Below are 57,671 nucleotides of genomic sequence, written 5' to 3' on the forward strand. Positions count from 1 at the left end.
ATAGTAGTTAGAATGATGGAAGAAGGGGAATATTCCTTTCTTCACTTCCCGCAATCCCCACAAATTCTAAGCGTACTCGAAGCCGACATTAGTGTGTCGGCTATTCGCTTTTGGAGACAGTTTGGACAGAAAGACCCGCGAACGAAAAATCCAAGATGTACTTCGCCAGTTGACGAGGGCATATCTCAGGGAACGTAATCCTCGCATCTATGCCCGTCTGCGGAAACGCGCAACGGAAATCGTAGACGCTGACATAGCGGCAAAGCTCATCGGAGAAATGAATGCCATTGAAGAAACCAACTCAGAAAGAAATTAGCGGCAGCATCAGGAAGCCGCGTAAAGAACAACCTACAGCTAAGACTCCTAAACGCGGCCCTGTGACCTGTAGCTGGCGTGAGGTAGTCTCCAACGGGAAATTGAATTACCGATAAAGGACTAATGGATGGAACCAACAATACAGGATTTACAGGTTCAGATTGAGGAGCTACGGAACAAGCTGAACGAGTCCGAACAGGGCCGTCAGTTCCTTGTGGAGCATTTCACGGAACGATTAAGCGAGGACAGCGAGAAACGTGCTCAAGAGCTATTGGCCGAACGTCTGCAATCGAAGCAGGAGAGCGTACAGGCACAACTCAAGTCGATTGGACTCAAACGGCCAGATTCCTATGCTGAATACAAAAGCCTCAGTCTTACCGACCAAGCACGTTGTTTGAGCGAATTCGGAGGCGAAGCGTTCATGGCCGACCTACTGCGAAAGAAAGCTGCTGAGGACGCGGAACTTCGTCGTAAGGCAATCATTGAACAGCAGGCAAAGAAGAATCCCACGCTCTAACAGGAATTGGGGCAGCAAAGTATTCTCCCTTCCGCTGTCCGAACGCTCCCGACGTGTGACGGTGAGCGTAAACACGATGGGCTGGTGCCATCCTTCGCTGGCCCATCACATTTCGCTGCACACTGTGCAGCAACAAGATTCCGCAGCCGTTGAGCCGTCTTTGGGATTCCATAAGGACGATAGGCGAGATGTGCGGAAGTTGGTCAAAATGGGCGTACCGGAACGTACAGCTATTGACCCTTGCACACGTCTAGCAGACGACCGTATTTCTCCAGCGGTGAATGTCGCCGGATAGAGGTGCAAAAATGCGGTCTGCGCTTCAATTGGAGAAAAAAGGCCACTAGAAGCGCAGACCGTTAAACAACCTAGGTTGTCAATGAACGCCCTGCACATTGAGTGCATACGACCTGAGCCGTTGAACTTGTATCGCCAACTACGCGAGTGTCCGGCGAATGGTCAACTCGCATACGCCGAACTTCTCAGCGATTTGTTTGAACGTGGCACCGGACTCCCGCAGGGCTGCAATCTCTGCCCTGTGATGGTCACGCAGGGACTTTGGACGGCCACCTACGCGGCCCTGGGCCTTGGCACGGGCAAGCCCTGCAAGCGTTCGCTCGCGCAGCCTGTCTTTCTCCATTTTGGCGAAGCAACTGAGCAGGGCGATGATTCCGTCACCGAGCGGCCCAATGGTGGAGATATATGGTTCGCTGTAGCTGGTGAACTTCACACCGACGCTAGACAGTCGTTGCAGGTACGTGAGGGCTGCTAATGGCCCTTCTCTGGTGAGACGGTCTAACGCCCAAACCAGAACGGCCTCAAAGCGACGTTTACCAGCGTCTCTGAGCATCGCCTGTAGTTGTTCGCGGTCTGCACGGCCTCCACTGGCAACGTCAACGTATTCTTGGACTATCTGCCAGCCCTGAGCTTCGCAGTGCTGTCTCAATTGACGAAGTTGGTTTGTTGCATCCTGTCCGTCAGTGCTAACGCGGCTATAAATGGCGATTCTCATAGGGTTGAACCTCGTATCTAAAACGGTCGTTTTGTTACTGCGAATGATGGCGTCTGTAAATCGTTGAAAGTTCGTGATGGATTGAACGTGAAATCGCTACCCGTTTTTGTTAGGCCACTGGGAACGTCCGGATTAGTGAACGTCCCCAGAGGATTCAGTTCACCGCCATTGACTCAGCCGTGAGCATCACTGCCAAGTCACAAGCACAAATTGCTTTGCAGTTGTTCACTACCAGACCGCAGAACTTGGAGTGACACGTCACACATTCGCTCAGTAAGGCCACTGGCACCGTCTCTGAGCAGCTTGCACACTGTGCGACGGCTTCTGAGCCGTCCATCACTAACGAATCGCTCATATCGCTCCTTTGCCTCTTCTCGTATTCGTTGCTTAACGACTGCAACGTCCTTCAAAGATGCCCGAGCGGTGATGTGCGTCAAGTGGAAAACGAACTGGCAGATGGATGGATGAACACTCACAACTGCTAAGTGACTGGAGTGTATAGCGTTAACGTTAGTGGAAATGTATCTGTCGAGATGTGAAGTTAGGCAGTGAACATGCGCGTGTGCGTCAATTCGCGGCTGGAAACGGTTCACAGAGGGTGATGATGCATGGTCGGAGTAAGAAAACGACATACCGCGTCGGTAGCCCTGACAATTTTTCACTGTGTGGAGGTTGTCTAACAATTACGGAACTCATAATCGAATCGGTGACCTGCACAACTTCCACTGGCTAAGGTAGCGCAGAGGAAAAGATTCTCTCTGAGCCGTTCCAGAGGACAACTAAGGGCGTCTTTTTCTATTTTTTCGAGTGTTCGGGACGACTGTATAGCAATTCTTCCCAAGTGGTTCTCGTCGGCAACGGAACCAAAAAACGAGGAGATGTTTAAGCACCTGATGAATATCGAATGGCTGACGGCTGAAGAAGCCGCGCAGCATTTGCGTGTAAAAGTGCGAACGTTACTGCTATGGACTCGCTTAGGAAAAATTAGAGGCTATGCGCTGTCTGGCACCCAAAGGAAGGTCTGGCGGTATCTCAGAGCTGACCTAGACGCATCACTGCTAGGAACTCCTGTGTTACATTCTGCTCTGCCGTCCGTGCTCGGGAGGATGGATTGAAACGAGCACGGCATCAGAATGGAAGTGTAGTGTTTAACAAACGCAGCAAAACTTGGCATTTTCTCTGGCGTGAGAACGGTCAACGTCGCTCAAAGCTACTGGGGCCGGAGTCGGAACTTCCGACAAAGGCCGCAGCGTGGAGAGTGGCAGAACCATTCCGGCGGTCACTGGATGTGCCAACAACCACAACGCCGACAGTTAAGGCACTTGCCGAACGGTATGAGTCAGAGCGAATACCATCCCGGTTTTCGACAGCCAGAATGTACCGTTCATGGTTGCGGAACTACATCATTCCTGAGTGGGGCAGCAAAGGAGTAACGGAGCTACAGCCGCGTGCAGTTGAGCTTTGGCTGCGGCATCTGACCTTGTCTTCGAAGAGCAAAGCGCATATCCGTGCAATGCTTCGGATACTTGTTGACTTCGCTATGTGGTCTGGGTTGATGGAGATTTCGCGCAATCCGATAGAGCTAGTAGTAGTGCGAGGCGCGACGAATCGGACGAGGCAACCAAGAAGCCTAACCGTTGAAGAATTCCAGAGGCTAATTCAACACTCGGGAGAGCCGCTTCGAACGATGGCTCAGGTGGCAGTATGTTTCGGCTTACGAGTCTCTGAGTTGCTGGCTCTCAAGTGGGGCGATATTGACTGGCTACGAGGAAAGCTGCACATACAGAGAGCCATCGTGATGCAGAACGTTGATGATGTAAAAACCATCGCGTCTCGGAAGCCAATGAGTATTGATGCTTCACTTCTAGAGGTATTCCAAGTATGGCGACAACGTACCCAGTTTTCAGGGGACACTGATTGGGTGTTTGCGAGTCCAGTGGAACTGGGCCGACTGCCTTATTCCTATCCTTGGTTCTGGCTGGAACTCCAAAAGGCAGCCAAGGCAGCGGAACTGGGAAAGCTGGGAACTCACACTTTCCGACATACCTACCGGAGTTGGCTTGATGCCGTCGGTACTCCTATAGCAGTGCAGCAACGCATGATGCGTCACACGGACATTAGAACGACTCTTAATGTTTACGGTGACGTTGTAACCGGAGAGATGGAGCAAGCTGGTTCGAGAGTCGCGGAACTCGCTCTAAGTGGACTGCTCTAAGTGGATTGCAGGTGGATTGCAGGCCGAGTTAAGTAGTTGAAAGTACTGGCGGAGAGAGAGGGATTCGAACCCTCGATAGAGTTTCCCCTATACACGCTTTCCAAGCGTGCGCCTTCAGCCACTCGGCCATCTCTCCGCTGAGAAGGGATGTGGCTTCGTTCCATTGTACCAGCAGTTCTAATCAGGGCCGTCCCATGCGGCGCAAACGCAAAACAAAAGCCCGACCTCGTGGGCCGGGCTTTGCAAGCTTGGAATGCTTTAGTCTTCGCCTTCGCCCATCTGCTGCGCCAGGTAGTTCTGGATCCCCATCTGCTTGATCAACTCCAGTTGCGCTTCGAGCCAGTCGATATGGTGTTCTTCATCCACCAGGATGTGTTCCAGCAGTTCGCGCGACCCGGCATCGTTCGCCGCGGAGCAGACGTGAACGCCATCGTTCAGCCGCTTCACGGCGTCGTACTCCACCTGCAAGTCGTTCTTGAATTGTTGTTCCACCGAGCCGCCGATATTGATTTTGAAGTAATCGCTCATGTTCGGCGTCCCGTCGAGATACAGAATCCGCTCCATCAACTTCTCCGCGTGCTTCATCTCGTCGATGGATTCTTTTCGGACGTAGTTCGCGAGCCGCTCATAACCCCAGTTCTCGCACATCTCGGCATGAAGGAAGTATTGGTTGATGGCCGTCAATTCAGCTTTCAGCACTTCTTGCAGGACTGCCAGAACTTTCGCATCACCTTTCACGTGTCGCTCTCCAGATGGATATCGTTATCAGTACGCGAAATTCTACCAGCAATCCCCGTTTGTGACAGCGGTGTCCTCCGAACCTCTAAGCTGCCGTGGTTTTTCCTCCGAGCAGCGTCAAAACTTCGCCCGTGATATAGCTCGAATCCGCCTCCGACGCGAAGAATACATACGCCGGTGCCACTTCCTCAGGTTGGCCGGCCCTTCCCATCGGCGTGTTCTTGCCGTGTTTGGCCGTCTCCTCCGGATCAAAGTCGCTCGCCACCAGAGGCGTCCAGATCGGGCCCGGTGCAACGCAATTGACCCTTATCCCTCTTTCCACCATCTGCTGAGCCAGAGTCTTCGTGAACGCGTGGATCGCGCCCTTCGTAGACGAGTAATCCAGTAGGTCCTTGTTGCCCTGCAACCCGGTGATCGACCCTGTATTAATGATGGCGCTACCCGGCTTCAGGTGGGGAATTGCGGCTTTTGCCATGTGGAAGTAGCCGTAGATGTTCGTCCGAAACGTGTGGTCCCACTGCTGCTCGGTGATCTTCTCAATGCTCTCCTGGCTGTTCTGAAACGCAGCATTATTGACCAGGATGTCCAACTTCCCGAACTCCTCGACCGTGTTCTCCACGGCCTCTCGGCAGAAATTCGGATCGCCGACGTCACCTTCAATCAGTAGGCATCTGCGGCCAGCCCCTTCCACTGCCGCTTGTGTCTCTTCAGCGTCGCTTTGTTCTTCGGGCAAGTAAACAATAGCCACATCAGCACCCTCTCTGGCGTACAGAGTGGCCACCGCCCGGCCAATCCCCGAATCGCCGCCCGTGATAAGCGCCACCTTCCCTTTCAGTTTTCCTGCTGGCTTGTATTCTTCGCCCCGGAACCGCGGGCGCGGCTCCATCTCCGCAGCCCGGGCTTCTCCAGCTTCTTCTTCATGTACGGAGGTTCTGGTTCCTGGACGGGTCCTTCCGTCGTTCTCCGATGCGGGAACTCATGCACCCGCGCCTTCTTCTTCTCCTGTGTCTCTCCTGATCCGGACTTCTTCGGACTGCTCTTCTTCGCCATCTCCCACTCCTGATGCTGTGATGCGAGAGCGAACAAATGCGCAACGGCTACGCTCGATTACGCCGCGCGGCGCTCCTCGAGCCGTCGTACCAGCGCCTTCAACTCCAATGCGTTCTGGACGGCGTAAGCAGCCTGGTCGTTATCGAAGTACGCAAACACCGCCTTCAGCCTGCCCCGTTGTTCATGGATCCACGACGCCCACTCTTCCAAACGTTCCCCCGAGTAACTCCCTTGGTAAGGACCACCCGGCCCATGCAGCCGCACATACGTCCAGTCCGCCGTAACCTCAAGCGGCGAGTGCCTGCCATTTAGCTCGAAAATGCAGAATGCCGCATTATGGCGACGCAGGATCTCGTACACGCGGTCTGTGTGCCACGAGTGTTCCCGAAACTCGATGGCATACCGATGCCGCTTCGGCAGTGCTGCAAGAAACTCCTCCAGCCGCTCCGGATTCATGCCCCACTTTGGAGGAAGCTGAAACAGAATGGGTCCCAGCTTCTCCTTCAGTTCCTCGGCCCTCGGAATCAGGTTCTCCAGCGCGTTTTCCGGGTCCTTCAATTTCTTCATGTGAGTGATGAACCGCGAACCTTTCACGGCGAAGCAGAAGTTCGTCGGAGTCGCTTCCCGCCAGCTCCGAAACGCAGCCTCTGTCGGCAGCCGGTAAAAGCTGTTGTTGATCTCGACGGTATCGAAATGCTGGTAGTACACCTCCAGCATCTTGGCGCCCGGCAGCTTCGGGTCATAAAAGGGGCCACACCAATGCTTGTAGTGCCATCCCGAAGTTCCAATCCGAACGCCGCCGTGCATCAGAGTTGTCTCCTGATCGCCGAACGCACCAGCTCTGTTGTCATACCGAAAACCACGTGTTCTCCCGCTGAATCCGCGTGCATGGCTTTGCTGTACTCTTCGCGGTGGCGCGTCAGGCCAAACTTAGGCATCAGGTACTCGAATGCGACCAGCCACAGCCCAATTCCGAACCCGAGCCCCGCTCCTGCTTTTGTGATCGGTGCCACTTCATTCGCGGCGCCATACGCAGCTCCTAACCCAGCTCCCATCGCGTAATGGACAGCAGTGGCTCCGAGCGCCCGTTGCTGTCGCGTTAATTCGCGTCCAAGAACCCGCCGGCTGAACTCACTTGCCACCACCACCGTTGAATCCCATTCCTGTGGGCTGGCATTCATCGCCAACTTGCTGCCTTTCACCAGGAATGGTCGCGGCCTTTCTTTCAGCACGAGTCGATCGAACGCTCCCGCGAACAGCGACATGCACCACGACCCGAGCAACCCGCCAATCGCTCCTGCCGTCGCTCCTTTCAGCAGCTTGGAAAGCACAACTTCCGTTCGCTTCACATATCCCTCTGCATGCTTTGACGCCAATCCTTCCACTCGTGTTCTCTTGGCAACCCTGCTCTTGCGACACTGTTCCAAGCCAAGGGACGATACTCACTCACGGAGACGATTTCGATGTCGCGTAATCAGAATTTCTGGACGGGATTTGGAGTTGGTGCTGCTGCTGGTGCTGTTGCCATTCTGCTGCCACAAATACTAGGCCGTGCCGGAGCCAGCCGCATCATTCGTCTGGAGAAAAGCGTTCAGATCGGACGCCCCGTCGAGGAAGTCTTCGAGGCCTGGACTGATTGGGATCGCCTGCCTCGCGTTTCTGACCACATCGCCAACATTCGCAACTTCGGCAACCGCTCGCATTGGCGCGTGAACCTCGGCGGCCGAATCGTCGAGTGGCACGCTCTCACCGAGCAGTTCATTCAAAATCAGGCAATCGGATGGAAATCCATCAATGGACCCAAGCACACGGGGCGAATCACCTTCTCGCCGCTCGGGGACAACACCATCGTTCACGTCACCATGAACTACGCGCCGCCTTCACGAGTGATGCGTCCATTTATGTCGTCGATGACTGGTCACATGGAAGGGCTGATTGAGAAAGTCCTGCGACAGTTCAAGGCTTCCGTTGAATCCAGGCCCGCAGGAGTACAGAACGCGGTGAGAACCGGAATCTCGCAACCCGGACCCGGCACCAGCATGACCGACTTGCCTCGAACGGGAACCTTCGGCGACGAACCACAGAAGATCGAGTCACGTTTCGGTGGCTCGGTACATCCTGCCGGCTATCCGAATTCGCCCGATGTGAAGCGCTAGCAGCAGTTCGAATCCAGCTAGCGCCGGATCACCATGTCTTCCATCGGCATGGATTTCAGTTCCACCTCGCGCGACTTCGTGGTGGATTTCTTCGTTTCGCTTGTCACGGTCAACTTGCCCTTGAGCGTACGGTATCCTTCTTCGCCTTTCACCTTCTTGGAATCGGTGACAACCGTGCCGTTAAACTCGTACCAGACGCCGTGTACGGTCTTTGTGACGAAGTGCAGTTGGTCCCCCTTTAGTTCGCCTTCCTTTATGAGATGGTCGAGGAAGGCGCCTTTATCACTGTCTTCTTCTCCATAGCGGGAGATGAACCCCGTCACTCTCGTCCCATCCTCCACGTCGATTTGCAGGAACTCCCCATCGGAAAGAAAGGTGTACATCCCCGAGATATCCTCTTCCGTTCCGGGTTTAGCCTCGGCGGGCGGCTTGTCTTGGGGTTGAGTTTGCGCAAAGCAGAGGGCTGTCGCTGCCATCATTAGCAGTATCAGTGCTGTCTTCATCAATGGGACCTTCTTCTCACATTAGAGCACGGAATTTGCTGGTTACCATTGGCATCTGCACCTTACTCTCTCGTTATAGGTCGGGTATTGTCCTGAGAATTACCCGGCCAAAGCTGCTCTATAATTCCTAATACACTTCACTGGTGACAAATGGCGTCCACCCCGCGTGAAATCCAAGGCTTTCTCCCTCTTGAGGCAGAACTGCCGGACCTCCATTTGCTCATCGAACTCCCTCCCTGGCACCGCGTTTTCTTCGGAAACATGGTGGACTTTCTTCACCTTCGCCGGCAGCCTCGTTACTGGTACCGCTACGCCCCGGCGCAGTTTTGGGACGACGTCTTCGTGGCTCGCGGCATTCCCTGGAGCCGCGTTCGCCAATCTGCTTTTGCGCACATCTTTGTGATTCTGGCCATTTATGGCCTTACCGATGCGTGGACGAAATGGTACCTGCGGCAGCCCAGAGTCCAACTTCGCACCATCGTGAAGTACGATCTTTCGGAATACCTTCCGCCGCTTGAGACCGGAAGCGAACCTGCGCCAGCGCCGCGCAAAGGGCAGCCCAAACTCGCCAGGCAACACATCATTTCTTTGCCGCGTAACCCCGATAACCGCGAGCAGACCATCATTTCCGCGCCTGATGTGAAGCTGCCATCGAACATCCCTCTGCCCAATATCGTCGCGTGGACACCTGTCCCTGGCGTGCCGACCGCTCTTGCCCATCGTGACGTCTCGCAGATTCGCATGCCCAATCTGCCGAATTCCATCATTGCGCCGCCACCCGAGACCTATTCCCCCGACCTTTCAAAATCCGCACTGTCCAGTGTGGGGCCGAAGATCATTCCACCTCCGCCGGACGCTGCCAGCTTCGACTCAACTCACAAGCTGAATGCGCCAACCGGAATCATCGGTCCGCCTCCATCTGCTGACCTGGCCCGTCTGAACCAGCGTTCCATGAATGCCCCAACGCCGTCCGTTATCGGGCCGCCACCCGACGCGAACCTATCTCGTAATCTGGGGACCATGAATATCGGCCACATGACGCCTACCGTCTCCGCACCGAAATTCGAAGTCGCGGAGCAGCGTGCAATTCAACTCGCTCCCAGTAAAGGGCCCGTTGGCAGGAGCCAACCCACTCGCGGAGGATCTGCTGCCGCAGGCGGCGCTCCACCGATCAATCCCGTCGGCGGAATCAAAAGCGGGCCCGATGCGGGGCAGTTCATTGCTCTGAACGTCAATCCCGTTGTGCCGAACGGGCCCCTTCGCATTCCGCCCGGACGCCGTTCCGGTGAGTTCGAAGTCGGCCCCGAAGGCAAACCCGACGCTCCCGGCACGCCCGAGATTAAAGCTGGCGGCACGGGGCCCGGAGGATCTGGAACCGGAAGCTCCGGAGGAGCAGGGAAGTCCAACAGCCAATTGCCGAGCGGCATTTCCATCGCAAATACTCCCGGTGCTCCGGCCCCGGGATCCGTCGTGGTATCGGCTCCCAATCCCGAAAAGCGCCCAACCCCCTCTTTCGCGGACGCGGCTCGAGAAGTCTTGAGTGCTTCCGCACGGCCGCCTCGGATCGGGGAAATTCCCCGCGATACCCGCTCAGGCTCCAGCGCACCGGAGATGCCAAAGATTGAGGGCCGCGTATTCGGGACGAAAAAGGTCTACACCCTCGCTCTCAATATGCCGAACCTCACTTCTTCTGGTGGAAGCTGGATCATCCGCTTCGCCGAACTGGGCCAGGAACGGAGTGGCGCGGCAATCAGTGCTCCGGTTGCGATGACCAAGGTTGATCCCGCTTATCCGGCTGAACTTATGCGTGACGGAGTGGAAGGCACTGTCATCCTCTACGCCGTCATTCACAAAGACGGCACAGTAGGCGACGTCCGAGTCATCAAAGGTGTCCAGGAGAAGCTCAACGAGAGTGCCCGGCTTGCTCTGACCCGTTGGAAATTCCGCCCCGGCACGAAAAACGGCGAAGCCGTCGAGCTCGAAGCTGTTGTCCAGATCCCATTCAAAGCTCCCCGCTTTCATTTCTAAGGTTTCATTCTTTGTCCGACTGAGCTGAATTCAGCATCCAATCACTCTGTTGCCCGGAGGTGCGTCATCACAGACAAGGTGCGAATCCTGTTTGTCGACGACGAGCCCAACATTCGCGCGTCACTGCCGGCAATTCTCCGTCTGCATGGATTCCAGGTCACATCCGCTGGAACGGTTGGCGAAGCGCTACAGGCCATCGCCTCCGAGAAATTTGACGTGCTTATCTCCGACCTCAACATCGGTAGTCCCGGTGATGGCTTCACCGTCGTGAGCGCCATGCGTCGCACCCAGCCCAACTGTGTAACGCTCATCCTCACCGGGTATCCTGCGTTTGAAACGGCGCTTCAGGCAATTCGAAGCCAGGTCGACGACTACCTCATCAAGCCCGCTGGCGCCGAGAAACTCGTCAAAGCGATCGAAGCTCGTTTAAACCATCGCGCGCCTCATCGGCCGATTGTGCCCAAGCGTGTCTCTGCCATCCTTCTCGAAAATGCCCAGGCGCTGGTGGATACCATCGTCGACAGGGAACTCCGCATTCTGCATTTGCCCCGTGTTCATTTGAGTGAAGAAGAATGCCGCCAGAACGCATTGAGTTTCGTCGAGGCGCTGGCACTCCAGCTCGAGAATGGCAGGACCGAACTGCTCCCCGATCTCGTGGAATTGAGCGCTGCTCACGGGCAGGCGCGCTTCAGGCAGGGATACTCGGCGCCTCTTCTGGTGGAAGAGCATCGCCTCTTCTGCAATGCGGTACTCGAGTGTGTTCAGAACAACCTGCTGGCCGTGGATGTCAGCAGCCTGGTGCCCGATCTCAAGCACCTGTCAGATATTCTCGCTTCCATGCTGCGAGAAGCAGTAGCGTCGTTTACCCTCGTCTCCGACGCTGCGTAAGAACGCGAAGGGAAGCCGCCCGCTAGACCTCTTGCTCCACCAACACCGGTGCTCTGAGGTTAGTAAAGTCGCGCTCCTTCGGCGCCCCTTCCATAGCCATCAGCACGAAGCGCTTTGCCGCCCGAGACAAGCTCCGTCCTTCTCGATAGACCAGTCCCAGTTCGCGGTAAATCGGTGCCGCATCTGTCCGCAGGATCTTGATCTTCCCCTCTTTTACTTCTTCCTGCACGAAGCTCTCGCAGATCATTGATATGCCCAGTCCGGCGCTCACGAACTTCTTCACCATTTCCGCGCTGGTCAACTCCATCGTCACCTTCAACTGTGGACGGAACGGGCGCAACTGCTTCTCCATGATTCTCCGCAGCGAGCCCATCTTATGCAGGATCAGGTCCTGTTGTGCGACTTCCGATGTCGTCCATGCCTTCCGCTTGGCGATCTCACTGCTCGAAGCTGCGATCCAGACCAGCGGATCCCGGTAAATTGGAGTCACGATCAGCGTGCTCGAACGAACTGGCATCGTTACCACACCCAACTCGAGTTCGTTGTCCTCCACCTTTTGCAGCACTTTGTGGCTGAAATTGCGATATACGCTGATTCGCACCTCGGGAAACTGCGTGTGATACCGCGAAAGCAGGCCCGGCAATACATGCAGGAAAGTCGTCTCGTTTGCCCCGATCGAAAGCACTCCACGTACATCTGACCCCGAATCCGCCACCACTTGCAGCGATTCCTGCCGCAAGGCAATCATCTGCTTGGCGTAATCCAGAAAAAGTTCCCCCGCCGGCGTCAACGTGACCAGTTTCTTTGTGCGGTCAAACAGCTTGGCGCCGTTTTCCTCCTCGAGCTTTCGTATCTGCGCGCTGATGGCCGGCTGCGAACGCAGAACTTTTTCCGCCGCCCGCGAAAAATTCCCCAATTCCGCCACTGCAATGAAGCTTATGAGTTGGTCGAAGTCCATGTTTGTATTGTGAGCCAGAAATGTGAACGCCGTATTAGAAGTTATCTATTAGTCGCATAGGAATTTTGTATGACCATTTCGGGAATCGCAGCTAAGAAATACACGCTGTCACGATGCCCTAAAGTCCTCGTTTTCCACCCTTTCCACACTTGCACCGGATTCGGGTAATTGACCCCATCCCGCACCACACTTACTCTGAACTCGCCTGTCCCGGCCCACCCAGCCCAAAGCCAGACAAGCTCGTGGCAACGCTCAAAATGGCACCTTGTGTCAAGTGCCGTTTTGGACAAGAATCGCCCCGGATAAGTAATTGAACTACAATAGGTAGTACATGGGTCTTGACACGCCCAACATACAGGCGTAATTTCAGCATCCCAAGCTTGTGAAGGAACTTCCACAGGAAGCTGCTCGAGCCTGCGGGGGAGGGGACGCAAGCCTGGTCTCAAGCCGGAGTTCCGGCACTGGCTTCACCAGAAAGTGATCTTTGCTGTACGCCCAGATTTTTGCCTTCGCGCTCGCTTACGCGTGAACTCGGAACCACGATTCCGGGAGCGAAGGTCGCATTAACCTTTTTTGCCGTGTCTGAAGGAGACCAGTCCATGTCGGAAGTAAAAACCACCACAGTAGCGAATACCGACGCCGCCGCCGAAGTCGCGTCGAGCCCAAAACCAGCAGTCGATAAGAAGAAACATCCGGGTCTCCAGTTCCGTCGCTACTTCACCAAGGCAGGTGTCGATCCCTACTCCACCGTCGAGTGGGAAACCCGTACCGCCTCCATCACCGACTCCAAGGGCAACGACATCTTCCGCCAGGAAAACGTTGAAACCCCGAAAGACTGGTCCATGACGGCCACCAACATCGTGGCCAGCAAATACCTTCACGGACGCATCGGCACCCCCGAGCGTGAGTCTGGCGTTCGTTCCCTCATCACTCGCGTCGCCGAAACCATCCGCGATTGGGGCACCGCGGGCGGTTACTTCCGCACCGACGAAGACGCTAAAATCTTCCACGACGAACTGGTCTACATCCTCGTTCACCAGATGATGGCCTTCAACTCGCCCGTCTGGTTCAACGTCGGCTGCCACCGCCTGGAGCCGCATTCCGACGCCGGCACATGGCATTGGCTCCCGAACCTGAAGACCGTTGTTTTCGAGCGCACTGGCTACAGCCACCCGCAGTGCTCGGCCTGCTTCATCAATTCCATTCAGGACACGATGGAATCCATCCTCACCCTGGCGAAGACCGAAGGCATGCTCTTCAAGTGGGGATCCGGCACTGGTACCAACCTCTCGCCGATTCGCGGCAGCATGGAAAAGCTTTCCGGTGGCGGCACCGCCTCTGGCCCGCTCAGCTTCATGAAGGGCTTCGACGCCTTTGCCGGCGTCATCAAGTCCGGCGGCAAGACCCGTCGCGCCGCCAAGATGGTCATCCTGAACATCGACCATCCCGACATTGTCGACTTCATCGAGTGCAAGTCGAAGGAAGAAGCCAAAGCCTGGGCGCTCATCGACGCCGGCTATGACGGCTCCGGTCCCGACTCCGACGCCTATTCCTCCATCTTCTTCCAGAACGCCAACAACTCCGTCCGCGTGACCGACGACTTCATGCAGGCCGTCGAGAAAGACGACGAATTCTGGACCCGCGGCGTGAAAGACCGCAAGGTGATGCAGAAGTTCATGGCGAAGGAGTTGCTCACCAGGATCGCCGACGCCACCTGGCGTTGCGGCGACCCCGGCATGCAGTTCGACACCACCATCAACCGGTGGCATACCTCGAAGAACACCGCTCGGATCAACGCCAGCAATCCTTGCTCGGAATACATGTTCCTCGACGACTCCGCCTGCAACCTGGCGTCGCTGAACCTCATGAAGTTCGCGCCCAACGGCACCTTTGACGTGGAAGCCTTCCGTTACGCCGTCGACATCACCATCACCGCGCAGGAGATCCTCGTCGACGCCGCCGGTTACCCCACCGAGAACATCGGACGCAACTCGCACGACTACCGTCCGCTCGGACTCGGCTACGCAAACCTCGGCGCCCTGCTCATGGCCAGCGGCCTGCCCTACGACTCCGATGCCGGACGCGACTACGCCGCCTGCGTCACCGCCATCATGTGCGGCGAAGCCTACAAGCAGTCCTCGGTCATCGCCGAGCAGTGCCCGCCGCTTGAGCCCGCCAGTGACCTGCTCAAGGCCAATCCGTCAGCCATCACAGGTGGCGCGTGCCCCGGCTTCTACTACAACCGCGAGCCGTTCCTCGACGTCATCCGTATGCACCGCGCGTCGGTGAACAACATCAACAAGAACAACGTTCCGGCTGCCCTCCTCGACGGCTCCAAGGCCACCTGGGATGAAGCCCTCGCTCATGGCGAGAAGTTCGGATACCGCAACTCGCAGGTCACCGTGCTCGCGCCCACCGGCACCATCGGCTTCATGATGGACTGCGACACCACCGGCATCGAGCCCGATCTCGCCCTCGTGAAGTACAAGAAGTTGGTCGGCGGCGGCATGATCAAGATCGTCAACAACACGGTTCCGGCCGCGCTGTTCAAACTCGGCTACACCGAAGATCAGGCCAACGCCATCGTCAGCTACATCGACGCCACCGGCACCATCGAAGGCGCGCCGCACATCAAGCCCGAGCACCTCGCCGTTTTCGACTGCTCCTTCAAGCCGGCCAAGGGCACGCGTTCCATCCATTACATGGGACACCTGCTCATGATGGCCGCCACGCAGCCGTTCATCTCCGGCGCCATCTCGAAGACCGTCAACCTGCCCGAGAACGCCTCCATCGACGACATCGCCGAAGCCTACCTCCAGGCATGGAAGAACGGCCTCAAGGCCGTGGCCGTCTACCGCGACGGATGCAAGAAGTCGCAGCCTCTCTCCGCCGCCGGTACCAAGACCGCCGACGCCAACAACGCGAAGCTCGCCCTCAAGCCCTCCGCCGAGGACGTGAAGGCACTCGTCGACGCCGAAGTCCGCCGCATCCTCGACTCGCCCATCGACGAGTACAACGCCCAGCGTCCGCCCATGGCGATGCGCCATCGTCTGCCCGCCGAGCGTGCGTCGTACACGCACAAGTTCAAGGTCGGTAACCACGAGGGCTACATCACCGTCGGCCTTTATCCGGACGGAATGCCCGGCGAAATCTTCATCACCATGGCCAAGGAAGGCTCCACCGTCTCCGGTGTCATGGACTGCTTCGCCACCGCGATCTCCATCGCGCTCCAGCACGGTGTGCCGTTGAAGCTGCTCTGCGAGAAGTTCAAGCACACGCGCTTCGAGCCCAGTGGCTGGACCGGCAATCCCGACATCAACTACGCCAGCTCGATGATGGATTACCTCTTCCGCTGGCTCGAACTCCGCTTCATCAACGGACAGCAGGGCGAACTCTTCGCCGCCTACGGCCCCAAGCAGACAGCCGCGGCTCCGGCGATCGATGATGCGCCGGCCGCTACGGAACCGGTTGCACCAACGACCGACAACCGAAAGCCGACGACTTATCACCACGCCAGCGACGCCCTGAAAGACCTCGTTGACATGGGCGATGCGCCTAGCTGTCACAACTGCGGAGCCATCATGACGCGCAACGGTTCGTGCTACCGCTGCATGTCCTGCGGCTCGACAAGCGGATGTAGCTAGAGTTTTTGTAGCTGACAGGGCGAAGCCCTGTCAGCGTTTGTTTGTCATTCCGACGCCGAGCGTAGCGAGGTGGAGGAATCCCTACCGCGACCACCATCGCGCCGGGACTCACGCCACGCGAGGCGACATATCGATCGATTTCTCCGGCCGAACGACGCCGGACAGCAAGCTCTGGGTACGGAACGGTTTCGTTCCGGACCGGAGGTGATGGAAGAGCCTGGCTTCGGCCAGGCTTTTTCACTTTCGCCTAACCGCTGCGCTACCATGATTCCCGGGATGGCAACGCATGAAATTCTTTCTTCTTGCTCTTTTACTTTGTTGCGCACTCGCAGTCTCGGCCCAAAGCCAGGATCGCCCGCTCAAGGTCACCCTGCTCGGCACCGGTGTCCCTGACCCCGATCCCGACCGCTTCGGCGCCTCCATCCTCGTTCAAACCCCCGACGCCAACCTCCTCTTCGACGTCGGCCGTGGCGCCGTCACTCGCCTCAAGCAGGCCGGAGTTTCGGCCGACCACATCCGCGCCGTCTTCCTCACCCACCTGCATTACGACCACTTCGCCTCGCTGCCCGATCTCTTGCTTACCGCCTGGCTCTTCGGACGCACCACTCCGCTCCCCGTCTACGGACCGCCCGGCTCTCTCTCCATGACCGCCGCACTAACGAAAGCGTTCTCCGCCGACGTCGCCTCGCGCTCGCTCCCCGCCGAAGGCGCGCAGTTTCGCACCTCTGAGATCCACGAAGGCCTCGTCTACGAGCAAGGCGCCCTCCGCGTCACCGCGTTTCTCGTCGATCACCGCCAACTCAAGCCCGCGTTCGGATACCGCATCGATTACCACAACCGCTCCGTCATCGTCTCCGGCGATACCCGCTATTCGGCCAACCTGGTCAAGTTTGCGAAAGGCGCCGACGTCGTCATGCACGCCGCATGGCTTCCCGACGCGAAGAACCCCGCGCCCCCGGAAAAGCGTGGCATCGCCTCCGCCGAAGACGCCGCCCGTGTCTTTGCCGAAATCAAGCCCCGCCTCGGCGTCATCTATCACTACCTCGCGCCCGAGGGCATTGCCGACGCCGTCCGTCGCATCTACCCGGGCCGCGTCGTCGTCGCCGATGACCTCACCACCATCACCGTTACCGACAAAGACGTGCTTCTGCAGCACCCAAAGTCCAAAGATTGATGGCCCCGATCTCGATTGTTGGTGGGGTGTCGTATCTCGAGCATGGATTCCGCATCTCGACATCGATGAGTCTCGCATCTCGATCATTGATGCTTCCCGCATCTCGACTATTGATGGATTCCGTATCAATGGTTGATGGGTTTCGTATCTCGACTTTAGCCCAGGGCGGAAGCCCTGGGTAGCCGGCCCCAAAGCAGTTTTCACAGGGCACGGCTTTAGCCGTGCCGAAAGTTAAGTTCGACGTCGAGTGGAGCGAGGTGAAGTAATCCCTTCACCACAACGGCCCTCGGGACATCGTCCAATTGCGCCAGTGATCGGTGGGGTTAGGTGGTTAGTTCCAAAACCGGAAAGTTAGGTGATTCTTTGTTGCAGCAATTACCTTTTGTGTTATAAGCGTGTATTCCCCCTTCACGACACCGGCCAACAATCTCTGGCTCGGAACACAAGTTTCGGGCGCAAGAGACAACGGCGCCACAAAAAGGTTGTGCCGTTGTTGTGTTCGCATCAAAACGCCCTGTGAAAGAAAAGTGATGTCGGAGTGAAGCTCTAAAGGGATCGCGAAAAGACTGACGCAGCGGTTCAGTTGGCTTTTGCTCCAGAAAGGAAACGATCTGTGCTTTTCTCAAAACCGACTTGGCCTGACATACCTCTAGAGGAGGTAAAGAAGAGAGCGAGGCTTCTCGTGATCGACGATAATGATTTCCCCTATCAGTCTCTATTTGAGAAAGATGGATATACGTTAGAGAAGTGGGCTGACGTCGACGATCTCTCCAAGCTAGAGTCGGGCTACTTCGACCTGTTGCTACTCGATCTCCAAGGTGTTGGTCGACAGCAATCTAACGAGCAAGGGCTAGGCATACTTCGTCATTTGCGCCAATCGGCTCCAGCTCTGGTCATTATTGCCTACTCCAGTGCTGATTGGCCCTTGAAATATCAAGAGTTTTTTCGCCTTGCAGATGCTGTTCTGAGCAAGAGTTCCGACTACGTTGATTTTAAGAGGAAGGTTGATGAGTTGCTGCAGCAGCGGTTCTCCCTTGGTTTCTATCTTGGACGAATCAAGACGATTGTTGGAGTCATCGATGACGTGCAGAAGCTCGAAAAGGTAGCTCAAGACGCAATCCTTCGAAATAAGCCCAACATGCTAAGAAAGTTTTTGGAATCTCGGGTAGTGAATTCTCAGGCAGTTTCCAATGCGATTTCTGTGGTGCAGATTGCAGTTAGCATAGCGTCCTTATGGAAAAATTAGCTCTGACGTTCTTTCCCTTTCCCCACAAAGTCGCTGGCAAGCGGCGTGAAGGGTTCCAACTCCCCGCGCCACGACAGTGCAATTCGTGCGATCGCCAATGTGAACGGAAGAAAACGTTTGAGGTCAAACTTTGCTCATACGGAGTGAATTACGTGTGGCTCGACGCACAGTGTCTCACGTACGGATTTCTAGTTCCGCCAATCAGCTCTGCCGCGCAGAAAAAAGCTTTTCGCGAACATCCTTATAACAAGACTACCTTGATCGAGATCCATCGTGCGATGAGCGTTTACAGAAGTATAAGTAAGGAATTCACAGATGAAATCGAGAATCGCAAAGCTGCTCTGATTGAGAAATATAGAGCAGAGAAGGGTTTCGAAAAGGACCTGCTGGAGCTCCTACGTCCCGAGATCAGAAGAAGCTTCTCCTACTTGCACGACTATCGCCAGTTCATAGCGAGAGTGCGACAGAATATTAACGTTGTTCTTGATCGTTATCCAGGCGACACAATTGAACAGAAACTGTCCCGGGCCTTCCCATCAGAAAAAGCAATATACGCCTCCACTATTCTCATGGAAGAAAAGCTTCAGGCCGCATATCTTCTCCTGAATCCGGATCGAATGCTGGTTACAGATGAAACTATTTTTCGCGTTCACGGGCTTGTAACTAAGTATCTGCGTATTTATCAGGCATCATTCGACGAAAAGAACGTACGGGTCAAAGTAGTGGGTGAGAGTCACGGAGAAGTCAAAGGGAGCCAAATTGCGTCTTCAGTGATACCCCACACTTTGATAGACAACGCGCTCAAGTATGCTCCTCGTGGGTCAGAAGTCATCGTCGAGTTTCGCGAGACAGAGGACAGAATAGAGCTGTCAGTGTCATCGTACGGCCCGCAGATCCGGAACGACGAACGCGAGAAGATTTTCGAAATTTTCTTTCGCAGTGATGCTGCCGTTAAGCAAGAGGAAGAGGGCGCAGGGTTTGGTCTATACCTTGCCCAATTCGCGGCAAAGCAGCTCGGCACCGCAATTGTAGTCAAGCAACAGTCAAAGAAAGATAACAGTCGAGGCTACTGGACGACCTTCTCAATTGCTTTCACGAGAGAAAGGTGATCGCCGGGTGCCTCTCCTAACGCGGCAGCGATAGGAGGGGCAAGACACTGCTCACGCCGCCGCCGCCCGCGATCCCGCATCCGCCCCGCGCGCCATCCTCACCAGCCACCACGCCGTCAGTCCCCATACCATGAACACCAGCGGCAGATACGACCACGTCATTACCGCCGGGCTCAACACGTTCCAACCCAGGTACTCGCCGACAATTCGCAGCGCCACGCGCAACGCGTTGATCGCCATTGCTGCCGCGATCGGCCAGTGTACCGACACGCGCGGAATCACCGTCAGCACAATCACGCTTCCCAAGGTAGGCGCCATCATCAGCGGAAAATATAGCGCGTGCTGTATTCCCTGGAACACCTCCATGGAGTGCAACATGCTGGCCCTTACCGCCGCGTCCGTCGTCGCGTGGAATTCCGCCGGCAACTGGATCTGGAAATAGAACAGTTCCGTGCTCCTCAGAGTGATCTCCATCAGGAAGAACACGAAAAACCCGAGGAAGGCCAGCCACGCGCCGGCCCGGTTCTGCCGCTCGAAGGTCAGGCACACCGTGTAGTACACGAACACCAGCCCGAAGATCGCCAACAGCATCAGCCACGATCTCGCCACGTTCAGCGGATGCGCCCCGCTCTCGAGCGCTCCGGCCAGGCCGTTGCCCTCCGGTACCTTCGCAAACACCCACCACTGAAACGACTGCACCGCAATGTACAGAACCGACACTACGGCGGCAGCAACATGCATCCTTCTTCCAATCAACCGGTCTACCCCCAAGCTGGTATGTCCTTTTGACGTGGACCATTAAAAAGTGTCACGAGTCGCCGACCTCGTGAGAGATGTCAAGGGGGTCACGACGCCAATTTCCCCGCATAGTCTTGAAAACACTCGCAAAATAAATTTCAAAACCGTGGCATGATGCCCCCACCCAAATTGCTATCCTGAAAATGTAGGTGGTGAAGACGCATTTTGCCGACGACCAACAACTAATGACTAACAACTTGCTTCTTCTAACTCCTTTGTTTTCATATATGCGTCGTGTAACCCCTTTGCTTTCATATACAGATTGGCCATATATGAAAACAAAGGACTTATAAATCCTTTAGAATCATATATGTAGAGCCCGACGCTCGCGTAACCGCTTTGTTTTCTTATACGAAGGCAAAACAGGGGGGGAGGGGGTCACCTCTGTTGGTATGGACCGGTGTAACCCGACACCTGCTTTCTCATAATCTCCGGGTGTCCTGGTGAGGCAAGCTTTTTGCTAACCGCTATTCCTGGCACCTATCCTCTACTTGGCGACCGGATAATTCGCTTTTACGAACTCGATTGCCTTATCTCTGCTGCTAAGCGTGCCCTCGAGTTGCTGGTCCTCCACGGCCGCCAGCATCTCCTTGAACAGCGGACCCGGCTCGTACCCCATCGCGATCAGGTCCCGGCCAGTCAGCAACGGCGCCGGCTTGATCGCCTCAGGCGGCAGTTCGGCTCGCTTGGTGGAAACGTAGTCATATAGCGATAGGTCGGCGTGGCTGCTCAGGCAATCGATCCGGTGCAGTGCCAGGTGCTCGTCGAAATTCGGAAGCCGGATGAAGCGCTTGAAGGTCGACTCCTTCATCTTCGGCGCGTCGGCGAACCGCATGTGGTTGTTCACCAGTGCAAGGATCTGTTCGGTGTCGTCGTTCGACATCCGCAGCCCCTGACATATCTCTTTTGCCATCGCCACCCCGACCTCGACGTGAAGGTCGAACCGGATGCGGTCCGGAGCACGACGGAACGTCGGAGGCTTGCCGACATCATGCAGCAACGCGCCCCACGCCAACGTACGCGACACGCCCTCGGGCAGCTTCTCCAGAAGCAGCAGCGTATGAATCCATACGTCGCCTTCCGGATGGTATTGCGGCGGCTGTTCCACACCTTTCATTTTTTCGATTTCTGGCAGCACTTCGTGCAGCAACTTCGATTCATCGAGCAATTGGAATGCTTTTCGCGCGCGACCTTCAGTCAGCATCTTCGTCAGCTCTTCGCGAATACGTTCGCGGCTGACCTGGTGAATTTCCGGCGCAAGCCGCTGAATCGCCGACATCGTCTTCGGCTCGATCTCATATCCGAATCGCGCGGCAAAACGAACCGCTCGCAACATCCGTAGTTTGTCTTCGGCGAATCGCCTTTCAGCTTCTCCGATCGTACGAATGATTCCTGCTTGCAGATCAGATCTTCCGCCGACAAAGTCGAGCACGCGATCGCCATCGAGCGGATCGAGCAGCAATCCGTTGATCGTGAAGTCGCGCCGCTGAACATCTTCCTGCGCAGTCTTGCTGAACCGCACTTCGTCCGGATGTCGACCGTCGCTGTAAACGCCATCATTCCGGAACGTCGCGACCTCGATCGCCTTGTGCTTCGCCGCTTCCACCGCGGATTCAATCGCATCCTGCTTCGCGGCATCTTCCAGGTCTTTCGCGGTCAGTCCATCCGTCGGAACCAGCACAACGCCAAACTGCGCTCCAACTGCATATGTCTCCGGAAAGATCCGCATTACTTCTCTCGGAGTTGCACTGGTCGCGACGTCGTAATCCGCAGGTTCTCGCCCGAGCAGCAAGTCACGAACGCATCCTCCGACGAGATACGCTTCGTGCCCATGCTCTCGCAAGGTCCGAATTACCGACACTGCTGCCTGCTTGATCACCCTTGAATTGTAGAGGACTTCGCCACGCGACACGAACCGCTTCCAGATGACACAATAGATGACGAGAAGATGACGACTATTTTGACCTCTGGCAAAGTTCCCGATCTCAGCAAACCACCCATCGCAAAGAAGGTCCCGAAGACCGACATCGTGCATGGCGAAAACCGTGTTGACGACTACTTCTGGCTCCGCAACAAGCCCGATCCCGAAGTGAAAGCCTATCTCGACGCCGAGAACGTCTACACCGATATCGCGATGGCTCACACGACCGAACTGCAGCAAACGCTCTACCGCGAAATGGTCGGTCACATCAAGGAAACCGATATCGGAGTTCCGTATCCTGAAGGCAATTACTTCTACTACGCGCGAACCGAAGCCGGAAAACAGTATCCGATCTTCTGCCGCAAGCCGAGCCTCGACGGTACTGAACAGATCGTGCTCGACGTGAACCAACTCGCCGAAGGCGAGAAGTTCATGAGCATCGGTGCGATGAACGTCAGCGACGACGGAAACCTGCTTGCCTACTCAACCGACAACACCGGCTTTCGCCAATACACGCTGCATATCAAGAACCTCACCACTGGCGAAGTCTTCCCCGAACGCATGCTGCGAACCGGATCGGTTGCGTGGTCGTCTGACAACCGGACGATCTTCTACACCGTGGAAGACGAGCAGACCAAGCGCCATTTCCAGCTCTATCGTCACGTGCTTGGAACACCTGTCGAACAGGACGTTCTCGTATACGAAGACGCCGATGAGCGCTTCAACGTTGGTGTGTATCGCACGCGCAGCCGCGAGTTCATCATCCTCCAAACTGGAAGTCACACGACCAGCGAATCGCACTACGTTCGCGCCGCAAATCCCAACGGTGATTGGACGCTGATTGCGCCGCGCGTTCAGGATCAGGAATACGACGTCGATCATCGCGGCGATCGGTTCTACATCCGCGTGAACGACACTGGTCGCAACTTCCGCCTCGTCTCAGCGCCTATCGGTTCGCCAAGCCGCGAGAACTGGCATGAAGTGATGCCGCATCGCGCAGACGTGATGCTGACCGAGATCGACTGCTTCCAGGACTTCTACGTTCTGGTCGAGCGCGAGAGAGGCCTGCCTCAATTCCGGATCATCCACTTCGACACCCGCACTGAGATGATGGTTGAGTTTCCGGAACCCGCGTATTCTGCACAGCCAGCGCAGAACCGCGTCTTCCAGACTACGAAATATCGCTACAGCTACCAGTCGATGGTTACGCCGAGCTCGGTCTATGACTACGACGTGAACACGCGCCAGTCAGAACTACGGAAGCAGATCGAAGTTCCGGGATACGACAAATCTCTGTACCGTTCCGAGCGCCTGTTTGCCACGGCCAAAGACGGCGTAAAAGTGCCCCTCTCAATCGTCTATCGAAAAGGCTTCAACCGCGACGGTTCGCATCCGATGCTGCTGAACGGTTACGGTTCGTACGGTTACACGTATCCGATCAACTTCAGCTCCAACGCTCTTAGCCTGTTGGATCGCGGATTCTCGGTGGCCATCGCGCATATCCGCGGCGGCGGCGACTTGGGCAAGCCTTGGCATGACGATGGACGAATGATGAACAAGAAGAACACCTTCACGGACTTCATCGCCGTTGCGGAACACCTAATCACAGAGAAGTACACATCGCCGGATAAGTTGGTCATCAGCGGCGGAAGCGCAGGCGGCTTGCTGATGGGCGCTGTCGTGAACATGCGTCCTGACCTGTTCAAGGCCGTTGTGTCGAAGGTTCCGTTCGTGGACGTGATCAACACAATGCTGGACGCATCGCTGCCTTTGACCGTCCCCGAGTACGAAGAATGGGGCAATCCAAACGAGAAACCTGCTTACGATTACATGCTCTCGTATTCGCCCTACGATCAACTCGAACCCAAGGCTTATCCAGCGATGCTGGTGAAGACCAGTTTCCACGACAGCCAGGTGATGTATTGGGAACCTGCGAAATACATCGCCAAACTCCGGACATTGAAAGCGGACTCGAATCCGCTGTTGCTGAAGACCAATATGGCTGCAGGTCACGGAGGCGCTTCCGGACGCTACGATTTCCTGCACGAGATCGCGTTCGACTACGCGTTCATGATCTGGCAGGTCGAAGCGCCCGAAAAGGCTCTGTCCACTTAGCCCTACTGTAGAGCGCGTTCCAGTTCAGCGGCGGCTGCGTCAATCGCAGCCGCTTCGTTCATCAGCACCTTGCCGACGCGTTCGATCGCACTGCCAGCCAAATCGAACTTGTCCTGCTCAATCGCCTCGCGAACAGCGGGAATTGTCTTCACGCCATAGCCTGTGTAGAGTCCCGGAGCGTAGATCTGGTGTTTGAACCACGGTCGTTCCGGCAGACCTTCGGCCAGCAGAAACGCACGCTCTGTCTGGATGAGCTTCGTGTTCACCGCGACAGCTTTGGTAAGCGTTGCGCCTCCGTTCTGTTGCGTACGATCCAATAAACGCTGGTAGCGATCGGCACTTGCGCGCAGAGCTTCAATCCCGTTCCGCAGAGGAGCGAAGTTCAGGTAAGGAGCGACTGCGAGGCGCGGCGGCGGAACCGACTTCTTTCGGGGATCGGCGATAGCAGCAAAAACGCCTTCATCGAGCTGACGATTCCGTTCAAGTGCGTCTTCGCGTTTCTTCTTCGCAAGTTTCTCCAATTCATCGATGTAGCGGCCGATTGTGTCGGATGAACCGCGGAAATCGAAGGGAAGAACATCGGCACTGGCGAGTCGCATGACGGCAGTACCAACCGTTTGCGCGAGTGCCCGTCCGTAAATGAAGTCGTAGTCGTCGAAGTGTGTGTACCAGTAGAAGTCGTCGTAGATGGAGTGGTAAACGCCCTCGCCATCCTCTCCTTCGTAACTGAAATTCAAAGATGCGATTCCGAGATGATCGATGAAGGCCGTGTAGTCGGAGCCAGATCCGAGAGCGTGAATGCGAAGCTGACTGCGCTCACGGATGTCTTTACGGTCATCTTCCTCTTTCGCGCTGGAGATTCGATGGAGCTTCAGCCGCTGCCAGACGGAAATGTTTTTCTCGGGGTCGACGAGATCGCGGGCGACATCGTTGACAAATGTTTCCAGGGAGTGTGATCCGCCGGCGCTGAGGAAGCCTCGGCCATTGCCATCGGTGTTGATGTACGCGACAGCTTTTTGACGGAGTTCGTCGGCGTGAGTTTCAGCCCATTCTGTGGAGCCGAGAAGTCCGGGTTCTTCGCCGTCCCAAAAGGCGTAGATGATGGTGCGCTTTGGGCGCCATCCCTGTTTGAGCAACTCGGCGTAGGCACGGAGTTCTTCCATTTCGGGAGCAGCGCCCGAAACCGGATCCTGCGCGCCATTCACCCAAGCGTCGTGGTGATTGCCACGAACGATCCACTGATCGGGGAACTCAGAACCGGGGATGGTGACGATAACGTTGTTCACGGGTTTTCGGTCCCAGTTCGACTTCATGACGAGGTGGACTCTCGCGGGGCCCGGCCCAGTGTGATAGGTAATCGGCAGCGCGCCGCGCCACGATTCAGGCGCAGTTGGCCCGCCGAGTTGGGCAAGAAGAGGTTGAGCGTCGCTATAAGAGATTGGCAGGACAGGAATTTTCGTCAGCGTCTTAACTTCGCTGAGGTCCAGGCGCTTCGCATCTCTGGTCGCACCGACGTCGGGGGTAAGCGGGTCACCCGGATAGGTTGGCATGTCAGCGACGCTGCCACGCTGAACGCCGTTGGGATTGCGGTATGGACCAGCAGGGAATACATCGCCCTCGAAGTACCCATCATCGCGCGGGTCCGAATAGATAATGCAACCGATGGCACCATGTTCGGCTGCAACTTTGGGCTTGATTCCTCGCCATGAGGCACCGTAACGCGCAATCACGATGGCGCCTTTCACCGAGATGCCAAGGCGGTCGAGTTCTTCGTAGTCACGAGGCAGTCCGTAATTCACGTATACGAGAGGACCAGTGACATCGCCGTCGATGGAGTAGGCGTTGTAGGTAGGAAGTTGCTCCTCCTGTTGCTTCGAAGTCGGGTCTTCGGGGACGGGCGGTTCCTGCAGCTTTGCCGTGAAGTGTTTCGGCGCAACAAGTTCAAGGACACGTTGCTGTGGGGTGGGAAAGAGGACGTCAAAGGTTTCGATTTTTGCATCCAGACCCCACTGGCGGAAGGTGTTCATCAGCCACTCGGCGTTCTCTTTGCCATAGGGTGAACCGACGTGGTGCGGGCGCGCCGACAATCGCTGCATGTATTCGCGAATCTTTGCCGGTTCCGGGATAGCGTGAAACTTCTGCTGCCATTGGCGCTGGCTTGCCGCGTTCGCATTTGAAAAACCGGCAATCGAATTAGTTTCCGGAGGCGCCGCGTTCAGGGATGACGAAGAGAGAGCAAGGGCGAGAAGGACCGCAAAAATCTGTCGAATCATGGCTTGTCTTTCAATGTGAGTGAAGCAAGGTGACCGGAATTATACAGGGCGACGTCTCCGGCGCGTCCCCAACGGAGCGGTTGTCGTAACAGGCGAGCGTGGCCACCGCGGCGGGTTGGCGCAATCACCGCTGCGATACAATAAATGAGTATCGGTTAACAGAGAGAGGTGCATCATGGCAGGCAATCATTGGACGCCCGCCGGCAACCAGACAGGCCGGACGGTATTTTGCGTGAAGTTTCAGCGGGAGCTGCCCGGATTGGATGAGCCGCCATTCAATGGCGAGCTCGGCGATAAGATCTACCAGAATGTTTCGGCTGAGGCGTGGAAGATGTGGAGCGAACACTGCAAGATGATCCTGAACGAATACCGGTTGAATCCGGCGAACAAACAGGACCAGGAACTCATCGTGAAGCAGATGGAGCAGTATTTCTTCGGCGAGGGCGCCGCACTACCCGCGAACTATGTTCCACAGCAGGGCGGCCACGGTCACGGTCACTAGACCAACGGGATACAGAGACGCCGGTGTGAGCTGGCGTTTTTTATTTGAGGACGAGACCAGCTTCCGCCGAAACGTCGAGCGGGGCAAAGTCACGAGCGAGAAACTTCGGATACGCCGCCGCGGCAATCATGGCGGCATTGTCGGTGGACAGCGGTCGCGACGGGAAGTAGACGCTGATGCCGGCCTCCGCGGCACGTGACTCAAATGTCGCCCGTAACTCGCTGTTCGCAGCGACACCACCGGTGACAAGCAGTGTTGCGACGTTGAAGGTCTGAGCTGCTGTGAGGGTTTTTCCGACGAGGTCCTGCACAACCGCACGCTGGAACGAAGCGACCAGGTCAAGCGTTTGCCGGTCGCAGAGTCTTCGGTAGTCTTCCACACCCGGCTTCTCGATACGGAGGAGCTCTTTTCGGCGCGCCTCAATGGCTTCCTGCATTCCGTTCAGTTCCACGTAACGAAGAACCGCGGTTTTGATACCGCTATAGCTGAAATCGAAGTGCGGCCGCTGTTCAAGAGGCTTGCCATGATCGCGACGGTCGCGATGCTTCATTTGCGCCAGGGCAAACTTCACTGCCTGAGGGTCGCCATGTTTTGCGAGTTGATCGATGACTGGGCCTCCCGGATATCCGAGGCCAAGCAGTTTGGCGACTTTATCAAAAGCTTCACCAGCAGCGTCGTCCCGCGTGTGTCCGACATTGGAGTAGCGCCAACTGGCTCCCTCCTGCTCGGCTAAGTAGAGATGCGTATGTCCGCCGGAAACCACAAGTGCGACAACGGGGAACTGAAGCTGGTGATTTCCCTGTAGCCGCTGCTCGAGCAGGACGGCGTGGATGTGTCCTTCCAGGTGATTGACCGTGATGAGCGGCTTGTCGAGTGCAAAGCAAATTGCCTTGGCGAAACTGAGGCCGACCAGGAGAGCTCCAGCGAGTCCGGGACCTCGTGTGGCGGCTATGGCGTCGAGTGATTCGTAACTCTGTCCGGACTGCTCAAGCGCAGCGCGAAGGACGGGAACGATGTTGCGCAGGTGTTCCCGCGACGCCAATTCAGGGACGACTCCCTGGAATGGCTTGTGAGTGGCAAACTGCGAGAGCACGACGTTGGAGATAACTTCTTCGCCGGAACGCACCACGGCGGCGGAAGTCTCGTCGCAGGAGCTCTCAATGCCCAGGATATAGGCCATATCCTGATGATAAAGGAAGCGGGTGGACGTGTAGTACTTATTGCCCTTCGGCCATCTTGGTAGCCACTTTTACGCCGCTCAGACCGCCGATGTATTTGGATACTCCCTTGTAAAGGGAATCGGCGATCTTCTGACGGTACTCCGTGCTCTGTAGTCTCTTTTCATCAGTGGGATTACTGATGAACGAAATCTCGGCAAGAATCGAGGGCATGTTGGCGCCGATCAAAACGATGAATGGCGCCTTCTTCACGCCGCGGTTCCTGATAGCTGGAGCCTTCGCCGCCAGTCCGGCGTGGAGCGACGACTGCACATCAAGCGCGAACTCGCGTGATTCCTCGATTTTTTCCTTGAGAGCGATCTTCTTTACGAGGTCCTGCAGTTCGTGGATCGATTTTTCCGAAACGGCGTTTTCACGGGCGGCGACTTCAAGAGCGTCTCGGGATGACGTGAAGTTCAGGTAATAGGTCTCAACTCCGCGGGCCGATTCGTCGCGGCTTGAGTTCGCATGCACCGAGATGAACAGATCCGCCTGCTGCTGATTGGCGATAGCAGTACGAGTCTCGAGCGGGATGAAGGTGTCGTCGTCGCGGGTGTAGACGACCTCTGCGCCGAGGCGCTGCTCAAGTGCCTTGCCAAGGCGCAGAGCGACGTCGAGGACGAGGTCTTTTTCCATCAACCCGTTGGGACCGATGGTTCCGGTGTCGTGTCCACCGTGTCCGGCATCGACCACGATGCGCCCGATCTTCAGGCCGAGAGCGCGGATGAGCGAGCGCTCGCCGTCGGTGGTCGGCTTGGCTGTGCGGGCCGCGAGTTTTTCAGGGGCCTGACGCTTCTTGCCGCGAACACGGATTGGTGGCTCTTCGTGCTTCGAGGCTGTCTCTTTGGAAACGGGCGGCTCGGATTTTGCTACCGTCTCCGTTTTCTTCGGCTCAGGGCTTTTTGGTTCCGGATCGGGCTCGACAATCCTGGTCGGGACCTCTCTGGGCACCTGCGCAGTACTTGTTTCCGTGGCCTTAGTGGTTTCTTCCCTGGGCTGAGGCTTGGAGGCTTCCTGCTTCGGAGTGTCTAGTTTCGCGACTTCGGTTTTCTTTTCGGCAGGGTTTTCAGTGGCTTTCGCCGCAGTCTCCGTCTTCGAACTTGGCTCAGTCGCAGGAGCGGACTTCTTCGCAGCGGCTGTGGGCTTCTTGTCGGCAACGGCCTTCTTCTCTCCGGCTGGTTCGGACGTGGGCCTGGGTTGCTGTGTGCGCGCCATCAGCTTGGTGGGCTTGTTGCCGTGGATGTCGATAATGAGCCGATATGGGTTCGGCAACAGGAAAGCCGAGTAGTCGCCAACATCGTCGCCGACTTCGAGCACAACGCGGGTGAGGCCGGGAGCGAATTGTCCGACGCGGATCTTCTTGAGGAAGCCGTCGTCCACGTCGAGGGTTTTGCCCTTGAGGACAGAGGAGAGCTTCGTGTCTTTCAGGTCGAAGTAGATGCGATCGGGATTCGGAATGCGGCCGAAGTCGTACTGGATTTCCTGCTCAAGATCGATGGCGATGCGAGTGTAGTCGGGGGTGGACCAGTGGCGGACGCCGGTGACAAGAGTCCTGGTCGCCGGGCGATCGGCTGGCTCGGCTGAGACTTCGGCTACGGTGGCCTTTTTGTCGGCTGCGCCGGTTTGTTTTTCTGCCGCAGGCTTCACGGACTCCCGAGTTTTTGCCGAGGCAGCCTTGGCGGCCTGCGCTTCTTCGTCTTCGATTTCCTTCAGTGCGGCACGAGCGTCAGCAATGAGCTCGGTGTTGGGATACCGCTTTACGAATTCCTGGAGAGTTTCCTTGGCCTTGGCGTTGTCGTTGAGGTCGTCGCGATAGATCTGCGCGATGGTGAACAGTGCTTCCACGCGATACTTGCTGCCCGGATACTCCTTGCGGAGAAACTCGTACTGACCGATGGCATTCGTCAGGGATTCGGTGCTCTTGAAGGTGCGGCCCTGCTCGACCAGGAGTTCGGCGACGGCGGCCACACTGGCATCAGCCTTGGTAGAGGTCGGCGCGGTGTAGTAAACCTTGCGGTAAGCCTCGATAACCTTTTTGTAATCGGCGATTTTGCGGTCCTTCGCGGGCCGGCCATTGAGCGCTTCGCGCATGCGTTCGGCATTTTCGAACTGGGTGCGCGCAATTTGTTTCTTCTGGGCAACGGTGAGCGCTTGTGCGGGAGATGTCAGTAATGCGATCGCCACGAAAGCAGAAAGCAAGCGGCAGATGGCGGAGTATTTCGTGTTGGCCCGTGAGTCCCTATTCATTCCGTATTGGTAATCCTGAGCACCCCGTTCGGGTTACGAGAAATCCGGATAGGTGCGGCGGTCGAAGTAAAGAACCGGCCCGGCGCACCGTTCCAGTAAAGTTCGGTAATTCTTTTTACGTAGTCTCTCGTTTCCCGGTACGGAGGCACGCCGTTGTTACGGTTCACCGCACCTTGTCCGGCGTTATAAGCAGCCAGCGATAACGGGACGTCACCGTTATTATTCGCGAGCAGTTCCTTAAGATGCCGAACACCTGCTTCCACGTTTTGTTTCGGATCGAATGGATTCGTAACATTCAAGCTGCGGGCAGTGGCGGGCATTAACTGCATCAGGCCCATCGCGCCCTTGCGGGATACGGCCCGCGAATTGAAATTGGATTCGACTTTGACGATCGCCCGAACCAGATTTGGGTCCACGTTGTGCTTTTGGGCGGCTTCCTCGATGGCGCGGTCGATCTCGGCGGATGAAACCTGGTATCCAGTTGCCAAAGTACGGTAGTTCGGGTTGTCGGAGGCACCCCGACCCTTCGGTTGGGAAGAAACGTAACTTTGGACTTCGGCGGCCGCGCTTCGGGCGGCAGTCAGAGCCGCGTAGGAGGGTCGCTTTACAGGAATCCAACGGCGCTCGGCGTTACTCCAGTAGACGTAGCGGGCAGACGACCGTGGCGCGGTGCGAGCGGAGGCCTTGGTGGGACGCACGGGAGCGCTTTCGTCGTTTACGTAAACGGTGCGCCCGTTCTCGTCGCGAATGGCAGTGATGCGGTCGCCGGCCTGAACGCTTGGAAGCACAGTCAATCCCAGGAAGAGGAACAAGGAGGCGCGGAGAAGAGAAGCGTGAATTCGCGTCGGCCGCAGCCGGATCTTTCGCCAAGAAAACATGAACACTCCTTCCCTTGGCGCACCAACCTGGGCGAACCGTGCGCGATATACCAAGCTACTTCGAAGACATCTACCAGAGTAGGAGGATTATAGCCCTGACGGGAACGGGCTTCAATCCGGCGAAAGGCAGGGAATCAACCAAGTGAACGCCCCTAAACGACTGAAATTTCATGGAATTTCGGCAACGCGGACGGCCGGAGTAGCGGAAGGACTAAGTACCATTGGGCGAGGGTACCAGCCCCCCAGAGCCCGATTTCCAGCCAACCGGGAGAGGGATGAGGGCGCATCCCATCACGAAACAGTTATAAGCAAGCCCTCTATATCGCTCGACCTAACAAATTGGGGAATTCATGTTGCTGGGAGATCTACGCTCGTTTCGCCGGCTTTCGCCAGCGTTTTCGTTGAGAGGCACAGTCTTCTGCTGGGAGTGTTCGCTGTGTCACAAGCTGTTCGTGCCGGTACCCCATGACTCGCCTGCGAGCGGGGAGGAATTGGCCCGGATCTCGTCGGAATTCAACCAGCACGATTGCGCGATCCAATTTGCGGTTGGCCGGGACCGTCGAAAAAAAGCACTCGTTGCGTAAGGAAAAGTCCTACTTTCGGAAGCGCGCGGCCGCACCTTCCACGACACTCAAAAGATGGTCGGTGCTTATCGGGTAAGTGAGGAAGGCGCTGGCCCCGACGCTCTCCGCCTGGCTGCGTGCAATGGATGTCGCCTCGGTTCCGGTATGAAAAATGACTGCCGCGTGCTTGGTACGTTCGTCTGATTTGATCTGGCGGCAGACTTGGTACCCATTGATACCTGGCATGTTGATGTCCAGCAAAACTACCTGCGGAGCGTGCTGGCTGGCGAGGTCAAGGGCTTCTTCGCCGTCCTTGGCGAGAATTACCTCATAGCCTGCGTTCTGGAGAATTTTCCCCATGGCATAGCGGTGCGCTTCGTGATCGTCAACGACCAGGATCTGAATAGACATGAGAGTTAAGGGCGAGCTCTGCTCATGATACCCAGAACAGAACTATTTGCAACACTTGTGCGGCAAGATTAAGGGAAAATTCCGGGTAAGGAGTTCCGGGGGGCAAGGTATGGAGCCGACGATCGGACTTGAACCGATGACCTGTCGATTACGAATCGACTGCTCTACCAACTGAGCTACGTCGGCCTGATTCGATTTTATCTGTCGCTGTCGAAATCGTAAAGATGCCCTCGTTGCGATACCCTGTTTGCCAGACTCACCGAAGTACCATGCTTTGCCGCGGAGCGAAAGATGCGTGAGTTTCAGGTGTTGTTTGACGATGGAGAGCCCAGTTCGATTGAGAGCGATGTCCTTCGTCCGTATGGTCGATTGGGGTTCCCTGCGCCGCCGGAAGGCCGGCCTTGGATCTACGCGAACTTTGTACAGTCGATGGATGGAATCACGTCACTCCTGGGACGGCACGGGTCGGGTGGGGACATTTCCCAATCGTCAGAGGACCGCTGGCTGATGGATGTGCTGCGCGCGCACGCCGATGCCGTCATCATGGGACTGAACACGCTTGTGCACGAACGCGTTTACATGGGGAACCCGAGGGGGCCGGTGTTCCGAATCGCGAATGCCGAGGTGCAAGAACTTCGGAAAATACTTGGGCGGGTAAAGTTCAAGAACGTATTTGTGACGAATTCGGCGAACCTGGAATTGGCAGACTTTCGCGTTTTCGACAGCGAAGAGGTGGATGCCTTCGTGGTCACCACGACGGCGGGGGCGTCGCGATTGCGCGCACAACGGCATCCGATGGTGACGATCATCGAGTCAGGGGAATGGCCGCGGGTTGATCTGCAACGAATGGTGAGGCTTCTGCGGGAACAACTAGGAATCCGCTACCTTCTGTGCGAAGGCGGGCCGACGTTCTACGGATCGATGGCAAAAGCTGGATTGATCGACGAAAAGTTTGTCACCGTGGCACCCGTCGAGGTAGGACAAGCCGCTCCACCGGAGCAGGAGATGGCGGAGTTCGACAAGACACGGTTGCGACCGAACACCTTCACCGGGCCTGGGTTCACGAAGGAAAAGATGTCGCGATGGAAATGGCTGAGTTGCCGGAAGGCCGGCGATCACGAGTTCAATCGATATCGATTGCTGAGAAACTTATAGCCTAGAAGGGCCGATTACTGCTTGGCGGCCGCTTGTGTTTGTCCGTCTCCTCGTCGGGCGAGGGAGGCTCCGCGGTGAGGGTTGGGCCTTCGTCTGGCAGGGAAGGCGTCTGTGCGCGTCCTCCGTCGTGTTTCAATTCACGCAGAATGTCATCGCGGTCGCGTCCGGTGTAATCACGGGCGAAACGTGTTAAGGCCAGTGTGACCACGTCCGAGTGGTGGACGCGATCCATCCCTCTTTCCTTGGTAATGCTCAACCACAGACGATGCACCAGGTGAACGTCTTCCGACTTCATCGTCGGCGCGTGGGGACCGATGCGGAAGGTGTCGACCGAAATGTCGGGACGCACCACCTGCAAAACGAACTGGCGCTTGGGTTCGGGCGCGGCTTCCCATGCCCGACCGAGGTTGAATGCCTGTTCCTGAGAGCTCATCCGGCTGGAGAGGCCGATTATTACGGCGGAAGACTGCATGGCATTGGCCGTTTGCACGATAGCTGACCACGGATCGCGGGCCGGAACCACCAGCAGGGAAATGCGCTTGCCAGCCTTTTCAGCAACGGAGACAGCACGAGTGAAGAGCGTTTGCTCGTAATCGCTGAATATCTGCTCCATGGCAAGGTCGGACGTGCCGGTCCCGAAACGGCTAATGCGGGCCGACATGACGACAATGTCGTCCTTGTCCGTGTCGGTATGTTGCAGCGCCCACAGCAGGTGATACATCGCGTTGTAATCGCGAACGGCGACGAGCACGTTATTCGGGCGAACACCCACGGAGTCCGTAGCGACATTGTCCCGATGTAGTAACTGGAAGTGTTCCCGCATCTGCCGCTCGGCGTCGGCATGCTTGCGCTTGTTCACCTTCTCCGAAATGGTGAAGATGGCAAAGAACACGCCGGCGAAGATGAGACCACTTACCGTCGCGACCGACTTCGTAAACAGGTTAATGATGGCGGTGGAAACCAGGACAAAGCAGACGGACGCGAGTCCGACGGGAACTTCGAAATTTCCAATCTTGAAGTTGGGTGGGACTTTCCAGCCACGTTCGCCCTTGTACTTGAAGCGCAGCAACAGCATCGACGTGCTGTTGAAGACGAAGCTCCACATTACGCCGAAGGCATAGGCTTCGCCCAATAGGTAAACATCGCCCCGGCTCACAAAGATGATGATCAACTGGAAGATCACCACCATGTTGATGTTGCGGTAGCTGGTGCCGTAGCGCTTGTGCGGTTTACGGAACCAGTCGGTAAGCACGCCGTCTTCGGAGACGCGGTTGAGGACGCCGTTGGAGCCGACTATGGCAGTGTTAATGGCTCCCGAAAGAATCAGGAAACCGACGAACACCACAAAGACGCGGAACAGGATCTTCAGGAATTGCGGGCCTACCAGGTACATCGCCAACCCTGCAATCAGGTTGTCTTTGTAGACCGGCACGCGGACTGCGTCGGGAATCAGCATCACCGCCAGCAACGAAACAATGCCGGTGAAGATGAAGCTGTAGATGGCAATGATGAGCGCTGTGCGCTTCAGGTTCTTGAGTTTGGGGTGAGCGATTTCGCGGTAGACCTGGGCAAGGCTCTCCTCACCGCTCATGGCCAGCACGGAGTGGCCGAAGGCCATCATGATGCCAATCAGGGGGAAGAGCTTCCAAATATCGCTTCCACTCAGGAAGCCTAATGCGTGCTCCGCGAAATTGAGGTTGCTCGGAATCGGGGCGGGAGGAAGTTGCCAGTCCTTACGAATGAGCAGCGTTATGCCGGCCCAACTGAGCAGGATGACCACCATGACGGTGGTAATCTGCATCACGCGCAGGGCCTTCTCGCTTGATTCCTCAATGCCCTTGATGTTCTGCCACCAGTAGTAGATCGTGACGATCGCGGCAAGGGTGACGGCCACCCAGTTCACGGGGACTTGCGGAGTCCCACCGAATGCCTGGTGAATGCTCGGGGGTATGAATCCTACGGAATCGGCGTAGGCCAGCAGTTCGTTTAAAAGGCCTCCGAGGTATTGGCCGGCAGAAACGCCTGAAATTGGCCCGGTCAGGACGTAGTCGAACATCAGCGCCGAAACTGCCGCCTTGGCGAAACCGCCGCCGATGGCTTCCTTAACAATGCGGTACACGCCGCCGCGCACAAACATCGAGCAGCTCTCGACGTACACGGCGCGCACCGCGAACGAGAAGAGCATGACGCCGATAATGAACCAGGGCGCGGTTTTTCCGATGGCCTGCTCGGCGATGCCGCCGGCGTAAAAGGCCGACGAGCCGAGGTCGTTTAGAATGACGGCAGCCGCTCTCCAATAGGAGATGAACGTCAGCATCACCGACGTTGCGACTACGATTCGTACACGATCGGATGAAGGCGAGTTTGGCGGCGCAGTGGAGCCCATCGTTAGTACACCCGGAACACCCGGGTGCGGCAGTACCGTAAGCGACTTATCTTAAATGCAAATCGCTCCAGTGACGAATCAGAATGCGAATGCGGCCGAGCGGAGTTTTGAGCTCCGCAATGTAAGAGGCTGGATACCCTGGACTCTTGCTTTCTTTTCCGGGGTTCTCCAGGTGCTTATCTTCCCGCTCCCAAATTGGACATTCCTCTGCTGGGTTGCGCTTGCCCCATTGTTTGCGGCCGCATTGCTGGCGGGTAATCGCTATTCGGGACGGCCTCTGCGGGCAGCAATGCACGGCTTTCTGGTGGCGTGGGTGAGCGGTATCACTTTCTATGCCGGATCGTGCTACTGGGTGTACCACGTGATGTTCCTCTACGGCGGCCTGAGCGCTCCGCTCGCCGGAGGGGTGCTGGTTCTGTTCTGTCTATACGTGGGCCTGGTGCACGGAATATTCGGCGCGCTGCTCGCATTCATGGCTTCGCGGGCCGGGTGGGGGATACGTGCCCTGCTTCTGGCGCCCTTCTTCTGGGTGGCAGCGGAGTTGTTCCGCGCTCGGGTGATCGCCTTCCCGTGGGATCTTCTAGGAACCGTGTTGGTGGATAACATCCCCATGTCGCGAATTGCCACGGTAACGGGGGTTTATGGGCTGTCGTTTGAAGTGGCCCTTATGAATGCCACCTTCATCGGAATCCTGTTGATGAACCGGAAACGGCGCACTCTGGGCCTTGCGGCATTCATCTTCATGTTCGGTATTCTCGAGACAGGTTCCTTCCTGCCGGCGCCCGAGAGCACCTCCAGCGGAACCGCGCGGATCGTTCAGCAGAACCTGCCGCTCAACCTCGACTGGACCCCCGAGTTCTATGAACAAACGCTGGCCGACCTGAAGAAGTTGAGCATCATGCAACCGGGAGAGGGTATGCCCGGTGACCCTCTGCCGGACTTGGTGGTCTGGCCGGAATCGCCGGCGCCATTCTTTGAGAACGAGCCGCGGTACCGGCAGACGCTCAGCGACATTGCGCGGGAATCCCGGGCGTACGTACTGGCTGGAATGTTGGGTACGCGGCACGGTACGGAACCGGCTCAGGAACTCTTCAACTCAGCCGAGTTGATTGATCCGAGCGGAGAATGGATCGCCCGCTACGACAAGATTCATCTGGTGCCCTTTGGCGAGTATGTTCCTTTGCAGAACCTGTTGAGTTTCGCGAAGAAGTTGACGAAGGAAGTGGGCAATTTTGTTCCGGGAACGGAACGGATGGTGCTGCCGGTCCACACCTACAAGCTTGGAATTTTCATCTGTTACGAGTCGATCTTTCCGGACGAGGTGCGGCTGTTCGCGCGCGACGGCGCGGGCCTGCTGGTGAACATTTCCAACGACGGCTGGTTCGGGAATACAGCGGCACCGATGCAGCATCTACGCATGGCTCGGATGAGGGCGATCGAGAACAATCGCTGGGTCGTGCGTTCTACCAACACGGGAGTGAGCGGCTCAATCGACCCGCTGGGGCGCGTTGTGAAGCAGCTCCGGCGTAACGTTCGCGTTGGGCTCGACGTCCCTTATGGCGTGATTACCAGCACCACTTTCTACACTCGACATGGAGATTGGTTCGCGTGGACGTGTGCGATAATCAGTATCGGAGCTCTATTTTTGCGCTCACCATTTCGAACCGGTGTATCTACCTAATGTTGGAAGAACTGGAACAGCAATACAGCGCCCTCCGCGACAAGGTTCGTGACCTGCGGGAGTATCTTTGACCCCTCCAAAGCCCGCGGCCAGCTAAACGAAATCGAAAAACACATTGCAGACCCTGCTATTTGGGCGAACCCTGAACGCTCCCAGTCGCTCATGCGCGAGCGCAAGCGCCTGGAAACCATCCTGAACACCGAGGAAGAGCTGGGCCGCCGGGCATCAGAGATCGAAACGTACTTTGAGTTGGCCCGGGAAGGCGAACACGTCGAGTCGGAGTTGAAGGGTGAAGTAAATGCGCTCAGTCAACAGGTCGAGAAACTCGAGACGGAAACCTTGCTCTCGGGTGACAACGATATGCTGAACGCGATTGTGACCATTCATCCCGGCGCGGGCGGCACTGAGTCGCAGGACTGGGCGGACATGCTGCTGCGTATGTACCTGCGCTGGGCGGAGCGACAGGGCTTCGGCACCAGTGTTTATGACTATCAACCCGGCGAAGAGGCGGGGCTGAAGTCGGTGACGTTCTCGGTCACCGGAGAATATGCATTCGGATTGCTGACCAGCGAGATCGGCGTCCACCGGCTTGTGCGGATCTCGCCATTCGATCAGGCAAAACGCCGGCATACATCGTTCGCCAGCGTGTTCGTGTCGCCGGAGATCGACGACTCGATTGACGTGGTGATTCGTGCGGAAGACCTGCGGATTGATACATACCGTTCCGGCGGCCGGGGTGGGCAGCACGTCAACACGACGGACTCGGCAGTTCGGCTGACGCATATCCCCACCGGCATTGTGGTGGCCTGCCAGAACGAGCGCTCGCAGCACAAGAACAAGGAGCGCGCCATGAGCGTGCTTCGTTCGAAGCTGTACGAGTACGAGATGGAGAAGAAACGGGCAGAAACGAAGAAGATTGAAGAATCCAAACTCGATATCGACTTTGGCTCGCAGATTCGGTCATATGTACTTGCACCCTACCGAATGGTGAAAGACCACCGCACGAAGGTGGAAGTCGGCGACGTGGATCGGGTGCTGGATGGAGATCTGCAGCCGTTTATCAGCGGGTATCTGCGCATGCGGCGCAACGAATCTCAGGGTGGGACGGCAGTCTCGGCATAAGCAATGGCTTCAGGAGCGCAATCTCTCAGTCGACAGCACTTCATCCGCCGGGGTCTGCGTCTTGAGTACCTGACCCTCGGGTGGAATTCTCTCGAGGCGGTCATCGCCGTAGTGGCGGGACTTACGGCGGGCAGCATTGCGCTGGTCGGGTTCGGCTTCGACTCTGTCGTCGAGTGCCTGTCAGGAGCTGTACTCGTGTGGCGGCTGCGCACGGATGCGGAACTGCATCGGCGTGAGCGCGTGGAGGCGGTTGCCCTCCGGTTGGTCGGGGTGAGCTTCCTTATTCTTGGAGCTTATGTCGCGTGGGAAGCGATTGCCACGTTGATCGAGCGGGAGGCACCAGAGCATAGTCCTCCCGGTATCGCGCTGGCTATCGCATCATTGATCGTGATGCCGCTCCTTGCACGAGCGAAGCGCACCGTGGCAAAAAGCATAAGCAGCAATGCCATGCATGCTGATTCGCGACAGACGGATATCTGTGCCTATCTTTCGGCAATCTTACTGGGCGGACTCGTTCTGAACGCAGCCCTGGGATGGTGGTGGGCTGACCCGTTGGCTGCACTCATCATGACGCCGATTATTCTGAAAGAAGGGGTCGACGCGATTCGCGGCAAGAATTGCGGATGCGAGTGGCCACTCGCGGAATCGGGCTGCACGGACGGATGTCATGAGTAGCATTACGACGTTTACGGAAAACCCGCGACTTACGCAGCGTTTCAACGATGCGCTGGTGTTTACGGCTGAGCTGCACTGCCGGCAAACGCGTAAGGGCGGAGACCAGATCCCATACATCTCGCACCTGCTCGGAGTCGCTTCGCTGGTGATCGAAGCCGGCGGGGATGAGGACATGGCGATTGCCGCGCTCCTGCACGACGCAGTTGAGGACCAGGGCGGCATGGAGACGCTGGAACGAATCCGCGAACGTTTTGGAGAGCGTGTAGCTCATGTGGTTGTCGGCTGTACAGATGACTTCACGGGGCACAACAGAACCGCCTGGTGCGACCGGAAGACGAAGTACATCGAGCACCTGCGCGAAGAATCCGACGAAGAGACCAGGATTGTGTCGCTGGCCGACAAGGTCCATAACGCACGCACCATCCTGCTGGACTACATCGAGCAGGGAGACGCGGTGTTTGCACGCTTCCGTGCACGCAAGGACGGCACGATCTGGTACTACCGCTCGCTTGTGGATGCATTTCGCTACGCCGAGGAGAAGCGTCCGATCCAGCACCATGCGCGTGGTCACGAGCGATTGCTCCGGGAACTGGATCGGCTCATTGGAAAGCTGGAACAAAGAACGAATATTGACGGTCGGAGCGTCAATCCATGTCGAGGATGATCGAACTGATCCGGCAATCGGCTGTGCCGGCTACAGTGATGCGTTCGGCGGCACGAGGTGCGTTGTCCTTGCCTGCCGGGGAGATGGTCGAAATCCTTGTGTACCTGAGCCACAATCCCACGTTTTCGGACCAGGCGAGACTTTCGTTGGCGGGCTTCGATTTGGAATCGATGAAGCAGGTTGCAAGCGACGCGAAAACCCCTGTAGAAGTTTTTGAGTATCTCGGTGTGCCAGAAAATGTCCGTCCCGCCATCTTGCCGATTCTGCTGGATAATCCCGCCTTGCCGCACCATGTGCTTCTACAACTTGCGTTAAGCCATTCTCAGGAAATCCTTTCTGTGATGGCCGGTAACAAGCGAGTGCAGGCAGACCTTCCAGTGTTGCGAACGCTGTTCTCGAATCATGCGCTTCCGCTCGATGCCAAAGCGCAGATTGAACCGTTACTGAATGCTTCGGATCATGCGGGGAAGGACTCCGAATACTCAGAGGAGGACCTGCTCGAGATCGAGGGAGACATCGCCAGGTACCTGACCGAGCATGCGACAGAAATTGCGGCAGAGGAAGCCAAAGGTTTTGAACTTATTGATCTGACGGAAGAAGAAAAGCACGAACTGGTTGCACATAAAGAGAAGGAACACGCGTCCGCCGAGGATCGCAAGCGCATGTCGCCGCTGCAGAAGATCGCTTCGATGACGGTTGGCGAGCGCGTCCAACTGGCGATGAAGGGCAATCGCGAAGAGCGCTACATTCTGATCCGCGACGGGTGCAAAGTCGTATCGTCAGCGGTACTGGAATGTCCGAAGTTAACGGATCAGGAAGCGGAGACCTTTGCGGCCATGAAGAACGTGCAGGAGACAGTGCTGCGCGGGATCGCCGGGAAGCGGAAGTTCATGAAGTTGTACCCCGTGGTGCGGGCGTTGTCTTCGAATCCGCGCTGTCCGCTGGATGTTGCCTTGCCGATGCTCAAGAATCTGCTGGTGCAGGACCTGCGCAACCTTTCCATGAACAAGAACGTCTCAGACACGCTGCGGAAGGTTTCCTTCAAGATGTTCAAGGAAAAGAGCAGCACGAAGAAAGACCAGTAAGATGGAGGACAAGTTGCCGGAAACCGATCCCATGCTGAACGTATTGAAACAGGCGAAAACGATTGCGGTCGTTGGATTGTCGGACAACCCACTTCGCTCAAGCTACGGCGTCTCCGCGTACATGCAATCGCAGGGCTACCGCATCGTCCCCGTAAACCCGAACTGCGACTACGTGCTCGGCGAGAAGTCATATGCTTCGCTGCTCGATATTCCGGAGAAGGTGGACATCGTGAACATCTTCCGCCGCTCCGAATACGTGCCGGCTATTGTGGAACAGGCAATCCAGATCAAGGCTCCCGCTATCTGGATGCAGGAGACCGTCGTTCACGCCGAAGCCGCTGAAAAGGCACGTAAGCAGGGCATTTTTGTGGTGATGGATACCTGCATTCTGAAGGAACACCGCAGGCTCGTGCGCTAGCTTTTGCTTCTGATTTTCCGGATTTCTTCCATTCGGTCGCGAATCCGCTTTTCTATACCTTGATCCGTGGGGTAGTAGTAGCGGCGTCCGCGCAGGTTGTCGGGCAAGCACTCCATGTTGGCGACCTTCTCTTCGTAGTCGTGCGCGTACTCGTAGCCTTTTCCGTATCCCACATCCTTCATCAAGCTGGTAACCGGGTTACGCAGGTGCAACGGAACAGGATCGGCGGCGGTGTGTTCCACATCCGCTTTTACAGCGCCATAAGCTGTATAGAGTGCATTTGATTTCGGCGCCAGCGACATGTAAACAACTGCTTCGGCGAGCGCCAGGTTTCCTTCCGGCAGCCCGATGAAATCGACAGCTTCCTTCGCCGCCATCGAAATCTGGAGAGCATGTGGGTCGGCCAATCCCACGTCTTCTACTGACATGCGGACTACACGCCGGGCAATGTAGAGCGGGTCCTCACCAGCTTCCAGCATGCGCGCCAGCCAGTAGAGCGCGGCGTCGGGATCGCTGTTGCGAACCGACTTGTGCAAAGCGGAGATGAGGTTATAGTGCTCCTCTCCTGCTTTGTCGTAACGCAGAATGCGCTTCTGAAGCGCTGATTCCACGATGGCGTCGGTGATGACGTCGGAGTTTGTGTCCTTCGCGAGCGTGGATGCAATCTCAAGCACGTTGTACCCGGATCGCGCGTCGCCGCTTGAATACGCAGCGATCTTCGCGAGGGCACTTGGCTCCGCGGTAAGCCGCAACTCGCCTAGCCCGCGTTCCTCATCTGCCAGCGCACGTTGCAGCAGCATCACGATCTGTTCTTCAGTCAGTGGGTTCAGGACATACACGCGGCAGCGCGACAGCAATGCGGAGATGATCTCGAATGAGGGATTTTCGGTCGTAGCGCCTATCAGCCGAATGTTGCCCTTCTCCACGTGAGGAAGAAACGCGTCCTGCTGCGCCTTATTGAAACGGTGAATCTCGTCAACGAACACGATCGTTCGCGTGCCGTATTGCCGGGCCTTCTCGGCCTCAGCCATCACCTGCTTGATTTCCTTAATTCCTGACAATACGGCCGAGAACTCGATGAACTCAGCACGCGTGACGCCCGCGATAATGTGCGCGAGCGTGGTTTTACCGACACCCGGCGGTCCCCAGAAGATGATGGAGCCTGCATCGTCGCGCTCGATCTGCACGCGCAACGGCTTGCCCGGCGCGAGAATGTGCTGCTGCCCCACGAATTCGTCGAGCGTGCGCGGGCGCATACGGTCCGCCAGCGGACGTGATTTGTCCACCGGTTCAGGCAGGTTCGGAGCAGTGTTGAAGAGGCTCATTTAGCCCGTTGCCTCTGCGCTTCATACAGGATTACCGATGCCGCGATGGCTGCATTCAATGACTCAACCCGATCCGAGTGGGGCACCCGGATAAACTCGTCGGCCAGTTCAATGTATTCACGCGGAACGCCGGCGCCCTCACTTCCCACGAGAATGGCGATACCCCCATCCAAATCCACTTCCTCAATGGATCTTCCCTTGTGAGAAGAGGTCGCAACCACCCGGATGCCGTGACTTTTTAGGTTGGATATGGACTCTGCTGTTGCGTGTAGAGTCGGTATCCGGAAACTCGATCCCGCCGACGCTCGGATCACTTTCGGATTAAACTCGCTGACGGTCCTGTCTCCCAAAAGGATGCCGGTAGCTCCGAATGCTTCCGCCGACCGGATGATGGTGCCAAGATTTCCCGGATCCTGAATTCCCATGGCGCCGAGCAACAACGGGGTCTTCTGCTGCAGTAGTTTTTCTAGTGAGAACTCCGGCCACTTTACGAGGGCGGCAATGCCCTGGGGAGTTTCCGTGGCGACCGCGCTCGCGAATACATCGTCAGGTAGCGCGATGATTTCGGCGTGGCTCGAGATCTGCGGGAGCAGTTTGTCCATGCGAGGTTCTGCCGAAGCTGAGAAGAATACCGCGCGAAATCGTAAGCCGCTGCGGGTGGCTTCTTCGATGATGCGAACGCCCTCGATCGCGCAGAATCCATCCACCAATTCGCCGTGCTGAAATGCGCGACGGAGGTCCTTTACGAGGCTGTTTTGGCGGCTGCTTATCTGCCGGACGCGCGTGTTATGCGTGGTTGCCATTCGCCAACCATCATACGCTTTGAACGCAGTGCCCCCAGCTCTCGAAAAGCGGTCGCCTTACGCCGGGGCGTTCAAAGTGATATGTTATTCTCGCCGTTTCCGCCAGGAACCCGAGAGGGCTGTTTGCACGCTGAAATCATAAAAATCAACAGCAACGAACCTGAGCCGTCATTGATCGCCTATGCAGCCGAAAAACTGCGCCAAGGCGAAGTTCTCGGGATGCCGACCGACACGTTCTACGGGCTCGCGGCCGATCCGCTGAATCTACGGGCCGTCGACCGTATTTACGACATCAAGTCCCGCTCGCGGCACAAGCCGTTGTCTCTGCTGATCGAGAGCGTCGACCAGGCGGAAGACATGGCGAAGAATCTGCCCGACGAGTTCTACGCATTGGCACGAAAGTTCTGGCCTGGCCCGCTTACATTGATCGTGAAGGCCGGCGGCCGCCTGCCGCTGAAAGTGACCGCGAATACCGGGAATGTCGCGATTCGTGTTCCCGCATCGCCGATCCCGGTTGCGATCGTCAGGCTTGCGGGGCTGCCGATCACCGCGACATCGGCAAACCTGAGCGGCGCGGCGGAATGTACGACGGCCGAAGCCGTTCGAAGCCAATTGCGTGACCGCCTGCAGGTAATTATTGATGGGGGACCTTCTCCCCGTGATATTCCTTCCACCATCGTGGATTTGAGCGGTGACTTCGGCCGCGGCTGGCAGGTGCAGCGTGAAGGTGCCATTCCGACGCAGGAGATCGCCGCAGTTCTCGGTGGTGAAGCACAGGGCGCAAGCTAGAGTTTGGGTCGCCGGAAATCCATCCTGTTGAAAGTGGCAATGCTCGCGGGCGCGGGCATTCTTCTGTACTTCATTCTTCTTGGGTTTCGCATCGTGCACGCCTCGCGCGGCGATGCCCTGCGCAAGACCGATGCGATCGTCGTTTTGGGTGCTGCAGAATATGCGGGGCGACCCTCTCCTGTCTATAAAGCGCGGCTTGACCACGCCTATGATCTCTTCCAGCAAGGACTTGCTCCCGTGGTGATTACAACCGGCGGTGCTGGACTTGATCCCATTTATACGGAAGGCGGGGTCGGGCGTGATTATCTGAGCAAGCAAGGCGTGCCAGACGTAAACCTGATTGCCGAAACTCAGGGTAACGATACCGCGGAATCGGCAGTGCGTGTCGGGACGATCCTTCACAAGAATCATATGCGTACGGTGCTCGTCGTCAGCGACGCGTACCACATATTTCGTATCAAGCGGCTTATGGCCAATGAAGGTGTGGAAGCTTTCGGCGCTCCTCGCCCGGGCTCACTGCCGAAGTCGGCATGGGGGCGTTTCAGCGGCGTGTGCAGGGAAGTGGTAAGTTACTTCGCCTGGAAGCTGGGCATTACGTAATGCCGAAGACTCTCTACTATACCGATCGTTATGTCATCCCCCTGCCCGAGGGACATCGCTTTCCCATCAAGAAATACCGGATGTTGCGGGACCTCCTGGAAACCGACCGGCGATTCGCCTTCGAACCGGCGCCGTTGGCGAAACCAGAAACAATTCAACTTGCGCACGATCCGCAATACGTTGAAGCATTCCTGAAGGGCACGCTCAACCCGCAGGCGGTCAGGAGAATCGGCTTTCCGTGGTCCGAGGGACTGGTGCAGCGCACGCTGGCTTCGGTCGGCGGGACGATCGCAGCGACACGGGAAGCCCTCGCGAATGGATGGGGCGGGAACCTTGCGGGAGGCACGCATCACGCGTTTCGGGCTGAGGGTTCCGGTTTTTGCGTGTTCAATGATATCGCTGTTGCTGCGCAGTGGGTGCGGTCGTTCGGATCAATCAAACGGGTCGCGGTTGTTGATCTCGACGTCCACCAGGGAGACGGTACGGCGCAGATTTTCCAGGATGACCCGAACGTGCTCACCCTCTCAGTGCATTGCGAAGTTAACTTTCCTTTCCGCAAACAGCAGAGCAAGATCGATATCCCGCTGGCGGAAGGCATTGCGGACACGGAGTATCTTGCCAGACTGAGTGAGGTGCTGCCGCGCGTGCTTGATTTCCGGCCCGGCGTTATCTTCTATCAGGCTGGAGTGGACGTGCTTGCATCCGATGCCCTGGGGAGACTCCAACTCACTCCTGAAGGTGTTCAGCGCCGCGATGAGGCAGTGATCGGTATGGCGCGAAAAGCTGGAGTGCCGCTGGTGATCACGATAGGCGGCGGTTACTCTCAGCCGATTGAGTTAACCGCCCAAGCTCATGCAGCAACGTTCCGAACGGCAGCCGATATCTTCGGAATCGCGGTCGATTAAAAAATGAAAGTTGCCGTTCGTATCCTCGGGATATTGTTGGCCCTATTTCTGCTCGTTGGGTCGATCGCAGATATCCTCGGACTTCTGCCGCATAGCGGACGCATGCCTTCTGCCATGTTCCGCTTTCGACTGAACTTCGTGCCGATCGTGACCGGTATTCTCTTGCTGGTGAACTATCGGAAGATAAAAGGCAGTGCGCGGAAGTTCATCTACTTCGTAACTTTCCTGGCGGTGAATCTCTGGTACTCATTGTTGGAAATGCGAATGGTGGCGGGCTTTTTCTCGGGTGCCAAGAGCTACCACGTGCTTCCCACGGCACTATTCTTTATGGCCATCCTTTGGGGTACCTTCTGGCTGGCGCTGAATCATCACTTCGGCAAAGCGCGGCGCTCCACCTAAGCTCCCACGAAGTACAGCACTAGCGCGATTACGCCAGCAAAGATCGTGCTGATCGAGTTCACGCCGTTGTTCTTCAAGGTGCCACTCCGTTCCAGGGTAGCGCCGAGCAGACTGTCCACGATGGTCCCCAGGAATCCCGCGGCCGCAGCGAGCCAAGCTACGGAAGGCGTGTAAAGACCAACCATCGCACCTATAAGTGCAATTACCAGTGCACTGACCAGGGCCGCCCCGGTTCCCGGCAGGCTGATTGCGCCATTCGTGCCGGGTTCGACCTGATTGAAACTCGTGATGAGCCTTGGCTTCGCGGATAACACCTCACCCAGTTCGCTTGAAACGGTATCGGCTGTGGCTTCGGCCAGTGATGCCACAGCGGCGACCGCGAAAGCCGGTCCGAATTTCACCGTAAGAACTGCATATCCGGCCGCTGCCCCAACGTTCGCCAGCACCTGCTTCGCATTGCGTCCGTGTTTATCTTCAGCAATCCCAAGCTGACGCTTTCGCGTGTATCCAATTCGAGTCGAGAGCCACGTCGCAGCAAAGACTCCGAAGAGCGTTACGAAACCTCCCAAACCCAGGGAGACGTAGATCAGCAAAGCCGCTACAGCACCTGCAACTGCTCCGGACGCGGTTACACCTCGGCTCACATATCCGAGCACCCCAAAGACGGCAGTCACGAGCAGGGCTGGAACCAGTCTGTCGAGAGGTTGGCTGGGGTTCAGTATTTCTAGTCCGGCGAAGATTGGCGACACAGGATTTCCCGCAGCGCATCGTAACAGCTGAGGCTTGTTGCAGCCAGAGCCACGAGGACTTGTATGGCAGCTTCGGTTTGGACCGGTTACCTGACGTTCGGACTCATCTCGATGCCCGTGCGGCTCTTCTCTGGAGCTCGCGGGACGCGTGTTTCTTTTCACATGCTGCACCGTACGGACAACGTCCGCGTAAAGCAGCAACTCATTTGCCCCGAAGAGGATGTGGTGGTGGATCGCAGTGAGATTGTGAAGGGCTACGAGTACCGGAAGGGCGAGTACGTCATCATCGAACCCGATGAGATCAAAAAGATCGAGCCGAAGACCGCCAAGGCCATGGAGATTCTGGAGTTTGTGAAATCCGATGAAGTCGATCCCATCTACTTCGAGTCTTCGTATTACCTGATGCCGGAAGAAGCGGGGCAGCGTCCTTACGCTCTGCTATCGCGGGCGCTCGAAGAAACCAACTACGTCGCGATCGCGAAGCTCACCATGCATAACCGCGAGTACACCGTTTTCCTTCGTCCTTACGAAGGCGGCATGATGCTGCACACCATGTATTACTCGGACGAGGTCCGGCAATTGGAGAATTTCGGGCGTCCCGATGTCGAGATCAAAGAGGCGGAGTTGAAAGTCGCGCACCAGTTGATCGAGGCGCTTTCAGCGGATTTTGAGCCTGAAAAGTACCACGATACCTTCGAGGACAATCTCCGTACCCTCATCAAGGCGCGCTTGGAGGGCAAGGAAGTCACGCCTGTTGCCAAGCCCAAGGTAGCCCCTGTCACCGACCTTATGGCGGCGCTGAAACAGAGCCTTGCCAGCATGGAAGGGAAGAAGAAGCCGCCGCAGCGGGTGCACGACGTGGAAGCCGCAAACCGCACACACATGAAGACCGCGGCGAAAAAGAAAGGTGGGAAGAAGGCCGCCTAACCGACCCATTCGCAACATTCCCGTCCTACCCGGGTTTTGACGAATCGTCCCGCCTGCACCTGTCCCGGGTGCTGAATGCGGGTTCAGTGCTTTACAATAGGTGGTTCAGCACTCTCTTAACCTGGAGTTGACGGCCCTGTGCCGATTCGCTTGAGAAATCCATTCCTACTGCGTTCTTACACGACTTTTGCCGCGCTGATACTTCTCCTTTCGGTCATCTTCTTGACCGGTTGCGGCGAAACTTATCGGCAGTCTTTAACGCCCATCATTCCTCCCGGAGGCGATCCACAGGCGACCCACTATGCGGTTGCCATCAGTAAGAATGGCGGTGCCGATGGTGCTGGCATGCTCGCGCAAATCAACGTTCCCGGCGACGTAAACATGGGCAACAGGCAGGTGGGGGTGGACCCGGTACACGCAAGCTTCGCGCCTGTGCAATCGCGTGTCTGGATTGTGAATCGCGGCGGCGACAGCGTGACTGCTTACGTGCCAACCGTCTTATCAGCTCCGTCTGCCACTTTGTCTCTGGAACCGAACTCCGGTGCGAGTTTCGTGGCTTCCACCCTGAACCAGGCGTTCGTCGCAGAATCGAACCTCGACAAAGTAGCGATGATCGATGCCAATCAGACAGTGGCTGTGGCTTTCGTTCCAGTGGGAGACAACCCTGTCTCGATTGCCGCCACGCAGGCTCTTGCCAAAATCTATGTCGCTAACCGCAATGACTCAACCGTGTCGGTGATCTCGACGAGCCTTCTCCAGACGACAGGTACTCCTATCCCGGTTGGTTCTGGCCCGGTTGCGACGGCAATTCAAACTAGCGGTGCGTACGTGTATGTCGCGAGCGACGCGGGGAACAGCATTTCTGTGATCGACACCAACAGCGACACAGAGATCCAGCGCGTAACCGGCCTGTCCGCTCCGAGCCAGTTGGTGTGGGACAACGGTCTGAAGCGCTTGTACGTGGTAAACAGCGGTTCAAACACTGTCAGTATTTTCAATGCATCCGCACCACAGCTTACGCTGCTGCGGACGGTGAACCTCTCGGGAGCTCCGCTTGGCATTGCCGTCCTCGACGATGGCAGCAAGTTCTATGTGCTTCGTGGCGGCAGTCCCGGACAGGTAGACGTTTACGATGCGCAGAGCTTCTTATTGCGCACCACGATTACCGTGCAGAATGATCCGGTTTCGATCGCGGCTTCGCCAGGATCCACGAAGGTCTATGTCGCAAACAGGGCAGGAGACCCCAACACCGCAAGTCTTGCGAATGGCTCCATTTCGATCATCAAGACGCTGGACGAATCGGTGATCAACATTGCGCCGGCGGGCCCGAACCCCTTCACGGTCCTGGCACAATAAGAGCATCCGGAGAAAAAAGTAGGCGAGGCAGGCGCCTCGCCTTTTTAGTTGTACTCAGGAGAATAAGATCAGTCCGCTGCGGTCTCGCCCTTCCGCCGGCGGTTATAGTGCATGGCAATATTCATGAAGACAGGGCCGCTGCTGGTTTCGAAGCACATCACGAGTGCTTCCGTATCTTCAGTACTCACCGCCCCGCGGTCTTCGGTGTGAATCTCCGGTGGCAAAACCTTGAAGTGAAATCCCTGGTCGTTGAGGACCGTGACCGCATTTCCAATCACCTGGTTTGCCAGCTCACAAATGGCTTCCGGAACCATTTCTTCGGAACAGCTTTCGTCCCCCGTCAACCTGTGAGTTACCTGCTTTGCTGCATTGGTCTCCAGGTCGAAAATCACGCGTCCTTCGATGTCGCCCGAAACCCGAACCACAGCAGCCACACCTTTGCGCAGGTAGGCACCTTCGTCCATGGTTACGTCGCCCATCGAGGTGGGAGACTGCAACGTCTGCGCGAGTACGGCATCCGCAGCGTTGATGAACGGCTGAATCAGTTCCATCCTCATTGGATTGCTCCAGCGGGTGCGCTGTTCTCCGAAGAAGCCAGCGCCGCATCGCCGAGGACGTACTTCACTACCTCGTACAGGACTTCCGCCTTCACGGGTTTCTGTACAAAATGGCGCGCGCCCTTCTGTAGTGCCGCGATGATGTTCTCCTGGTAACCCACGGACGAGACCATCACGATGCGAGCTTCCGGTGACTGGCGCACGATCCGTTCCGCTGCTTCGATGCCTTCCATCTGCGGCATCGTGATGTCCATCAATACGATGTCCGGATGCGTGCGACTGTATTCAGTGATTGCGGTACAGCCGTCGCCGGCTTCTCCGGCTACCTGTCCGCCGAACGATTCGATCATCCGCGCGAGGTTTTTGCGCGCGAAGATGGAATCATCAACGACCAGGTATCTGACCGGCCGCATGTCCTTGCTTCGAACTAGTGGGGCAAATTGCTCCATGGTTCCCTCCAGCGCGATCACAAACCGCGCCAGCTAATCTCCTGTTGCTACGACCGCTGTTTGCGGCCGGGTAGCCTGTTTCATTACTGCACAATGTGTTTGTAGCGTGTTGGCCATCGCCTCTAGCGGTATGACTCTCATCGCATGTCCGCGTTCTATTGCGACTCGCGGCATGCCAAACACCACGCAACTTTCTTCTGCCTGGGCGATGGTTATGCCACCGGCATGACGAATCGCACCCAGTCCTTCAGCGCCGTCTTCACCCATGCCCGTCATCAGCACGCCGACGGCACGCTCCTGGAATTCCGAGGCTACGCTCTGCAGCAGCACGTCAGCCGAAGGGCGATGTCCGTTGACTTTATCCCCATCGCTGAGCACCACCACATGACCCAGGGGCATATGGCGAACCTTCATATGCTTGTTGCCCGGACAAACGAGGGCGCGTCCCGCCAGCAGAAGATCGCCTGACTTCGCTTCCCGGACTTGGATCGCACAGGTTTCGTCCAAGCGCTTGGCGAACATCTCGGTAAATCCTTCCGGCATGTGCTGCACGATCAAAATCGTGCCAGGAAACTCCGCCGGTAACTGCGACAGCACGTACTGCAATGCCTGCGGACCACCGGTCGAGACGCCAATCGCAACCACTTTGGTCGGCGAATTGGCAGGCTCGGACGGCGGCTTCATCTTCTTCTTGATCTGCGGCTCTGGCAGTCGCACCAATTGGCTTTTCACCGCTGCCTTGATCTTCGCGACCAGTTCGCTGGCGATCTGGTCCATGTGCGTCGTCGGATCCTGCGGCTTGGCCACAAAGTCGAATGCCCCAAACGAGAGCGCCTTGAACGTTGCCGAGGCGCCTTCCTTTGAGTGCGCGCTGACGACAATCGTCGGCAGCGGATGTTTGCGCATGATCTTGCGTAGCGTTTCCATCCCGTCCATCCGCGGCATGTCAAGATCGAGCGTTACGACATCCGGCTTCAGATCCGGGATCTTTTCCAGCGCGAATGATCCGTCCATGGCGGTTCCCACAACTTGAATCGAGCCTTCGCGCTCGATCATCTGCGGGATCAGCTTCCGCATCAGCGCGGAATCATCCACCACCAGGACTCGGATGGGTTTCTTCATACGGCAGCACCCATGGATGCGGCTCGGGCGACCGGAACGGGTGCAACGGGAATGCGTGCGTAAGCAACACGGTCCACCAGCACGGGAACGTTCAGGATTAACACCACCGTCCCGTCTCCGAGGATGCTTGCGCCGCTTACCAGCTCCGTTGCGACCAATTGGTCGTCCATGGCCTTGATGACTAACTCGTCCTCGCCGACTAGCTTGTCTACGATGAGTCCGAATTTTCGGTCTCCCATCGCGACCACTACTACGAAAAACTTGCTGATCGAATTCTCCCGGGCCTCCGGCATCAACCGGCTCAATCGAGCGAGAGTGATTACCTCGTCACGAATGCGCAGTACCTCGCAGTTATCCACGCGATGGATCTGGTCGTGACTTGCGCGTGTGATCTCCACCACGGAGTTCAGCGGTACCGCATAGAGTTGGTCGCCCGAGGAGAACAACAATGCCTTGATGATGGCCAGGGTTAGTGGCAACGTCAGCCGGAAGGTGGTGCCTCGTCCCGGCGTGCTGATGATCTGGATCGATCCTTTCAGCCGTGCTACCACGCTGCGGACCACGTCCATGCCTACGCCACGTCCGGATAATTCCGTGATTTCATCACTCGTGCTGAAGCCCGATTCAAAGATAAGCTCCAGTTTCTGATGGTCCGACATCGTGGCGATCTGGTCGGCCGTAGCAATGCCACGTTGGACTGCTTTCTCCGCAATCTTGTCAGCGGAGATTCCCCGGCCGTCGTCCGCCACCTCGATCACCACGTGATTCGCCTGGTGATATGCACTGAGCTTCAGGAATCCTTGCGGAGGTTTGCCGGCAGCTACTCGCTCTTCCGGCGATTCAATGCCATGGTCAACTGCATTCCGCACCAGGTGCGTCAAAGGCTCGGCAAGCTGGTCGAGAATGCCTTTGTCCAGATCGGTCTCCTGCCCGACCATCACCAGCTCGGCATCCTTCCCGCACTGCTTTGCGGTGTCACGCAGCACTCGTGGAAACCGACGGAACAATTGCTCAACCGGCACCATGCGAATCTTCATCACTGACCGCTGCAGCGCGTTCAGCACCTGCGCCTGTTTCGACATCGCGTCCACAAAACGGACCTTCAGTGGATCCTTGGGGAACCGCTTTCCGAACTCATGGATCGACTGGTAAAGCATCGACTTGCCGATAATGAGTTCGCCCACCAGGTTCATCACCGCATCGATTCGGTCGGCATCCACGCGCAGCGTGTTCTCGACCGGCTGAGCTTCCTTGGCTTTGGCAGGACGTTGTGCCGCTTCGACAACAGCCTCTTCTAAATCCGGAACTGCAGGGGAAGCGACTGGCGTGTGTGTGGCCGCGATGCCGAGCACATCCGCATCAGCATCTACGTGAGTGGCGGACTCCTGAACGGGAGGCGTCCACTGGTTCACGACGATGCCATCCACCACGGTTGGGATCGCGCACTTCTTCTCGATCTCGGCCTTGGAAACGGACGTCGCGAGCGCTACTTCAATCACGTCAAGCGTGCCGTCTACCGGAATGTGTTCAGGGTGCCGTGCGAGTACTCTTCCGAGCAAAGGGAACGCGTTCAGAATCACCTGCACCGCCGCCGCCCTCATCGGAGAGTTGCGGTCCATCGACACGGCGACACAGTAGACCACCTCGCCTGCTTCGACGGCGTTCTTCATTGCGAGCCGGTCGTATTCGGTCCAGGAGAACTCCGGCACAAACTTCTTAGCCGCCGTGCTTCCCCCGGGCGCCTTGAGCAGCTTGGAAATCATCGTCCGCAGCGGGTCAGCTTTGGGAGGCTGCATGTTTCCGCGGTACGCAGCCAGCAGCGCGTCGAACATATCGGCAGCGCTCAAGACCACTTCCGCGAGTCCTGTACCCGCGGACGCAGCCAGTTCCGGCGTCAGTACGTCTTCCAGCTCGTGCGCAAGCTCACTCAGCTCACGGAACCCACACGCCGCGGAATCGCCCTTCAATGTGTGAACGGTCCTGCGAATTCCACGCACGATTTCCGCGTCTCCTGGAGCTTTTTCCAGGTCCAGGCCCTGGTCGTTCAGCGCTTGCAGTAATTCCTGTGCGCTCTCGAAAAACAGTTCGCGTAATTCCGCTGCCCGTTCTTCTGAGAAGAAGTTCACAACTCCACCTCGATCTTCTGGTACGCGGTACCGTTATTCTGGTGAATCATCCGGAACCGGTCGGTGAGTCCAAATAGGCTTTCTGCATGTCCGACGAATAGATATCCGTCCTGATTCAAGCAGCGATAGAACTTCTCGATTAAGCGTTTCTGCTCCGCCTCGTCGAAATAGATCATCACGTTCCGGCAGAAAATGAAGTCATTCCGCTGCGGGAGGAATTCTGTTTTCAGGTTATGGAAATCGAAGTGGACCAGGTCGCGTACCGCTCGTTTCACCTGGTAATGGTCACCAAGTTTGTCGAAGTAGCGCAGCCGGTACATATAGTCCACCGGCTCCATCTGGTTTTCGGAATAAAGCCCTTCTTGCGCCGTCCGCAAAGCCGAATAGCTGATGTCCGAAGCCAGCACTTCCACCCGCCACGGAGGCGGGATCAGCGGCTTCGGAACCGGCATGTCAAACGGCAGAGGGTTGCGAAGATAGTAGTAAGCCAGTGCGTCCGCGATCTGCATCGCGAGCGTATACGGCTCTTGCCCCGTAGAACAGCCTGCACTCCACACTCGCAATGTCCAGTCGCGACGTTCCTGCTTGCGGCGGAGCATCTCTTCCAGCGTTGTCTTCTGGAAAAGCTCCAACTGCGGCTTGTTGCGGAAGAAGCTGGTTTCGTTGACGGTCAGGATTTCAAGCAGGGAAGTCAGTTCCGCCTTGCCTTCACGGCTGGTGAGCAGGCGGTAGTAGCTATAGAAGGAGTCGAGCCGGCAGGCTTTCAGGCGGCGCTGCAAACGGTCCTGCAGGAAGTGTGCGCGCCGCTCGTCAAAGTACATCCCACATTCGTGGTAGACGAGTGTCTGCAACAACTTCAGCTCAGGCTCGGTGATGGGTATGGACGTTGCCATTCCTGCTCGCTTGTCTTACTGCACTGCCATGTTTTCCGCAATCGTGCTTGCTTTCTGTAACTCGCCGCGCTTCAGCACCCGTTGCAGATCGACCAGGATGATCAGCCGGTTCTTCAACTTGCCCACGCCAGTCACGTACGTTTCGCTCTCGTCTTTCATGACTCTCGGAGGCGGTTCGATCTCGGAGTGCGGAATGCGCATTACCTCCGACGCCGAATCAACAATTAGCCCGACCAGCTTGCCTTCGGAATCCACCACGATGACCCGGTTCTTTTTGTCCGTCGATGTGTGTTGTTCTCCAAAGCGCTTGCGCAGGTCAACCACCGAAACGATCTTGCCGCGAAGGTTGATCACCCCTTCGACGAACTCCGGCGAATCGGGCACCGACGTGATCTCCGGCACGCGCACGATCTCATGCACGCACGTGATGGGAACCCCAAAGGTTTCCGCTCCTACCCGAAAGCCGACTATGTGCAGGTCGCTGCTCATGTTTAACTCCGGCTATACCCTTGCCACGCCGTAGGCGTTCTCGAACGAACCGTTGCCGTTTCCGTTCCCGTTGCCACTTCCATTACCGTAGCTGTAGCCGTTCGACTTGCCGTAGCCATTGCCGTTATCCCCTCGGCCGTAAGCAGGCGGCGCGGCCGGCACTCGGCTGCTGTTTGCATCGATCGAGAATCGGTCCATGCTGTCGATCAGCACGCGAGACATTTTCGACATCTGTTCGGCAGAAGCTGCCAGTTCGGTCGAGCCGGACGTGAAACGCTGAATCAGTTCGCGCATGCGTTCCATCGCCATCACGACCGCCTGCGCTCCCGACGCCTGCTCTTCCACCGCCGAGTTGATCTCGTGGGTCAGTTCGTTCAATCGGGTTGTTGCTTTGGCAATCTGTGAAGATCCATGCGACTGCTCGTTTGTCGCTGCGCCGATTTCCTGCGCGAACTTGTAAACCTCGGTTACGACGTTCGAGATCTTTTTCAACGCGCCGTTCAAGTCGGTGCCGAGAGTCAGTCCTTCGTCCACGATCGTGGTGCTCTTCTGCATGTTCTCGACCGCGCGACGAGCTTCTTTCTGAATGCTTTGGATAAGCTCTGAAATTTCCTTGGTGCTGGCGGCCGACTTCTCCGCCAATTTGCGAACTTCTTCCGCAACCACCGCGAATCCGAGCCCGTGTTCTCCGGCGCGGGCCGCTTCGATGGCGGCGTTCAGTGCCAGCAGGTTAGTTTGCTCGGCCAGGTCGTCGATGACTTCGATGATCTTGCCAATGTCGTCTGCCCTCGTTCCCAGGACGTCGATGATCTCTGACGAAGACTGAATCGAGGTGTTGATGCGTCCCAGACCGTCGGTCGTCTTCTGCATCGTGGAAATGCCGGCTTGCACTTCTTCGCGTGATCTCTGCGATATGTCGAGCAGCACCTTGGCCGTGTCGGCCACGCGCTGGATCGACGCCACCATTTCGTCGATGGACGATGATGTCTCGCTGACGCTGGAAGACTGCATCTGCGTGCTTTTCACCATGTTCTGCACGTTCACGCTCATCTCGTGCATCGTGCTGGTGACTTCGTCGATGGACGAGGAGGCCTGTACGCTGAGCTTGGCGGATTCTTCGGATGCGCTCGCGACCTGGTTCGAACCACTCGATACCTGCGACGCGCTGTCGCGGACCGCACTCACCAGCGAACGAAGCCCTTCGATCATGCGGGTAAACGCGATTGCCAGGGTGTCTCGCTGCGAACGGGGGCGAACCTGCACGGTTAAATCGCCGCGCGCGATGGCCTCGGATACCTGTGACATCTCGCGCAAATAACCGACCATCGTGCTGAAGGTCTTGGCCAGTACTCCGATTTCGTCGTTCTGTCGAATGTCGATCTGGTGCTCAAGGTCGCCGGTCTCGCCGATCTCACGTGCTACGCCGATCAGACGGTCCAGAGGATTGAGAATGGCGTTGGTTGTGCGGTAAGCGATGAAGCTGCCGACCCCCAGCGCCAACGCTGCGCCGAGGATGGCCACCAGCATGGTCACGGTGCTCGCTGTCGCGTCTTCCTTACGCTGGTCGCTCAAGTCTTGATCGATGAAGCGTTCTAGTTCATCGACATGCGTGGTCGACTTTGATGTCCAAACTACCGGGTCAAGCTGGAGATACTGAATTTGCAGTTCGCCAACCGTGGCGTTGCCCGAATCAACTTGCTTGCGCTTCTCGATCAACGGACGCGCAAAATTGTTCTCCCAATCCCGCTCGGAATCGCTCAGTTTCGAAAGAGAGTTTTTTTGCTGGTCGGTTTGTGCCTGCTGGCCTGCTTTCGAGATTGCTTCCCGCAGCTTCGCAAGCCCATCCGTCAGGGAATTCACTTCGTTGTTCGAACCACTGAGCAGGTAATTGCTCAGTTGCTGCCGGTTCTGCATCATCTGGAACCGGATCCCCTCCACTTCCTGCGAGAAATCGAATGCGTGCTGCGTCGCATTGCGAGCCGAGTGTTCACGCTGAACCGCGGCGATGTTGATCAGGCACAGGAACACCACTACCAGGAGAACGAGTCCAAAATTTAAGTACAGCTTTCTTCGTATGCTCATTGCACTGCTCCACCGGTTGTCCCGGGAACAGAATTCGTTTGTTTACCTGTCGTTACCGTTGCTGAACTGAAACTCCACCACCTGCGTGGTGTCGTTTGAGGCTGGTTCGTAGCGCCACTTCTTAACTGCGCTGACGGCCGACTCCACCAGTAAGGGGTGTCCGCCAATCACCTTTGTGTCCTTCACCGACCCGTTTGCTGCAATTACCACTTCCACCTTCACAACACCGCTCAGGTTCATCCGCTTCGCTAGATCGGGGTAGACGGGCGAGACCTTTGTCTTCACCTTTCGTCCGCCATCGTCGATGGCAGTGGCTGCTGAGACTCCCAGCGATAATCCAAGTAGTCCAAGAATGAGAGTTATTGAGAACCAATGTTTAAATTTACGGGTTAACACGCTGACCCTCCCGGTCACACTGCGGGCTTACGCATTTGAGTTA

At 56.9% G+C, this 57,671-nt stretch carries 52 protein-coding genes and 2 tRNA genes; 25 read left to right on the plus strand and 29 right to left on the minus strand.

Going from position 1 to position 57,671, the window contains the following annotated elements; genetic code table 11:
• The first annotated feature begins 121 nt into the window (after positions 1 to 121).
• Positions 122 to 316: a hypothetical protein gene (locus VN577_16100; protein HWR16347.1), complete on the plus strand. Its 195-nt coding sequence runs from the start codon at positions 122 to 124 to the stop codon at positions 314 to 316.
• Between the two features lie 126 nt (positions 317 to 442).
• The gene (locus VN577_16105) at positions 443 to 832 is read left to right on the plus strand and encodes a hypothetical protein (GenBank protein ID HWR16348.1); all 390 of its coding nucleotides are present in this window, start codon (positions 443 to 445) and stop codon (positions 830 to 832) included.
• A 433-nt stretch (positions 833 to 1,265) separates the two neighbouring features.
• On the opposite strand, the gene VN577_16110 is transcribed toward VN577_16105, so the two are convergent.
• Positions 1,266 to 1,841: a recombinase family protein gene (locus VN577_16110; protein ID HWR16349.1), complete on the minus strand. Its 576-nt coding sequence runs from the start codon at positions 1,839 to 1,841 to the stop codon at positions 1,266 to 1,268.
• A gap of 1,555 nt (positions 1,842 to 3,396) precedes the next feature.
• Here VN577_16110 and VN577_16115 point away from each other — a divergent pair.
• A complete protein-coding gene (locus VN577_16115; protein ID HWR16350.1) occupies positions 3,397 to 4,056 on the plus strand; it encodes a site-specific integrase in 660 nt (219 codons plus the stop codon).
• Positions 4,057 to 4,102: 46 nt separating this feature from the next.
• Here VN577_16115 and VN577_16120 read toward each other — a convergent pair.
• The 6 genes from VN577_16120 to VN577_16145 form a co-directional block, all read right to left on the minus strand.
• Positions 4,103 to 4,192, minus strand: a tRNA-Ser gene (locus VN577_16120).
• Positions 4,193 to 4,314: 122 nt separating this feature from the next.
• Positions 4,315 to 4,794, minus strand: a complete 480-nt coding sequence (gene bfr, locus VN577_16125; GenBank protein ID HWR16351.1) for a bacterioferritin — start codon at positions 4,792 to 4,794, stop codon at positions 4,315 to 4,317.
• 85 nt (positions 4,795 to 4,879) lie between these two features.
• Positions 4,880 to 5,680: an SDR family oxidoreductase gene (locus VN577_16130; protein HWR16352.1), complete on the minus strand. Its 801-nt coding sequence runs from the start codon at positions 5,678 to 5,680 to the stop codon at positions 4,880 to 4,882.
• Positions 5,626 to 5,844: a hypothetical protein gene (locus tag VN577_16135; GenBank protein HWR16353.1), complete on the minus strand. Its 219-nt coding sequence runs from the start codon at positions 5,842 to 5,844 to the stop codon at positions 5,626 to 5,628. Before VN577_16135 ends, VN577_16130 begins: the two co-directional genes overlap by 55 nt.
• Positions 5,845 to 5,901: 57 nt before the next feature.
• Positions 5,902 to 6,651, minus strand: coding sequence for a DUF72 domain-containing protein (locus tag VN577_16140; GenBank protein HWR16354.1), 750 nt, complete (start codon positions 6,649 to 6,651; stop codon positions 5,902 to 5,904).
• On the minus strand, positions 6,651 to 7,193 hold the full coding sequence (locus VN577_16145) for a DUF1440 domain-containing protein (protein ID HWR16355.1): 543 nt from the start codon (positions 7,191 to 7,193) through the stop codon (positions 6,651 to 6,653). Before VN577_16145 ends, VN577_16140 begins: the two co-directional genes overlap by 1 nt.
• 114 nt (positions 7,194 to 7,307) lie before the next feature.
• Here VN577_16145 and VN577_16150 point away from each other — a divergent pair, with 114 nt between their 5' ends.
• A complete protein-coding gene (locus VN577_16150) occupies positions 7,308 to 8,000 on the plus strand; it encodes an SRPBCC family protein (GenBank protein ID HWR16356.1) in 693 nt (230 codons plus the stop codon).
• A 17-nt stretch (positions 8,001 to 8,017) separates the two neighbouring features.
• On the opposite strand, the gene VN577_16155 is transcribed toward VN577_16150, so the two are convergent.
• On the minus strand, positions 8,018 to 8,503 hold the full coding sequence (locus tag VN577_16155; protein ID HWR16357.1) for a hypothetical protein: 486 nt from the start codon (positions 8,501 to 8,503) through the stop codon (positions 8,018 to 8,020).
• A gap of 150 nt (positions 8,504 to 8,653) precedes the next feature.
• Between VN577_16155 and VN577_16160 the strand changes: the two genes are divergently transcribed.
• Positions 8,654 to 10,531 (plus strand): TonB family protein, encoded by a 1,878-nt coding sequence (locus VN577_16160; GenBank protein ID HWR16358.1) that lies wholly within the window; start codon positions 8,654 to 8,656, stop codon positions 10,529 to 10,531.
• Between the two features lie 78 nt (positions 10,532 to 10,609).
• A complete protein-coding gene (locus tag VN577_16165) occupies positions 10,610 to 11,419 on the plus strand; it encodes a response regulator (protein HWR16359.1) in 810 nt (269 codons plus the stop codon).
• A 22-nt stretch (positions 11,420 to 11,441) separates the two neighbouring features.
• Here VN577_16165 and VN577_16170 read toward each other — a convergent pair whose 3' ends face one another.
• Positions 11,442 to 12,377: a LysR family transcriptional regulator gene (locus VN577_16170; GenBank protein ID HWR16360.1), complete on the minus strand. Its 936-nt coding sequence runs from the start codon at positions 12,375 to 12,377 to the stop codon at positions 11,442 to 11,444.
• A 599-nt stretch (positions 12,378 to 12,976) separates the two neighbouring features.
• Here VN577_16170 and VN577_16175 point away from each other — a divergent pair.
• The 4 genes from VN577_16175 to VN577_16190 all read left to right on the plus strand — a co-directional run bounded on the left by VN577_16175 (position 12,977) and on the right by VN577_16190 (position 19,550).
• Positions 12,977 to 16,021, plus strand: coding sequence for a vitamin B12-dependent ribonucleotide reductase (locus tag VN577_16175; GenBank protein ID HWR16361.1), 3,045 nt, complete (start codon positions 12,977 to 12,979; stop codon positions 16,019 to 16,021).
• Positions 16,022 to 16,307: 286 nt separating this feature from the next.
• The gene (locus VN577_16180) at positions 16,308 to 17,195 is read left to right on the plus strand and encodes an MBL fold metallo-hydrolase (GenBank protein ID HWR16362.1); all 888 of its coding nucleotides are present in this window, start codon (positions 16,308 to 16,310) and stop codon (positions 17,193 to 17,195) included.
• Positions 17,196 to 17,877: 682 nt separating this feature from the next.
• Positions 17,878 to 18,441 (plus strand): hypothetical protein, encoded by a 564-nt coding sequence (locus VN577_16185; protein ID HWR16363.1) that lies wholly within the window; start codon positions 17,878 to 17,880, stop codon positions 18,439 to 18,441.
• 152 nt (positions 18,442 to 18,593) lie between these two features.
• Positions 18,594 to 19,550, plus strand: a complete 957-nt coding sequence (locus VN577_16190) for a sensor histidine kinase (protein ID HWR16364.1) — start codon at positions 18,594 to 18,596, stop codon at positions 19,548 to 19,550.
• Positions 19,551 to 19,601: 51 nt separating this feature from the next.
• On the opposite strand, the gene VN577_16195 is transcribed toward VN577_16190, so the two are convergent.
• Both VN577_16195 and VN577_16200 read right to left on the minus strand, forming a co-directional pair.
• On the minus strand, positions 19,602 to 20,291 hold the full coding sequence (locus VN577_16195; GenBank protein ID HWR16365.1) for a hypothetical protein: 690 nt from the start codon (positions 20,289 to 20,291) through the stop codon (positions 19,602 to 19,604).
• Positions 20,292 to 20,835: 544 nt separating this feature from the next.
• Positions 20,836 to 22,260, minus strand: coding sequence for a CCA tRNA nucleotidyltransferase (locus VN577_16200; GenBank protein HWR16366.1), 1,425 nt, complete (start codon positions 22,258 to 22,260; stop codon positions 20,836 to 20,838).
• Positions 22,261 to 22,296: 36 nt separating this feature from the next.
• On the opposite strand from VN577_16200, the gene VN577_16205 reads away from it, so the two are divergent.
• Positions 22,297 to 24,384 carry a S9 family peptidase gene (locus VN577_16205; protein HWR16367.1) on the plus strand — a complete coding sequence of 696 codons (2,088 nt, stop codon included), beginning with the start codon at positions 22,297 to 22,299 and terminating at the stop codon, positions 24,382 to 24,384.
• Positions 24,385 to 24,386: 2 nt separating this feature from the next.
• Here the strand turns inward: VN577_16205 and VN577_16210 are convergent, their stop codons facing one another.
• A complete protein-coding gene (locus tag VN577_16210; protein HWR16368.1) occupies positions 24,387 to 26,657 on the minus strand; it encodes a transferrin receptor-like dimerization domain-containing protein in 2,271 nt (756 codons plus the stop codon).
• Positions 26,658 to 26,832: 175 nt separating this feature from the next.
• Here VN577_16210 and VN577_16215 point away from each other — a divergent pair, with 175 nt between their 5' ends.
• Positions 26,833 to 27,159 carry an oxidative damage protection protein gene (locus VN577_16215; protein ID HWR16369.1) on the plus strand — a complete coding sequence of 109 codons (327 nt, stop codon included), beginning with the start codon at positions 26,833 to 26,835 and terminating at the stop codon, positions 27,157 to 27,159.
• A 40-nt stretch (positions 27,160 to 27,199) separates the two neighbouring features.
• Here the strand turns inward: VN577_16215 and tsaD are convergent, their stop codons facing one another.
• The 5 genes from tsaD to VN577_16240 all read right to left on the minus strand — a co-directional run bounded on the left by tsaD (position 27,200) and on the right by VN577_16240 (position 32,661).
• Complete coding sequence (tsaD, locus tag VN577_16220) at positions 27,200 to 28,339, minus strand: tRNA (adenosine(37)-N6)-threonylcarbamoyltransferase complex transferase subunit TsaD (GenBank protein ID HWR16370.1); 1,140 nt, start codon at positions 28,337 to 28,339, stop codon at positions 27,200 to 27,202.
• 37 nt (positions 28,340 to 28,376) lie between these two features.
• Positions 28,377 to 30,623, minus strand: a complete 2,247-nt coding sequence (locus VN577_16225; protein HWR16371.1) for an N-acetylmuramoyl-L-alanine amidase — start codon at positions 30,621 to 30,623, stop codon at positions 28,377 to 28,379.
• Entirely contained in the window at positions 30,620 to 31,501 is an 882-nt protein-coding gene (locus tag VN577_16230; GenBank protein HWR16372.1) for a transglycosylase SLT domain-containing protein, read from the minus strand. The genes VN577_16225 and VN577_16230 overlap by 4 nt, the downstream gene beginning before the upstream one ends.
• A gap of 593 nt (positions 31,502 to 32,094) precedes the next feature.
• Positions 32,095 to 32,475, minus strand: coding sequence for a response regulator (locus VN577_16235; GenBank protein ID HWR16373.1), 381 nt, complete (start codon positions 32,473 to 32,475; stop codon positions 32,095 to 32,097).
• Positions 32,476 to 32,585: 110 nt separating this feature from the next.
• Positions 32,586 to 32,661 (minus strand) — tRNA-Thr (locus VN577_16240).
• Between the two features lie 105 nt (positions 32,662 to 32,766).
• Here VN577_16240 and VN577_16245 point away from each other — a divergent pair.
• Positions 32,767 to 33,630 carry a dihydrofolate reductase family protein gene (locus VN577_16245; GenBank protein HWR16374.1) on the plus strand — a complete coding sequence of 288 codons (864 nt, stop codon included), beginning with the start codon at positions 32,767 to 32,769 and terminating at the stop codon, positions 33,628 to 33,630.
• Position 33,631: 1 nt separating this feature from the next.
• Here the strand turns inward: VN577_16245 and VN577_16250 are convergent, their stop codons facing one another.
• On the minus strand, positions 33,632 to 36,016 hold the full coding sequence (locus VN577_16250) for an APC family permease (GenBank protein HWR16375.1): 2,385 nt from the start codon (positions 36,014 to 36,016) through the stop codon (positions 33,632 to 33,634).
• A gap of 55 nt (positions 36,017 to 36,071) precedes the next feature.
• Here VN577_16250 and lnt point away from each other — a divergent pair, with 55 nt between their 5' ends.
• From lnt to VN577_16280, 6 genes are read left to right on the plus strand one after another with little or no spacing between them, the layout of a single operon-like run.
• Entirely contained in the window at positions 36,072 to 37,697 is a 1,626-nt protein-coding gene (gene lnt, locus VN577_16255) for an apolipoprotein N-acyltransferase (protein HWR16376.1), read from the plus strand.
• A 48-nt stretch (positions 37,698 to 37,745) separates the two neighbouring features.
• Positions 37,746 to 38,819 (plus strand): peptide chain release factor 2, encoded by a 1,074-nt coding sequence (gene prfB, locus VN577_16260; protein ID HWR16377.1) that lies wholly within the window; start codon positions 37,746 to 37,748, stop codon positions 38,817 to 38,819.
• A gap of 3 nt (positions 38,820 to 38,822) precedes the next feature.
• Positions 38,823 to 39,494, plus strand: a complete 672-nt coding sequence (locus VN577_16265) for a cation transporter (protein HWR16378.1) — start codon at positions 38,823 to 38,825, stop codon at positions 39,492 to 39,494.
• Positions 39,487 to 40,158, plus strand: a complete 672-nt coding sequence (locus VN577_16270) for an HD domain-containing protein (protein ID HWR16379.1) — start codon at positions 39,487 to 39,489, stop codon at positions 40,156 to 40,158. The genes VN577_16265 and VN577_16270 overlap by 8 nt, the downstream gene beginning before the upstream one ends.
• A complete protein-coding gene (locus VN577_16275) occupies positions 40,146 to 41,243 on the plus strand; it encodes a hypothetical protein (protein HWR16380.1) in 1,098 nt (365 codons plus the stop codon). Before VN577_16270 ends, VN577_16275 begins: the two co-directional genes overlap by 13 nt.
• 1 nt (position 41,244) lies before the next feature.
• A complete protein-coding gene (locus tag VN577_16280) occupies positions 41,245 to 41,661 on the plus strand; it encodes a CoA-binding protein (protein HWR16381.1) in 417 nt (138 codons plus the stop codon).
• On the opposite strand, the gene VN577_16285 is transcribed toward VN577_16280, so the two are convergent.
• Both VN577_16285 and VN577_16290 read right to left on the minus strand, forming a co-directional pair.
• Positions 41,658 to 42,986, minus strand: a complete 1,329-nt coding sequence (locus VN577_16285) for a replication-associated recombination protein A (protein HWR16382.1) — start codon at positions 42,984 to 42,986, stop codon at positions 41,658 to 41,660. The genes VN577_16280 and VN577_16285 overlap by 4 nt on opposite strands.
• Positions 42,983 to 43,789, minus strand: a complete 807-nt coding sequence (locus VN577_16290; GenBank protein HWR16383.1) for an RNA methyltransferase — start codon at positions 43,787 to 43,789, stop codon at positions 42,983 to 42,985. Before VN577_16290 ends, VN577_16285 begins: the two co-directional genes overlap by 4 nt.
• Positions 43,790 to 43,912: 123 nt before the next feature.
• Here VN577_16290 and VN577_16295 point away from each other — a divergent pair, with 123 nt between their 5' ends.
• From VN577_16295 to VN577_16310, 4 genes are read left to right on the plus strand one after another with little or no spacing between them, the layout of a single operon-like run.
• Positions 43,913 to 44,578 carry an L-threonylcarbamoyladenylate synthase gene (locus tag VN577_16295; GenBank protein HWR16384.1) on the plus strand — a complete coding sequence of 222 codons (666 nt, stop codon included), beginning with the start codon at positions 43,913 to 43,915 and terminating at the stop codon, positions 44,576 to 44,578.
• Between the two features lie 3 nt (positions 44,579 to 44,581).
• Complete coding sequence (locus VN577_16300; GenBank protein HWR16385.1) at positions 44,582 to 45,178, plus strand: YdcF family protein; 597 nt, start codon at positions 44,582 to 44,584, stop codon at positions 45,176 to 45,178.
• Positions 45,178 to 46,083: a histone deacetylase gene (locus tag VN577_16305; protein HWR16386.1), complete on the plus strand. Its 906-nt coding sequence runs from the start codon at positions 45,178 to 45,180 to the stop codon at positions 46,081 to 46,083. The genes VN577_16300 and VN577_16305 overlap by 1 nt, the downstream gene beginning before the upstream one ends.
• A gap of 3 nt (positions 46,084 to 46,086) precedes the next feature.
• Complete coding sequence (locus tag VN577_16310) at positions 46,087 to 46,482, plus strand: hypothetical protein (GenBank protein HWR16387.1); 396 nt, start codon at positions 46,087 to 46,089, stop codon at positions 46,480 to 46,482.
• Here VN577_16310 and VN577_16315 read toward each other — a convergent pair.
• Entirely contained in the window at positions 46,479 to 47,231 is a 753-nt protein-coding gene (locus tag VN577_16315) for a DUF92 domain-containing protein (protein ID HWR16388.1), read from the minus strand. The genes VN577_16310 and VN577_16315 overlap by 4 nt on opposite strands.
• A gap of 63 nt (positions 47,232 to 47,294) precedes the next feature.
• Here VN577_16315 and VN577_16320 point away from each other — a divergent pair, with 63 nt between their 5' ends.
• Entirely contained in the window at positions 47,295 to 48,158 is an 864-nt protein-coding gene (locus VN577_16320) for a Ku protein (GenBank protein HWR16389.1), read from the plus strand.
• 138 nt (positions 48,159 to 48,296) lie between these two features.
• Positions 48,297 to 49,514, plus strand: a complete 1,218-nt coding sequence (locus VN577_16325; protein ID HWR16390.1) for a YncE family protein — start codon at positions 48,297 to 48,299, stop codon at positions 49,512 to 49,514.
• Positions 49,515 to 49,582: 68 nt separating this feature from the next.
• On the opposite strand, the gene VN577_16330 is transcribed toward VN577_16325, so the two are convergent.
• The 8 genes from VN577_16330 to VN577_16365 form a co-directional block, all read right to left on the minus strand.
• Positions 49,583 to 50,065 carry a chemotaxis protein CheX gene (locus VN577_16330; protein ID HWR16391.1) on the minus strand — a complete coding sequence of 161 codons (483 nt, stop codon included), beginning with the start codon at positions 50,063 to 50,065 and terminating at the stop codon, positions 49,583 to 49,585.
• 2 nt (positions 50,066 to 50,067) lie between these two features.
• Positions 50,068 to 50,484 carry a response regulator gene (locus tag VN577_16335; protein ID HWR16392.1) on the minus strand — a complete coding sequence of 139 codons (417 nt, stop codon included), beginning with the start codon at positions 50,482 to 50,484 and terminating at the stop codon, positions 50,068 to 50,070.
• 69 nt (positions 50,485 to 50,553) lie between these two features.
• Positions 50,554 to 51,642 carry a chemotaxis response regulator protein-glutamate methylesterase gene (locus VN577_16340; protein HWR16393.1) on the minus strand — a complete coding sequence of 363 codons (1,089 nt, stop codon included), beginning with the start codon at positions 51,640 to 51,642 and terminating at the stop codon, positions 50,554 to 50,556.
• Positions 51,639 to 53,768, minus strand: coding sequence for a chemotaxis protein CheA (locus VN577_16345; GenBank protein ID HWR16394.1), 2,130 nt, complete (start codon positions 53,766 to 53,768; stop codon positions 51,639 to 51,641). Before VN577_16345 ends, VN577_16340 begins: the two co-directional genes overlap by 4 nt.
• Positions 53,765 to 54,661, minus strand: coding sequence for a CheR family methyltransferase (locus tag VN577_16350; protein HWR16395.1), 897 nt, complete (start codon positions 54,659 to 54,661; stop codon positions 53,765 to 53,767). Before VN577_16350 ends, VN577_16345 begins: the two co-directional genes overlap by 4 nt.
• 15 nt (positions 54,662 to 54,676) lie before the next feature.
• Complete coding sequence (locus VN577_16355) at positions 54,677 to 55,150, minus strand: chemotaxis protein CheW (protein HWR16396.1); 474 nt, start codon at positions 55,148 to 55,150, stop codon at positions 54,677 to 54,679.
• A gap of 12 nt (positions 55,151 to 55,162) precedes the next feature.
• Complete coding sequence (locus tag VN577_16360) at positions 55,163 to 57,232, minus strand: methyl-accepting chemotaxis protein (GenBank protein HWR16397.1); 2,070 nt, start codon at positions 57,230 to 57,232, stop codon at positions 55,163 to 55,165.
• Between the two features lie 42 nt (positions 57,233 to 57,274).
• Complete coding sequence (locus VN577_16365) at positions 57,275 to 57,628, minus strand: energy transducer TonB (GenBank protein ID HWR16398.1); 354 nt, start codon at positions 57,626 to 57,628, stop codon at positions 57,275 to 57,277.
• Positions 57,629 to 57,671: the final 43 nt, after the last annotated feature.

The organism is Terriglobales bacterium (genome assembly GCA_035561515.1).
Taxonomy (GTDB): Bacteria; Acidobacteriota; Terriglobia; order Terriglobales; family Acidobacteriaceae; genus DATMXP01.

Excerpts from the sequence above, each read along its gene's own strand:
- VN577_16105 (HWR16348.1), top strand. The coding sequence starts at position 443 with ATGGAACCAACAATACAGGATTTACAGGTTCAGATTGAGGAGCTACGG.
- VN577_16110 (HWR16349.1), bottom strand. The coding sequence starts at position 1,841 with ATGAGAATCGCCATTTATAGCCGCGTTAGCACTGACGGACAGGATGCA.
- VN577_16115 (HWR16350.1), top strand. The coding sequence starts at position 3,397 with ATGGAGATTTCGCGCAATCCGATAGAGCTAGTAGTAGTGCGAGGCGCG.
- VN577_16130 (HWR16352.1), bottom strand. The coding sequence starts at position 5,680 with ATGGAGCCGCGCCCGCGGTTCCGGGGCGAAGAATACAAGCCAGCAGGA.
- VN577_16135 (HWR16353.1), bottom strand. The coding sequence starts at position 5,844 with ATGGCGAAGAAGAGCAGTCCGAAGAAGTCCGGATCAGGAGAGACACAG.
- VN577_16140 (HWR16354.1), bottom strand. The coding sequence starts at position 6,651 with ATGCACGGCGGCGTTCGGATTGGAACTTCGGGATGGCACTACAAGCAT.
- VN577_16150 (HWR16356.1), top strand. The coding sequence starts at position 7,308 with ATGTCGCGTAATCAGAATTTCTGGACGGGATTTGGAGTTGGTGCTGCT.
- VN577_16155 (HWR16357.1), bottom strand. The coding sequence starts at position 8,503 with ATGAAGACAGCACTGATACTGCTAATGATGGCAGCGACAGCCCTCTGC.
- VN577_16160 (HWR16358.1), top strand. The coding sequence starts at position 8,654 with ATGGCGTCCACCCCGCGTGAAATCCAAGGCTTTCTCCCTCTTGAGGCA.
- VN577_16170 (HWR16360.1), bottom strand. The coding sequence starts at position 12,377 with ATGGACTTCGACCAACTCATAAGCTTCATTGCAGTGGCGGAATTGGGG.
- VN577_16175 (HWR16361.1), top strand. The coding sequence starts at position 12,977 with ATGTCGGAAGTAAAAACCACCACAGTAGCGAATACCGACGCCGCCGCC.
- VN577_16180 (HWR16362.1), top strand. The coding sequence starts at position 16,308 with ATGAAATTCTTTCTTCTTGCTCTTTTACTTTGTTGCGCACTCGCAGTC.
- VN577_16195 (HWR16365.1), bottom strand. The coding sequence starts at position 20,291 with ATGCATGTTGCTGCCGCCGTAGTGTCGGTTCTGTACATTGCGGTGCAG.
- VN577_16205 (HWR16367.1), top strand. The coding sequence starts at position 22,297 with ATGACGACTATTTTGACCTCTGGCAAAGTTCCCGATCTCAGCAAACCA.
- VN577_16210 (HWR16368.1), bottom strand. The coding sequence starts at position 26,657 with ATGATTCGACAGATTTTTGCGGTCCTTCTCGCCCTTGCTCTCTCTTCG.
- VN577_16215 (HWR16369.1), top strand. The coding sequence starts at position 26,833 with ATGGCAGGCAATCATTGGACGCCCGCCGGCAACCAGACAGGCCGGACG.
- tsaD (HWR16370.1), bottom strand. The coding sequence starts at position 28,339 with ATGGCCTATATCCTGGGCATTGAGAGCTCCTGCGACGAGACTTCCGCC.
- VN577_16225 (HWR16371.1), bottom strand. The coding sequence starts at position 30,623 with ATGAATAGGGACTCACGGGCCAACACGAAATACTCCGCCATCTGCCGC.
- VN577_16230 (HWR16372.1), bottom strand. The coding sequence starts at position 31,501 with ATGTTTTCTTGGCGAAAGATCCGGCTGCGGCCGACGCGAATTCACGCT.
- VN577_16235 (HWR16373.1), bottom strand. The coding sequence starts at position 32,475 with ATGTCTATTCAGATCCTGGTCGTTGACGATCACGAAGCGCACCGCTAT.
- VN577_16245 (HWR16374.1), top strand. The coding sequence starts at position 32,767 with ATGCGTGAGTTTCAGGTGTTGTTTGACGATGGAGAGCCCAGTTCGATT.
- VN577_16250 (HWR16375.1), bottom strand. The coding sequence starts at position 36,016 with ATGGGCTCCACTGCGCCGCCAAACTCGCCTTCATCCGATCGTGTACGA.
- lnt (HWR16376.1), top strand. The coding sequence starts at position 36,072 with ATGCAAATCGCTCCAGTGACGAATCAGAATGCGAATGCGGCCGAGCGG.
- VN577_16265 (HWR16378.1), top strand. The coding sequence starts at position 38,823 with ATGGCTTCAGGAGCGCAATCTCTCAGTCGACAGCACTTCATCCGCCGG.
- VN577_16270 (HWR16379.1), top strand. The coding sequence starts at position 39,487 with ATGAGTAGCATTACGACGTTTACGGAAAACCCGCGACTTACGCAGCGT.
- VN577_16275 (HWR16380.1), top strand. The coding sequence starts at position 40,146 with ATGTCGAGGATGATCGAACTGATCCGGCAATCGGCTGTGCCGGCTACA.
- VN577_16280 (HWR16381.1), top strand. The coding sequence starts at position 41,245 with ATGGAGGACAAGTTGCCGGAAACCGATCCCATGCTGAACGTATTGAAA.
- VN577_16285 (HWR16382.1), bottom strand. The coding sequence starts at position 42,986 with ATGAGCCTCTTCAACACTGCTCCGAACCTGCCTGAACCGGTGGACAAA.
- VN577_16290 (HWR16383.1), bottom strand. The coding sequence starts at position 43,789 with ATGGCAACCACGCATAACACGCGCGTCCGGCAGATAAGCAGCCGCCAA.
- VN577_16305 (HWR16386.1), top strand. The coding sequence starts at position 45,178 with ATGCCGAAGACTCTCTACTATACCGATCGTTATGTCATCCCCCTGCCC.
- VN577_16310 (HWR16387.1), top strand. The coding sequence starts at position 46,087 with ATGAAAGTTGCCGTTCGTATCCTCGGGATATTGTTGGCCCTATTTCTG.
- VN577_16320 (HWR16389.1), top strand. The coding sequence starts at position 47,295 with ATGGCAGCTTCGGTTTGGACCGGTTACCTGACGTTCGGACTCATCTCG.
- VN577_16330 (HWR16391.1), bottom strand. The coding sequence starts at position 50,065 with ATGGAACTGATTCAGCCGTTCATCAACGCTGCGGATGCCGTACTCGCG.
- VN577_16335 (HWR16392.1), bottom strand. The coding sequence starts at position 50,484 with ATGCGGCCGGTCAGATACCTGGTCGTTGATGATTCCATCTTCGCGCGC.
- VN577_16340 (HWR16393.1), bottom strand. The coding sequence starts at position 51,642 with ATGAAGAAACCCATCCGAGTCCTGGTGGTGGATGATTCCGCGCTGATG.
- VN577_16350 (HWR16395.1), bottom strand. The coding sequence starts at position 54,661 with ATGGCAACGTCCATACCCATCACCGAGCCTGAGCTGAAGTTGTTGCAG.
- VN577_16355 (HWR16396.1), bottom strand. The coding sequence starts at position 55,150 with ATGAGCAGCGACCTGCACATAGTCGGCTTTCGGGTAGGAGCGGAAACC.
- VN577_16360 (HWR16397.1), bottom strand. The coding sequence starts at position 57,232 with ATGAGCATACGAAGAAAGCTGTACTTAAATTTTGGACTCGTTCTCCTG.